Raw genomic sequence first — 54,177 nt, forward strand, 5'->3', positions numbered from 1 at the left:
CCCAAACCCTGCCCGCCCCCCCTCTCGAACGGTTGCAACACCATGCCGAAGCTCGGTACCGTCACGCCCATCCTGCGCATCTTCGATGTTGCCAAGGCGCATGAATTCTACCTCGATTTTCTCGGTTTCGAAGTGCAGTTCGAACACCGCTACGAAGACAACACGCCGCTTTACACAGGCATTTATCGCGACGGCTGCGTCTTGCATCTGAGCGAACATCATGGCGACGGCGCGCCGGGCTCTCATCTCCGGATCGAGACGACCGACATTGCGGGACTCCACCACGAGTTGACCGAAAGAAAGTACCGCTTTGCCAGGCCGGGGTTGGAGGAGACCCCTTGGAAGACGAAGGAGATCACGGTCGCCGATCCGTTCGGCAACCGCCTGACCTTCTATGAGGATGTGAGAGACTGACCTTGCCGGTTGACGAACGCCTCGCGGATCGCCTCCTGCATGCCGTCGATCGCCTCGCCTGACGCGTTCGGGCTGCGATGCATCACCACATTGGAGGAATCGATGTCGCCAAACCCGTCGGCGGACGTCAGTTCGCGGCAACCGTCCGGGATGTTGCTGCGCGAGATCGGCGCGATCGCCAGCCCCGAGGTGACGGCGAGCTTCAGGCCGCCGGTGGTGTCGCTGGTATAGGCGACACGGTAGGCAAGACCGCGCTGCTCCAGCGATTTTATGGCAAAGTCCTTGCACCAGCTGACCCGGTTGTAGAGCGCGATCGGCACCGGCCGTTCCTCGTGCATGTGATGCAGCGTCGACGTCACCCAGACCGTCGGGTCGTGCATCAGCACTTCGCCGCCGACCGGATCCTGCCATTCGAACACGACGCATAGATCGAGTTCGCCGGCGGCGAGCGCTGCCAGCTGCGCCTCCGAATGCGCGTAGCGCACGGTGACCTCGACCTTGGTGTGGCGTTTCGAGAATGCGCCCAGCGCGCGCGACAGGATGGCGTGGCCATATTCCTCCGGAATGCCGATGCGCACCGGCCCGCCGAGCGGCGCCGCCGCCATCGACGCCGCCGTTTCGTCGAGCAGCGAGACGATGCGGCGGGCATTGACGATGAGTTCGCCACCACGCCGCGTCAGCGCGACGCCACGTGAGCCGCGCTCGAACAGGCTGTCGCCGACCAGCTCTTCGAGCTTCTTCATCTGCATCGACACGGCCGACTGGGTGCGGCCGGCCTGCTCGGCCGCCCTGGTGAAATTGCCGGCCTCGGCGATGGCGACAAAGGTGCGCAGCAGATCGCTGTCGAGGGTTGGGCGCATGAAAATCCATCATAAGCAGATTTGATTGCTGGCATCATTCCAATTCGTTTGCAACATGTCAAACGCGGGATGATAGTCGTCTCACCCATTGGATATGCGGCTGCGAAATCGGCCGCGGACCAATCAAGAGTCCTCACTCGTGCCCGCTGCCCGAAACGGTGGCGGGTTCTTTTTACCCGCAGGCGAAAGCTTCGGGTCACACGCGCAGGAGCCGGAACGCAGATGCAGAATAGGATGGTGCGCGGCATCCTGAGCCTGTGTCTGGGCGTGCTGGTCTTCTCGCTGCAGGACCCGCTCGTCAAGGCCGTATCGAGCGGTTACCCGGTGACCGAGGTGATGGCGATCCGCTCGATCATCGCCCTGCCGATCCTGATTGTGCTCGTCCACGCCGATGTCGGGCTGCGGGCAGTCCTGTCGAAGCGGTTCGGCCTGCTGACGATCCGGGCCTTCATTCAGTTCAGCTCCTACACGGTGTATTATCTGGCCATCGCCGCGCTGCCGCTGGCCGATGCGGTGGCGCTCTATTTCATGGCGCCGCTGTTCATCATGGCGCTGGCCGGCCCCTATCTCGGCGAACGCGTCTCCTGGCAGACGCTGGCGACGGTGCTGATCGGACTGCTTGGCGTCGTCGTGATGGTGCGCCCCGGCGCCGGCCTGTTCGACTGGGCGGCGCTGCTGTCGCTGGGCTCGGCAGCGCTCTACGGTTTCTCCCAGCTGATGGCGCGTAAGATCGGCGATACCGAATCGTCCACCGTCATGGCCTTCTATCAGAACGGCGCCTATCTCATCGGCGCTGGCGTGGTCGCCGGCACATTCCATCTGGCCGGCATAACCCACGCGGTCCACCCGAGCCTGGAGTTCCTGGTGCGGCCGTGGATATGGCCGACGCTGCCGGATTTCCTCAAAATGGCCGCCTGCGGTTTCGTCGCCTCCGCCGGCATGATCCTTCTGTCGCAGGGCTACAGGCTGGCGCCGGCCAACCGCGTCGCCACCTTCGAATACACCGGCATTCTGTGGTCGCCGCTCTGGGGTTTCCTGTTCTTCGCCGAGGTGCCCAGGTCAACGACCGTCATCGGCGCGGCCCTGATCATCGGCGCCGGCCTGCTGGCGCTGAACATCGGACGGCGCGTGAGTACGGCGCCGGTGCTTGCTATCAGAGATCCAGCCTGATCAAGCGAAGCAGATCAGCGCCCGTTCGACGCGCGAGCGGATTTCGGCCAGAGTAAAGGGCTTTTGCACGACATCGAGGATGATGCCGTCCAACTCCTCGGCGCGCTCGCGCTGGTCGGCATAACCGGTCATCAGCATGATCTTCATCGCCGGGAAAAGGGCGGCGGCCGCGATCGCCATCTCGATGCCGTCCATTTCCGGCATGCGGATATCGGAGACGACGAGATCGTAACCGCCATGCGCGGCGCGGATCAGCGCCAGGCCTTGGGCGCCGTCGGCGGCGATATCGATTGCGTGGCCGGCGCGTTCAAGCGCGCGGGCAGCGAGGGTACGGACGGATTCATCGTCCTCGACGATCAGAAGCTTTGCCATGGCCGGCAATTTGGCCGCGAAAAGTTGACTTTTTCTGAAGGTACCCAGCGCCTGACCGGGCTAATTTTTCCGCCGCCGTTAAGGCCTTTTTCAGAACTTGTCGGCGCAAGGCAACGGCCTCACGCGTCGCCTTTCACGACACCCACGAACGGCAATTCACGGAAGGCGTGCGCGACATCCATGCCATAGCCGACGACGAAATAATCGGGGCAGTCGAAGCCGACATAATCAGCGGTGAGCGCGGTCTGGCGGCGCATGCGCTTGTCGAGCAGCACGGCGATGGCACAACTTTTCGCGCCACGCGACAGCATCAGGTCACGGGTGAAAGTCAGCGTCTTGCCCGATTCCAGAATGTCGTCGATCAGCAGCACGTCGCGGCCGGCAACCTCATTGTCGATGTCGCGCAGCACCCTCACCTCGCCGCTGGTGGTACCGGCGCCATAGCTGGAAATGAAGATGAACTCGACCTCGGGCGACAGGCCGACATCATGCATGGCACGGATCAGGTCGGCGGCGAAAATGAACGAGCCCTTCAGCACCGAAATCACCAGCAGATCATGGTAATCGTGCTCGGCAATCTCCTTGGCGAGTTCGAGATTGCGGCGCGCGATCGCCGATGCCGAAAACAGGACTTCGATGTCCTTGTCGCGTACGATTGGCATTTTTCGCCCCCTCAAGTTTTTACCCACACGCCTTCACACCGAGCGTGTGTTGAGATTCAGGTCAGGCCGAGCCGGAACGGTGGTTCGCGAGAACCGGAGCGGAGCGTACTTTTCGTACGTGAGCACCGGAGGCGCAGGGAACCGCCGTTTGCAGGCCGGCCTCACCTGAATATCGACGCACGCTATTCGGCGAAGGTGACCAACACAGTCCTTACGCCGTTCTTAGGCACGTCGAGCCGGCTGGCAAAGCCGAATCTTTCGCCCGATGCCAGCGAATGGCCGGATGTCCCCAACGTATAACGGGTTGTGCGTCCGTCATTGCCGGTAACCCGGATTTCGAGCGGCGGCATTGTCGCCGGTCCTGTCCCGTCATTGGCGGCCTCGCCATCGACGAACAGCACCGGATTGGCCCCCGAGGCGTCGACGTGCGAGGTGACGCCTGAAATGGTCAGCGCCGATGCTTGAGCGCCGGACAGGAACGGCGCCTGGCGCACCAGCGCATGGCCGCCGGAGACCCAGAAGGCGGCCAAGGCGGCACCAATGCCGGCGATCCAGAAAATCGGCCCGCCGCGGACGGCTGGTGGCCGTTCCGCAGGCGCTTCCGGCTTGCGCAGCATGTCCATGCCTTCGATGGACGGCGTGACAATCAGGCGCGGCGGCGGTGAAACACTTTCCACGGTAGGGACAAGGCGCGGCATCACTTCATAGTCGGCATCGACGATATCGGCCGCCGGGCCGCGCACGATCCGGTCCGCCGCGGCAATTGCCGGGGCATCGGTCATGATTTCGCCGGAAACCGGGCGCGCGGTTCGTTCGTCAGCCATCATGGCCCCGTTATTGCGCGTGTTCGCTTTTCGTTTCTTTTGCGTAAACAAAAATGGTTAACGCTTCCCCACCGGAGCCCTCGTGACGTGCCGAAACAACCCAGGAATTAACCGCCGGTTAACCATGCCGGCCGATGGTCTTTTCGCAGAACAGGCAGGCTTGGCACTGCCAGGAATTTCAGGTCGTCGAAATTGATTCGCTTCGAAAATGTCGGCCTCCGCTATGGCATGGGTCCGGAAATCCTCCGCGACATCTCCCTGCATATACCGGAGCGCTCCTTCCAGTTCCTGAGCGGCCCTTCGGGCGCCGGCAAGACGACGTTGCTGCGCCTTTTGTTCATGTCGCTGAAACCAACGCGCGGGCTGATCACCATTTTCGGCAAGGACCGCTCACGCATCTCGCGCACCGAACTGCCGCATTTGCGGCGCCGGATCGGCGTGGTGTTCCAGGATTTTCGCCTGCTCGACCACATGACCACCTATGAGAATGTCGCGCTGCCGCTGCGCGTGCGTGGGCGCGAGGAAGCGAGCTACCGCACCGATGTCACCGAGCTGCTGAAATGGGTGGGGCTGGGCGAGCGCATGCATGTGCTGCCGCCGGTGCTTTCGGGCGGCGAGAAGCAGCGCGCCGCCATCGCCCGTGCCCTGATCGAACAGCCGGAGATCCTGCTGGCCGACGAGCCGACCGGCAATGTCGATCCGCCGCTGGCGCGACGGCTGCTGCGGCTCTTCATCGAGCTCAATCGTCTCGGCACCGCCGTGGTGATCGCCACTCACGACCTTGGCCTGATGGAACAGGTCGACGCGCGCCGCATGATCCTGGCCGGCGGAAGGCTGGACATCTATGACTGACCTGTCCGCCGAACATCTCGAAGAGCATCAGCAGGAAGCCGAGGCCGCCGAGGCAAGGCCGCGCGTCCAACGCCGGATGGCGCCGATCGTGCCGGCGCAGAATATCGCCGGACGCGCCCTGGTGCTGGTCATCGCCATCATGACCTTCCTGTCCTGCCTGACCTTCGGCGCGGTGACGCTGGTGCGTGACACCGCTTCGGTCTGGGAGAACCAGATCTCGCGCGAGGCGACGATCCAGATCAAGCCGGCCGACGGCCTCGACATGGAGGCAGCCCTTGCCCAGGCCTCGCAGATCGCCGGCGAATTCCCCGGTGTCAAATCGACAAGGATCATCGACCGCGACGCGACGGCAAGGCTGCTGGAGCCATGGCTTGGTTCGGGCCTCAACATCGACGAGCTGCCGGTGCCGCGCCTGATCATCGTCACCATCGACGAGAACAGCCCGCCCGACTTCACCGCCATGCGCGCCGCGATCACGCCGAAACTGCCGAGTGCATCGCTCGACGATCACCGCACCTGGGTCGACCGGCTGGTGGCCATGGCCCGCACCACGGTGACCATCGGCATTGCCGTGCTGGCGCTGATGCTGTCGGCGACGGTGCTGACCGTGGTGTTCGCCACCCGCGGCGCCATGGCCGGCAATGGCCACATCATCGAGGTGCTGCATTTCGTCGGCGCCGAGGCGGCCTTCATCGCGCGCGAATTCCGCCGGCATTTCCTGGTCACCGGCATGAAGGGTGCTGCCGCCGGCGGCGCGGCGGCGGTCCTCGTTTTCATCGTCTTTTCCTGGTGGTCGTCGCGCAACATGGCGACGCCGCAGGCTGACCAGGCAACCGCTTTGTTCGGCAATTTCGCCATCGGTTCGGCGGGCTATCTCGGCGTCGTCCTGATGGTGCTGGTGATCGGCGCGCTGACTGCGGCAACCTCGCATGCCACCGTCGTCGCCTATCTCAGCGATATCGACGTTCGCCAACCCGACGCATGAAAAGGGACATGCTTTGGCGTGGATGGAAGCAAAGTGATCACGGATGGAGAACCGGTGTAACGCAAATTGCGTCTTTTACCTACCAAAGACCGCATTTCGGGATTAACCATATGGCTATGGACGTGCGGAATTCGACCGGGACGGTTGGACAGATGCCAGTGGTGGTTGCGCGTCTGCGCGACCACGGCGGGATTAGCCGTTTAAAGACCGCACTGCGGATATCCGCGCTCTCCCTCCTCGTCCTTGCAACCTTGTTTGCCGGCGGCTTCGGCTGGTTCGCCAACAAGGTCGCCCATCTGACCACGCCCGCCAACCCGGCCAAGGCCGATGCCATCATCGTGCTCACCGGTGGCCAGTCGCGCCTCGACGCCGCGATGGATCTGCTGGCGTCCGGCAAGGGCGAGCGGCTGTTGATCAGCGGCGTGCATCCTTCCGCCAGCCGTCGCCAGCTCCAGGTCGCGACCGGTGGCGACAAGAAATTGTTTTCCTGCTGCGTCGATATCGACCGGGCCGCGCTCGACACGATCGGCAATGCCGAGGAAAGCGCCAAATGGGTCGAAAGCCACGCTTATGGCACCGTGATCCTCGTCACCAACAACTACCACATGCCGCGCAGCCTGCTGGAAATGGGCCGCCTGCTGCATGGCGCCAAGCTGGAACCCTACCCGGTGGTCAATTCCAACCTCGACAATGGCGGCTGGCTGACCAAGCCACGGGCGTTGCGTGTGCTGTTCACCGAATACACCAAATATCTGCTGGCGCTGGCGCGCGGCATCGTGCCGATGAAGCCAACCCCAGACGGCATCGCGCTGGCCGAGACCGCGGCCGGCGGCTGATCCAGGCATCAGTCCTTGGCGGTAGCGCCTGACATCCCCTTGAGACGCGCGACCTCCTGTTCAAGGTGCTGAATGCGCTTGTCCCGCTCGCCAAGCGCTGCAGCCACATCAGCCGCCTCGAAACGCTGCGGGATGTGTTGCGGGCAGTTGGAATCCCAGGCCGAGACCGTGAACAGGATGACCTGTTCGGGCCGCGCCTTGTAATCCCCAGGCATCAGCTTCGCCATCAGTTCAGTATCGCCTTCGACGACGCGCGCCGTACCCCAGATCTTGATGCGCTGGCGCAGCATGTAGTCGATCAGGAACAGGAAGGCGCGTGGATTGTCCGCCAGATTGCCCTGTGTGATGAACTGCCTGTTGCCGGAAAAATCCGCGAAGCCGATCGTCTTTTCGTCCAGCACCTTGAGAAAGCCGGCCGGCCCGCCGCGATGCTGGATATAGGGTTGGCCATCGCCATTGGCCGTCGACAGGAAGATGCTGGTCTGCATCTCGATGAAGGCGGCAAGGTCCGGTGTGATGACGGCCTGCCAGCCACCACGCTCCTCGACGCGGGCGTAAGACTGGCGCGAACCCTTGCGCGCCTGGATCGCCTTGACGGTCGGCGTGAAGGCGACATCACTGGTGAAAGCATGCGCGTCCATCGAAAGCCTCCTTACTCGGAACCGGTTTTTAAAGCCCGAGCTCCGACAATGTTGGATGGTCATCCGGGCGGCGCCCGAGCGGCCAATGGTACTTGCGGTCGGCTTCCGCGATCGGCAGGTCGTTGATGCTGGCGATACGCAGGCGCATCAGCCCGTGCTCGTCGAACTCCCAATTCTCATTGCCGTAGCTGCGGAACCAGGAGCCGCTGTCGTCGTGCCATTCATAGGCGAAGCGCACGGCGATGCGATTGCCGTGAAACGCCCAGACCTCCTTGATCAGCCGATAGTCGAACTCGCGGCTCCATTTGCGTGCCAGGAAGGCCTGGATAGCATCGCGACCCTGCAGGAATTCAGCGCGGTTGCGCCAGCGGCTGTCGGTCGTATAGGCGAGCGCGACCCGTGCCGGATCGCGCGAATTCCAGGCATCCTCGGCCATCCGCGCCTTTTGCGCTGCGGTCTCGGCGGTGAAAGGCGGAAGCGGCGGGCGGCTTTCAGACATGGGAATCCTCTACGGCATGAAGGGCGGGACCGGCGGACACCGCCAGCCCTTTCCGGATTCACGCAGCATCGCGGACAGAAACAACCGGAAAATCGATCTCGGTCTGGGCAACTTCATTGATATAGTTGGTCCAGACGTTCAGGGCGACATGCTGGACGATCTCGACGATCTGTCCGTCGTCATAACCCGCCAGCCTCACGGCGGAGAGATCCTCATCGCTGACATGCCCGCGGCTCTGCGCAACCTTGGCGGCAAAACGCACCGCCGCGGCGGCCTTGGGGTCAGTGGAGCCACCGTGGCGGTTGGCGAGCATTTCGGCATCGTCGAGCCGGGCGAGGTTCTTGCCAAGGTAGGTGTGTGCGGACAGGCAGTAGCTGCAGCCATTGATCTCGGCGACCGCCAGCGCAATGCGCTCGCGTGTGGGTGCAGGCAACCGACCCTTGGCCAACGCCCCCGACATGGCGACATAGCCTTCGAGCGCGGCTGGACTGTTGGCGACCATGCGAAACAGGTTCGGCACGACACCAAGCTGCTTCTCGACAGCCTGCAGCACGGGTTGCGTTGCTGTGGGAGCAGCGGCGATGGACGATGGCGTGGTGATGCGCGGCATTGCGATTTCCTTGTTGGTCACGCCGCTTATTTGCACTCTTCCACTTGCCGGATGTAGATGGCATATTTGCAATCAATCCTTCCAATTTCCGGAAGAAATAATGGATCGCCTCGAGGCCATGTCCCTTTTCGTCGCGACGGTGGAGACCGGTAGCCTTTCCGCCGCCGCACGCCGTTCGGGCGTTCCACTTGCGACCGTCAGCCGCAAGATCTCAGATCTGGAACGGCATCTGCAGACACGTCTGCTGAACCGCTCGACACGCCGGCTGACGCTGACCGACGCGGGCGACGCCTATCTTGCCGCCTGCCGCTGCATTCTCGACGAGGTCGGCGAGGCCGAACGCGTCGCCGGCGGCGAATACAGCGCTCCGACCGGCGAACTGATCATCACCGCGCCGATCGTCTTCGGCCGGCTTCACGTGCTGCCGATCGTCACCGCGTTCCTCTCCACCTACCCGCAAGTGGATATCCGCCTGACGCTCGGCGACAGGATAAGCCAGTTGGCGGAGGAGCATATCGATCTCGCCATCCGCATCGGCCGGCTGCCGGACTCGCGCATGCTCGCGACCAGGGTCGGTTCGATCAGGCATGTCGTCTGCGCAAGTCCGGCTTATCTCGCCGAGCACGCGGCTCCGAAAATCCCGAAAGACCTTGAGACGCACAGCTGCATCACCTTCGAAGGCCTTGGCTCACTCGCCACATGGACCTTCTCAGTGGAAAAGGCTGACGTTCCCGTCCCTGTCCGCTCCAGGCTCCGGGTCAACACCGCCGAGGCAGCGATCGATGCCGCTATTGCAGGTGTCGGGATGACGCGCGTGCTTTCCTACCAGATCGTCGCTGCTGTGCGCTCAGGGACACTCTGCCCGGTACTCGGGGAATTCGAACCGGAGCCGTGGCCGGTAAACCTGGTGCACGCCGGCCAGGGCCGGCTACCGGTGAAACTGCGCGCCTTCCTCGATTTCGCCGCCCCACGCCTGAGGGAACGTCTAGCACGGGCGACCTGGTAGAGTGAGCCGCATCGCCCTGTTTCCTTTTTGCCGCTGCTTGGTGTAACCAACGCACACCTCCTCACCGGACCTCCCCCATGCTCTATGTCAGATCGCTGGCGTTCAACTTCGTCTTCTACGTCAATCTGATCGTCCAGATGATCCTCTGGACCCCGTACTATTTCCTGTCGCCCCGCCACCGTGCCTGGTTCGTGCCGAAATTCTGGTCGCGCAGTTGCATGTGGCTCTATGACAAGATCGCAGGCACCACGAGCGACATCACCGGGCAGGAAAACCTGCCCGAAGGCTCCTTCATCCTGGCGCCCAAGCACCAGTCCTTCTGGGACGCAATCGCCTTCTTCCCCTTTCTTCAGGACCCGCTCTACATCCTCAAGCGCGAGCTGACCTGGATCCCGTTCTTCGGCTGGTACATCATGAAGATGCGCATGATCCCGGTCGATCGCGGCAGCCGCTCCAAAGCCCTGAAGGCTGTGGTCGCGGCGACCAAGGCAGAGATGGCGCGCAACCCGCGCCAGCTGATCATCTATCCCGAGGGCACGCGCCGGGCGCCCGGCGACGAGCCGGCCTACAAATACGGCATCGTCGAAATCTACGCGCAGCTCGGCGTTCCGGTGGTGCCGGTCGCCCATGTCGCCGGCCTCTATTGGCCGCGCCGCAAGTTCCTGCGGTACCCCGGCACCATCAAGGCGCGTTTCCTGCCGCCGATTCCGCCGGGCCTCGGCAAGGACGAGTTCATGGCGCGGCTGATCGGCGAGACGGAAGCCGCTTGCGACCAGATGCTCGTCGAGGCATCCCGCGCGCCCAACCCTCCGGCCTTCCCGCCGACTGCGGTGAAGCGGCTGCGGGAGCTCGGCGCGAAGGCCTGAAGGCCCTTCGGCCAGGCAATCAGCCGTAGACAGCCAGGACCGTGGTCAGCACCAGCGTCGCGGCGAAGACCAGATTGATGATGCGCGAGGCAACAGGCCTGCGCAGGAAGCGCGCGAACGCGGCACCGCCAAGCAGCCACACCGCATGGATGACAACGATCATTCCCGCCAGAACCGTCAGCTTCAGCCATAGGCTAAGCTCGACACCGCCCTGGTTAGACGAGGCGCCGGCAAACACGGCGGCGATCGCCACATAGGCTTTGGGGTTGGCGACCGCCAGCAGAAACCCGGCCAGCCAGGTCGGGCGCGAAGCCTCGGCCGTGCGTGCCGCCAGCGGCGGCGCCGTGGCGATCCTGAAAGCGAGATAGAGGATGTAGGCGGCGGACGCGACAACCAGCACCGGCGCCAGCTTCGGCATCGAGCCAAGCACCGCCCTGATCCCGGTCGCCACGACCAGCAAGACGGCGGTCGTGCCAACAACGATCCCGCAGGTGTAGCGCAGCGAATCGCGCAGGCCGAAGGCGGCGCCAACAGCGGTGACGCTTATCGTTGCCGGACCTGGACTGCCCATGACCACAGTGGCGGCCAGCACCAGCGCGAGCAGCGGTCGCCAAAGCTCCGGTTGCGAAAGAAGCGGCTCCGTCATTGCACCCTCTGTCTTGCCACGAGCGCAGGACGCTATGGCAAGACAGGAGCATGGTCTTGGACGTTCGTGCGTAGGGCGCGGCCGAAACCTCAGCCGCTCGCTCTGTCGAGCTCGGCCATATCGTCCGCGGTCAATTTCAGCAAAGCCGCCTTGATCAGGCTGTCCATCTGCTCCGGCTTGGTCGCGCTGGCGATCGGTGCGGTGACGCCTGGCCGCGCGATAACCCAGGCAAGCGCGACTTCCGCCTGCTTGGCCGAATGCCTCGCCGACACCACATCGAGCGCTGCCAGGATGCGCATGCCGCGCGCGTTGAGATAGTCCTTCACCCCGCCGCCGCGTGGACTTTGGCCAAGATCGGTCTCGCTGCGGTATTTGCCGCTCAGGAAACCCTTGGCCAGGCTGAAATAGGTGATGACGCCGATATCCTCGGCCACGCACAGATCGCGCAACGGCCCGTCGAAGGACGAGCGGTCGTAGAGATTGTATTCCGGCTGCAGAACCTCGTAGCGCGGCAGGCTGCGCAGGCTCGCCACGTCGAGTGCCGCGCGCAACTGGCCAGCGTCGAGGTTCGAGCAGCCGACATGGCGGACCTTGCCCTTGGCGAGCAGTTTTTCGTAGGCGCCGAGGGTTTCCTCATAGGGCGTGGTCGGATCGGGCCAGTGCGACAGGTAGAGGTCGATGACATCGGTCTGCAGCCGCTTCAGCGAGGCATCGACGGCCTTTTCGATATAGGCGGCGGACAGGTCCTTGTGCCCCTGCCCCATATCCGAGCCGACCTTGGTGATCACCACGACCTTGTCGCGATTGCCACGATCCTTCATCCAGCTGCCGATGATGGTTTCGGATTCACCGCCCTTGTTGCCCGGCACCCAGCGCGAATAGGCGTCGGCCGTGTCGATGGCGTTGAGACCGCCGCCGACGAAGCGGTCGAGCAGGTCGAAAGAGGTTTTCTCGTCGGCAGTCCAGCCGAAGACGTTGCCGCCCAGAACCAGCGGCGCGATGGAAAGGTCGGTGCGACCGAGACGGCGTTTCTGCAAGACGGATCTCCGTGATGATTTCGACCGGGCGGAAGCCGCCCGCTGGTTGGGTTCGGAGCCTAAGCTAGGTCTTGCCTCGTCGAGGTCAAAGGCCTGGCCGCGTTTTTCCGCAGAACCAGCGCTTCACAAAGGCGCTATCCCCCGCGCCACCTCCTCCAGCCAATGGTCGCGGATGCCTAGCGCTTGCAGATGTTTCAGCGTGCTGAGCACATAGTCCTCATTGCCGCCGGATTGGCCGACCGCGCCGCGCACCACCGCCGCCGCATGCGCCGCGTCCAGCCCGCCGGCATATTGCTCATGCTTGCGATCGACGATGTAGGCCACGGCCTCGAGCGTTCCGCCGCCGTCGAGGCGGACCTTGAGCGTGCGCTCGAGATAGACTGATGTGACGAGCTCGCGCTCGCGCAGATAGGAAATGACCTCGTCGCGCAATTCCCCAGGCACGCGGAAAGCCAGGCCGACGCAGGAGCCGCCACGGTCGAGGCCAAGCACCAGGCCGGGCCGCTGGCGCGTGCCGCGGTGCACGAAGGAATAGACACAGAGCGAGCGGCGGTAGCCGTGCAAATGCGCGCGCCGCGTCTCGACATGCGCAAAACCTGGCCGCCAGATAAGCGACCCATAGCCAAACACCCAAAAATCGCCCATATCGCCGCGCCTGATTGCAAAAAGAATGGCACCACCACACCGGAACCGGTGTTTTTTCCGTCCGTCCCCGGCTACCTATTCGCCAATGTCTACCTGGTTGTCGGAATCGAAAGTCCGTCCACCAACACCCATGCGTTAATGAGAGCCAAAGCATGACGTCAAGTGACGAACGCCGACCAAAGCCCCGCCGCGGCCTGTTCTGGCTTGTGGCGTTCATCGTTGTGCTGTTCGCCATTTACAGCGGTGGCTGGTTCTATCTGGCCAACAGGGTCAAGGCCGAGGCCGACAAGGCGGTTGCCACGCTCAACAAGAGTGGCATCCAGGCTGGCTGCGCCAATCTCGAGGTCAGCGGCTACCCCTTGAGCTTTACCGTCTCCTGCGACAACCTCGCCTATGAGGACGACGCCAGGAACATCGCGGCCTCGGCCGGCTCCTTCAATGCCGTCGCCCAGATCATCCAGCCTTTGTCGCCGGTCGCCGATCTGCGCGGCCCGCTCAGGACCTCCGTTCCCGGCATGGTGCCGCTGTGGATCGACTGGGACAATCTGCAGGCCAAGGTCAAACTGTCATGGCCGCTGCCGCAGCGCATCGCGCTGCAGGCGGAAGGGCTGTCCGGGCAGACCGATCCGGCCGACGACACCGATCCGGTGGAACTGTTCAGCGCCGGCAGGGCGGCCGGCCAGTTGCAGCCCAACGGTCAGGACGTCGACTATATCGGCAGCTTCACCGATCTGGAGATCGACGCTGATGCGATCGGCGGGCGCGTGCTGCCGGCGCTCGACGCCAGCGGCGACGCCACGTTGAAGAATGGTGTCGCGCTGATTGGAACGCAGGTGAAGAGCCTGCGCGGCCAGAAGATAGAGATTCGCAACCTCGATTTGTCGTCAGGCACGGCGCGGGTCACCGTTTCCGGGCCGCTGTCGGTCGATGCCGAAGGTCTGGTCGACGCCGATCTGATGATCAAGATCAAGGATCCCAAGGCCGTGGCCTCCATCCTGGCCGGCGCCATACCCGAGCAGAAGAATGCGATCGAACAGGGCTTTGCCGCGCTCGCCATGCTCGGCAAAGAACCGTCGATGCCGCTGAAGGTGGTCAAGGGCAAAGCCTCGCTCGGCTTCATTCCGCTGGGCAAGATCAAGCCGGTGCAATAGCGCGGCCATGGCAAGACCCGTAAAGCTCCTGAGTGTCGGCGCGCTGACGCTGGATACGATCCTGCGTGTCGAGACGCTGCCCACGCATCAAGGGAAGTTCATTGCCGCCGATGGTGTCCAGATCGCCTCGGGCATGGCCACGAGCGCCGCCTGCGCTGCACATCGTCTGGGCGCCGAGGTGTCGTTGTGGGCGAGCGCAGGCGACGATCCCATCGGCGATCAGCTGATTGCCGGGGTCGAGGCCGAGGGTGTCGACTGCAGCTATGTCCGCCGCGTCAGCGGCGCCCGCTCGGCACTGGCCTCGATCCTGGTCGACGCGCATGGCGAGCGCATCATCGTGCCTTTCTACGACAAACGCGCCCAGGCCGATCCCGAGGCTTTACCGTTCGCAGACATCACGGCGTTCGATGCCGTGCTGGCCGACGTGCGTTGGCCGGGTGCCGCGGCCCTTGCCCTCAAGGCGGCACATGCTGCCGCCCGGCCGGCAATCCTCGATGCCGATACCGCGCCGCTGGCGGTGCTGGAGCAGTTGTTGCCGCTGGCCTCGCACATCGTCGCCTCGGAGCCGGCAGTCCGCATCATATGCGGTCATGCGCTGGATCTGGAGACCGCTTGCACCGACATGGCCTCGCGCACCGGTGCCTTCGTCGCGATCACCGGCGGTGCGGCAGGCACCTGGTGGTTCGACCGCGCGGCGCAATCATCCCGACATGTCGCGGCGCCCAAAATCAAGGCGGTCGACACGCTCGCCGCCGGCGACGTCTTTCACGGCGCCTTTGCCGTCGGACTGGCGGAAGCCATGCCGGTCGAGCAGGCCCTGCGTTTCGCCAGTGCCGCCGCCGCGCTCAAATGCCAGCGCTTCGGCGGCAGGCTGGGCGCGCCGGATCGGGCCGAGACGCTGGCGATGATGGCTGCAACCTGGCCTGCTTGAACAGGCTTAGCTCTTGGCCGGATGCTCCACCGCCTGACGGCCGAAATCGGGCACGTCGATGTCCTGGCCGGCCTCGATGATCGAGCGGCGCACCGCCCGGGTGCGGGTGAACAGGTCGAACAGCTTGTCGCCGTCGCCCCAGCGGATCGCCCGCTGCAGGAACGCCAGATCTTCCGAGAACCGCGCCAGCATTTCGAGGATGGCGTCCTTGTTGTGCAGGCACACATCCCGCCACATGGTTGGATCCGAGGCGGCCAGTCGCGTGAAGTCGCGAAAGCCGGAGGCGGAATATTTGATGACTTCGGTCTTGGTCACTGATTCCAGATCGTCGGCGGTGCCGACGATGTTGTAGGCGATGATGTGCGGCAGATGCGAGACGATGGCGAGCGTCATGTCGTGATGCTGCGGATCCATCGTATCGATGTTGGCGCCGCAGCGGCGCCAGAATTCCGACAGCCGTTCCAAGGCTTCCGGATCGGTGTCCGGCAGCGGCGTGAAGATGCACCAGCGATTGTCGAACAGATCGGCAAATCCGGCATCCGGGCCGGATTTTTCCGTGCCCGCCAGCGGATGGCCGGGAATGAAGTGGACGCCGCCGGGCACATGCGGCTGCATCTGCGCGATCACCGATGCCTTGGTTGAACCGACATCGGTGAGGATCGCCCCCTTCTTCAGCGCCGGCGCGATTTCCTCAGCCACCGCGCCTGACGAGCCGACCGGCACCGAGACGATGACCAGATCGGCGTCGCGGACCGCTTCCTTCGCGTCGGTCGTGTAGGAATCGCCCAGCCCAAGCTCCTCCGCACGCTTCAGCGTTGTGGCGCTGCGGGTTGAAATGGCGACGTGACCGGCCAGGCCTTCGCGGCGGATGACACGAGCCAGCGACGAGCCGATCAGGCCGATGCCGACCAGCGCGATCTTTTCAAACATCGGTGATGTCATGGCTTTGTAGCTCTCGGGCGTTCTAACTTTTCAGGAATGTCGTGAGCGCGGCGACAACGCCGCGATTGGCCTCTTCGGTGCCGACGGTCATGCGCAGCGCGTTGGGAAAGCCGTAGCCGGAAACGCGGCGCAATATATAGCCGCGCGCGGTCAGATAATCGTCCGCCGCGGCCGCCGAATGCTTCTGATCGTCGGGAAAATGGATGAGCAGGAAATTGCCGACGCTGGGCGTCACCCGCAGTCCGAGCCCGGTCATTTGTTCGCTCAGCCAGGCGAGCCAGGTCTCGTTATGCGCCACGCTGCGCTCGACATGGGAGCGGTCGCGGATTGCGGCGATACCGGCCTCGATCGCCGTCGCGTTGACGTTGAAGGGACCGCGCACGCGATTGATGGCGTCGACGATGTGCATCGGACCATACATCCAGCCGACCCGCGCTCCCCCCAAGCCGATTTTGGAGAAGGTCCGGGTCATCACCACGTTCTCGGCGCCGCCGACCAGCTCGATGCCGGCTTCATAATCGTTGCGGCGGACATATTCGGCATAGGCCGCGTCGAGCACAAGCAGCACATTCTTCGGCAGGCCGGCATGCAGGCGGCGCACCTCCTGGAAAGGCACATAGGTGCCGGTCGGGTTGTTGGGGTTGGCGAGAAACACGATTTTCGTGCGCGGCGTGACGGCGGCCAGTATCGCATCGATGTCGGCGCGCTCGTCGGTCTCCTTGATAACAACCGGGGTGGCGCCGGCCGACTGGATGTAGATCTTGTAGACCATGAAGGCGTGTTCGGTGAATATGGCCTCATCGCCGGGCGCGAGATAAGTCTGCGCCAAGAGGCCGAGGATCTCGTCGGAGCCGTTGGAGCAGATGACGTTTTGCGCGTTGAGGCCATGCACCTCGGCGATCGCCTCGCGCAGCCGCCTGGCGGTGCCGTCGGGATAGATGTCGAGCCTGGCGGCAACCTCACGCGCGGCCTCGATCGCCTTCGGTGACGGACCGAGCGGGTTCTCGTTCGACGACAGCTTGTAGACCTTGGCGACACCGGCGGGTGCGGCGCTCTTGCCGGGCACATAGGCGTCGATGTCCATGATGCCCGCGCGCGGGGTTGGACGTGCCTGATCCGGTGTCTGCGTCATGTCGTAAAAACCTGTCGAGAAAGCCTCATCCGAGGCCGCAGCGGGAATACAAGCCATGGCCGGCAATGTCGAGAGGTGCCCGCCGCATGTAGCGTCAATCATCGCGGCCGGTGATTCGGGCTTTGCGGGCCCGCTGAAGCTGCAGAATTCCGTGCCGCAGTTGATCGAACAAGGCTGGCGGAAGCATTCCATAGGCGTAACTGCCGTTGGAGCGCGGTCGAATATCGTAGCCAGGCCAAAGGAAGCGGTTCAACTCGTCAAGGCGTATCCAGTGCCGGCCTTCATCGAGGCCGAGAGCTCGGCAAACCACCGCCGGAATCTCGACCGATGTTGCCTTGTCGGATGGTGGGCTATGGGTGATCGGAGCGACAATGGTGCGGATGTGGCCATCCGTGTCCGTCGGCGTGGCAACGACGATCGCGCAAGGACGATCCTTTGTGCCTTCGACTTTGCCGGAGAGGCGTTCGGCACTCCAAAGAAAATTATAGCGAATGACCAGACCCGGTTTCGGAAGCGGCAGGCTCACTTCGGTTCCACGCCATACTCAGCCGATTCGATAGAAGCTATGGTGTCGTCGTCAAGTTCGCCCACGATCAGGATTTCACGCTCACGACGCTTCAGCAATTCGTAGTGCTCGAACTCCTCGGCGGAAAGATACGCCCCCACAACTCGGCCATGATTGGTCACATTGATGACCTTCTTGGAGATGGCTTCGTCCTGATATTTAGCAAAATTTCGGGCGAAATCGCTCGCCGGGATTGCGGTGTTCCGGGGCATGCTTTGCCTCCATCTGCTGCAAGGGCCTGTGAAGTCGACTGTGACAAAACCGAAGTGACTTCGATTAGCTTGCGCAATTTACGTAATTTACACAAATTGTGCAAGGTGGCGAGAAGGACAACGACCCGTGAGAAACGCCGCCGTTGACGCCAACACCCCATGGCCCTAGAAGAGATAAGAACTTCCGTGGTGATTTGGCCGGTCGGCTTGCAGCCACGTTAAACAACTTGCTAAAGGGCCGTTTGCATCCTGTAACCGGCTTTGCGACGGCAATGCCGGTTTTTTGTTGTCCGCGCTTGGCCGGACGACCGATGGAAGAGATGTGAATGGCCGCTCTGCGCGCAAGAAAGACCAACAACGAGGCCGACCAGCCGTCGAGCCCGGTGTTGCGCTTCGGGCCGGACCAACCGCTCAAGCTCGATGCCGGCACGCTTTTGTCTCCGTTCCAGATCGCCTACCAGACCTACGGCACGCTCAACGATGCCCGCTCCAATGCCATCCTCGTCTGCCATGCGCTGACCGGTGACCAGCATATCGCCAACACCAATCCGGTGACCGGCAAGCCGGGCTGGTGGGAAGTGCTGATCGGCCCCGGCAGGATCATCGACACCAACCGTTTCTTCGTCATCTGCTCCAACGTCATTGGCGGCTGCCTCGGCTCCACCGGCCCGGCCTCGACCAACCCCGCCACCGGCAAGCCCTATGGGCTCGACCTGCCGGTCATCACCATCCGCGACATGGTGCGCGCGCAGCAGATGCTGATCGACCATTTCGGCATCGAGAAACTGTTCTGCGTGCTTGGCGGCTCGATGGGCGGCATGCAGGTTCTGGAATGGGCGTCGAGCTATCCCGAGCGCGTCTTTTCGGCACTGCCGATCGCCACCGGCGCCCGCCATTCCTCGCAGAACATCGCCTTCCACGAGGTCGGCCGGCAAGCCGTCATGGCCGATCCGGACTGGCATGGCGGCAAATATTTCGAGCACGGCAAGCGCCCGGAAAAGGGCCTGGCGGTGGCGCGCATGGCCGCCCACATCACCTATCTGTCGGAAGCCGCCCTGCACCGCAAATTCGGCCGCAATCTGCAGGACCGCGACCACCTGACTTTCGGCTTCGACGCCGACTTCCAGATCGAAAGCTATCTGCGCCACCAGGGCATGACCTTCGTCGACCGCTTCGATGCCAATTCCTATCTCTACATGACGCGGTCGATGGACTATTTCGACATTGCTGCCGACCATGGCGGCCGCCTGGCGGACGCCTTTGCCGGGACCAAGACTCGCTTCTGCCTGGTATCGTTCACCTCGGACTGGCTGTTCCCGACCGAAGAAAGCCGCTCGATCGTGCACGCGCTCAATGCCGCCGGCGCCTCGGTATCCTTCGTCGAGATCGAAACCGACCGCGGCCACGACGCCTTCCTGCTCGACGAGCCGGAACTGTTTGCCGCCATCAACGGCTTCATCGGCTCGGCAGCCCGCGCCAGAGGACTCGCATCATGAGCGTCAACGGCAGCCAGCGCGTCGACCTCGAGGTCGTCGCCAACCTCATCCCGCCGCAGTCCCGCGTGCTCGACGTCGGTTCAGGCGACGGCTCATTGCTTGAATTGCTGCAGGACACCAAGCAGGTCGACGGCCGTGGGCTTGAACTGTCGCAGCGCGGCGTCAACGAATGCGTGGCGCGCGGCCTCTCTGTCATCCAGGGCGATGCCGACAAGGATCTCGAATTCTATCCCGACAAGGGTTTTGACTTCGTCGTCCTGTCGCAGACCCTGCAGGCGACCCGCAACCCGAAGCTGGTGCTCGACGAATTGCTCCGGATCGGCAACCGGGCGATCGTCTCCTTCCCCAATTTCGGCCATTGGCGGGTGCGCCTGTCGCTGTTCGTCAAAGGCCGCATGCCGGTGACCCAGGACCTGCCCTATTCCTGGTACGACACGCCCAACATCCATTTCTGCACCATCCGCGACTTCGTCAATCTGTGCGAGGAGCTCGGCGCGACGGTGGAAAAGGCGACCGCGCTCGATGCCGCCGGCCAGAAGATCGGCCTGTCGATGCCCTGGTGGTTCTGGAATTTCTTCGGCCAGCAGGCGGTTTTTTTGCTGAAGCGGTAGGGGTTGATTATCTCGATTTCTTCGTGCTTCCGAGGCGTTGTTTGAACTCCTTGCGCTATAATAGGATTCCATAAAACGTGCCTGTAGATTCGCTGAGCTATTCCCTTGTCCTGGAAATGGAGAATGCCAGGTCGGTAGACTTGGAAGAGGTCAGCGTTGGACTGACCGCCTTGGCGCGGGAAATCGGCGCTGTTTCTTCGCTGGGCCTTGCCAGGCCACAGGTCGTTATCTCCCATGGCGGAGACGACGCGGACACACTTTTGCTGAGAAGCAATATCGCACCTGCAGCATCGCAGCTGGAACAGGTCGCCGACGTGATCTTCGCCGCATGCCCAGGGGGCAGGTACTACGATCTCAAGAACAACGGCATTCCGGCAACCGACGGCGACATCGTCATTTTCACGGACTCCGATACCGTGGTGGAATCCGGATGGCTCTCAGCCATGCTTGGTCCATTTCAAGATCCCGCGACCGTGGCCGTAAATGGATACACCTACCTTTATTACGATGATTTCATGTCGAGAACATTTGCGCTGATCTGGTTTTTCCCGATGGCGCAAAAGGATACGCGCTTTGCTTCGAAACGCGCGATAAACGCCAACAACGTGGCCTTTCGCCGCGACTGGATCACCAATCACCCCTTTCCCGAAAACAATGGCTTCAAGGTTTCCTGCACGCTGCTGATGCGTGCGCTTGAGCGCGACGGCCATAAACTCGTCAGCGCCAATGCACGTGTCTATCACCACCCGCCGCGCGGCTGGCGCTTCTTCCGCTGGCGCGCACTGGTGACCGGTCGCGATGCCGACCGGAAATTTCGAGAACTTGTATCCTCTCGTCGTAGCCGGCGGATCGTAAAGTCGCTCAGCCGATGGCTCACCATGTCGTGGCGCACAACACGGCGCATTATACGGCATGCCCGGCAAACGGGGATGCCGGTCTGGCAAATTCCATTGTCTCTGCTTGTCGGCCTGGCGTTCTACAGTTTGGCATTTTGGGGTCAGTTCAGCCTGGCCCTGGGCCTCATCCCTGACGAAATTGAAGTTCTGCCCGACTTTGCCGGCGGATAAGCGTATCCAGGCGCAACCCGCAAGCTCCACAGCGGCTGATTGCCGACCGCTAGAGCAATTCCAGGAAAAGTGTGAGCGGTTTTCCGTCCGGAATTGCGTCAAAACAAAGAGTTAGAGCCGTTCGCCGTTTCCATGAAACGGTGAACTGCTCTAGTCCAGGACATCCGTGGCCTTGTGCGGATGTTCGACGCCGTCAACGAACACCACGTCGGATTGAGAATTTCCCGTGCGCAGCGCCAGTATCGCCTGGTAAGCGGGCGAATTGTACCAGCTGCGCACCTGATGCCGGTCGGGAAATTCGATGATGATGAGGTTGCCCGGCCAGTCGTTCTCAATCACCTCGACATTGCCGCCATGGACCACGAAACGGCCGCCGAATGGCTCCAGCGTGGCATCGATGCAGGTATTCGACGATCTGCGGGCCCATTGTGACTTGGCGCATATGGGCAACGGCGTAAGCGGTCATGACGTAACTCCCTTGTCGATCGAAGCCGATTTGCCAGCCTCGCCAGGGCAATCTGCCGGAGGGCCGATAGCAAAGCGATTACGTCCGAGGTAATGGAATGAACGCGACACAGTCGCGATGGACCGATCCCTCCAACGACCCATCGCAAACGCTCTTACCCGGCCACGCTGTTGCAATTGGAGCGCTAGGACGGGAATTCGTGCTTCCGCGCGGGCTGAGCGCCAGCAGGATGGATGACACGGGAAGCTGTTTTTTGTAGCGTCACCAACGAATCCGACGATGCGTCGTGGAGGGGGGAAGTCCGATCGATTCGATCACCCTGAAGATCGAAAGACCTGGCAGGAAGCGCATTTTTGCGCTGGGAACGGCTGACGCGATATGACCGGGAAGACGGAGCGTTCGCCCCTCATCACGGTCATCACGCCGACCCACAATCGGCGCGAAACGGTATTGCGCGCCGTCGAAAGCGTCCTCTCCCAGAGCATGCCGAGGCTTGAGCATATCGTCGTCGACGATGGTTCCACCGATGGCACGGAGGCGGCGCTGGCGCGCATCAGCGACCCGCGGCTGATCTATGTCGGGGCGAAATGGCGGGGCGCCAACGCCGCCAGGAATGCCGGAATAGAGCGGGCGCGGGCTCCGGTGGTGACATTCCTCGATTCCGACGATGTCTACTTGCCGCATCGACTTGAACGGACCTTGGCCTGGTTCGACAACAATCCCACGCTTCAGGTGCTGATCAGCTCATATGTCTCGCTGAAGAGCGGCCGCGCCACCAACTGCGTCAACCCCGAGGCATTCGTCAGCCCCATGATGCTGGAGCGGACGCTTGTGGCGCAGACAATCTTCATCGCCGGCACCGCTATCACCGCCCGCCGCGAGGCTTTGCTCGCCATTGGCGGCTATGACAGCGACATCACCCGGATGCAGGACCGGGAATTGCTGCTGCGCCTCGCCCGGCGCTTCGGCGCGCAACTGTCCGGAGATCTCGACTGGACGAAACACAATTCGCAGAATTCGATTTCGCGCCGCCGTAGCGGCTATGTCGAAGCCTATGCGAACCTGATGGATAAACACCCGCATATCGCCCGCGTCTACCCGCACATTCCGCCCTACATGATCGCGCGGCAGATCATCGCCGATATCCTCAGGGGTCGGATACCGGAGGCGTTTGAGGGCTACATGGCCAACCGTTCGTCGAAAACGCTCGGCTATTCGCTGCCGGAACTGATCAACGGTTATGTCTGTGGCCGGCGCTGGCGCCGCAACGTCCACACTGAGTTTCGCAACAAGTTCGGCGCCCGGCATGCCTGAACCCATCACAAAACTCACCGGTCGAGTTCCGGGAAATAGGGATCCGACAGGAATCGCCTGTCCCGTTCGCCTTGCAGGCAGTCGATCGGCGCATCCGCGTCGACGGGAATGACCCTGGCCTTGTCCTGAATGCCGCTCACTTCGAGGATCAGCTTGCGCCGGATGGCGGTGGAAAATTCGGCTGCCGCATAAATTGGCAGCACGAAGGAGCCTGGTCCGCCGGTCACGCACTGCGCGTAATACTGGTCGAGATGCTTGAAAGTTGGCGATGTGTTGATCAGGATCGGCAGGCCGTTGATGACGATGCCTTTGGCGGTCGCCGCATCGCGCATCGCGGTGACCGGCGGCCCAATATTGTTGGGGCCATCGCCGGAAATATCGATGACGCTGCGTTCACCGACGAAATCCGTCCTGTCGAAAAGCCCGGCGCCGAAGGCAAGTGCTGTGGAAATCGAGGTGCCGCGAAAACTCCGGAACGGGCGCGCGGCCACCTTGTCGGCAAAGCTGTTGGCGCTTTCGGCGCTATCGATGATCTGCCAGTTGATGACCGCGTCATCGCGCACCGTGCCGGCCCATTCGAAATAGGCAATCGCGATGCGGCCCGTATTGCCGGACCGGACTGCCCTTATGAAATCGGGATGCCGCAGTGCCTCGACATAGCCGGCGCGCTGCAGCGCGAACTCCTTCTCGTCCATCGACAGGGAGATATCGACCGCCAACACCAACTCGACGTCGACAGTCAGCGCATCCGATGGCGAGGCAACCGGAGTTGGCTGGGCACAGGCAAGACAGGCAAGCAGGCGCAGAGCATCAAGCATCGCCACCGCCAAATTCTGTTTCTCCGGGAAATCTTCCTTCGCGATCGCGGCGAAATAAAGCTTGCTGCGACAGCGCGGGAAAACAGCCCTACTTCTTGCGGCGCTTGACGACCGGCGGCGGATCGATAGCGCCGGCCCTGACGCGGGCGGGCTTCAGCGGCTGCGCACCGGAATCCTTCACGATAGTCAAACCCCGCGGAAAGAACTGATTGTTGTGCTGGCCGCGCCCGATATTGATGATCGCGGCGCCCTTGAGATGCTTTTCCAGCATCGCCAACACGTGCCGCAGTGCCGGTCCGTCGAACGCGTCCATCGCCTCGTCGATGATCACCCATTTCGGCTGCCGCAAGGCGAGCCTGGCCACGCCCAGCAAGCGCTGTTCGTCATCGCCCAATTCATGGTCCCAGCGCCCGACACGGTCGAGCGACGACGACAGCCGTTCAAGGCCAACCTCGGCCAGCACCGCCGCAATATCGGTATCACTTGCGGGCGCATGCCCGTTCGCGTGATTGAGCACCTCGCGCAATGTGCCGGCCGGCAAATACGGCACGCGCGGAACGAAGATGAGGGTTTCTCCAGCTGGCAGGCCGATCTTGCCGCTGCCCCAAGGCCAAAGCCCGGCAATGGCGCGGAAGAACAGCGTCTTGCCGGCACCCGGCTCGCCGGTGATCATCACCCGCTCGCCGGGGCGGATCTCGACATGCTGGTCGGAGAGTTTTGTGCAGCCCTCCGGCGAAGCCACCTGGAGCCTCTCGAACGTCAGGCTGCCATTGGCATTTTGATCGAAGGTGATGCGCCTTTCAGTGTCGTGCAGCACATCGGTTTCATCGAGCGCGATACGGAAGTCGGCGACACGCATCAGCGTCGCGCGCCAATCGGCGATGCTGCCGATGTTGTTGATGAACCAGCGCAAGGAAGAATGCACCTGGTTGAAGGCACCGACCGCCATCATCAGTCCGCCGAAGCTGATATCGCCGGAAAAATAAACCGGCGACGCGACCAGAATGGGAGCCACGACCGTGATCCAGCCATAGGTATCGGTCACCCAGGATAGATTGATCTGGGCCGTGAAGATGCGCCGCATCGCGCCCAGCACCGTGCCGAGGTCGAGTTCGAGCCGCCGTTTGGCGTCGTCTTCGCCATGGTAGAGCGCGATCGCATCGACATTCTCGTTGACGCGCACCATGGAGGAGCGCAGCTCGGCTTCGCGCGTGTAGCGATCGCTGTTGAGCCTGATCAGCGGCCGACCGACCAGCCAGCTCAGCCAGGAGGCGATGCCGGCATAGAGGAACGCGGCCCACACCATGTAGCCCGGTATCGCCAGCGACCAGCCGCCAATGTGGAAGACAAAGCCCGAGGAGAGTTCCCACAGCACGCCGACGAAGGACAGGAGCAGGATGAGCGACTGTAAGAGCCCGACGCCGAGATCGGTCGACAGGTCCGAGAGATGCGCCGCATCCTGCTGCATGCGCTGATCGGGATTGACGCCGATGGCGCCGGCATTGGCCAGTCGGAAGGCGCGCGCCGGCCGCATCCACTGGTCGATCAGGTCCAGCGTCAGTGCCTCGCGCAGCTTCAGCCGGATCATCTGGTTGAGCCAGGTCTGGCCGATATTGAGCACCAGCAGCCCGCCGGCGATCATCGCAAAGACGAGAAGCTGGTGCAGGAAGGCCGCCATGTCGCGGCGCGCCAGCGCATCGTAGAAGGGCTGGTTCCAGCGGTTGAGCAGGACCTGCCCGATCGACGTCGCGATGATGACGACCATGATGCCGACCGACGTCCACAGCAACCATTTGCGAACCGGGGACACCACCAGCGCCCGCTTGATCGTCGCCACCTGATCGCGCAGGCTGCTGGCCTCGACGGCCACCGGCTGAACGGTGGCCTGATTGTCCAGTTGATCAGCCATGTCAGAAGTCCTTGCGTTCAGGTGCGATGCTGAAACCGGATAGAGGGAGCCGACGGCCGCCGCCTGTTAGTCCGCGAACCCAGCACGACAAATAGGTCGCAAAAATGCAGCGCGAGGAAAGTTTCCGCGCTGATCACGAAGGTTTCACCTGGCGAGCCGCTGCTGCCGCGCCTATCGCCTCGGCCCGGCGGCCGAGCCGTGTCGCGCCGTGTGGCGACAGCACCGGCACGAAGACGCGGCGCGAGGCGCGCTGGGCCACCGGCACACCCTGATAGAGCCGTTTCTGCGCCTCTACGACGATAACGCCGGAAAAGATCGGCCACAGGCGTCGGCCGGCGCGCTCCAGCACATTGTGGAAGCGCATCATGAAGCGTCGTCGCGACGGCGGGAAGAACAGCGCATCCGACCAGGCGGCGGGCGTGAAATTCGCCTCTCGCAGCAGTTCCGTCAGCTGCCCGCGTGAGAACGGCCGGCCATTGCCGAACGGCGTATGCTCGAAGCGTGCCCAGACACCGCGCCGGTTGGGCACAACGATGACGACGCGGCCTGCCGGCGACAGCACCCGCCAGATCTCGTTCAGCGTCTCGCGCGGGTTTTCGACATGTTCAAGCGAATGGACGAGCAGCATGCGGTCGATGCAGGAATCGACCAGCGGCAGTTCCTCGTCGAAGACCAGCGCCGTCGCCGTCGGCCCTGCCGCCGGCCAGACCACGGCGCCCTGCGTCGCCGGCATGAAGGCAAAGACCCGCTCGGCGTCGGAGCCGAAACGTTCCAACCAGGGCAAGGTATAGCCGAGACCGACCAGCCTTTCATTGGGGACAGTGGCCCATATCGACGACAGCGCCATGGTGATCGAGCGCTCGGCGAACCGGCCGAGCGTTGTCGAGTAGAAGGAGCGAAGGTCGACGATGTCGGAATGCATGTCAGGGATGTAGCCGTGATGTCGGCAGGTTTCAACAAAGAGCCCCAGAGGTTGCCGGCACATCCCCGGATGACATTCGTCATCTCCGGGAGTGATGTTGTCATCTCCGGGATGACATCCGCCCTCTGGCGCCCTATGTCTGCGGCGACAAAATGGAGAGATACGATGGCGGTCGAAATCGAACAGTTCATTTGCCGCAGCGATAATTTCGGCGTGCTGGTGCATGACCGCAAAAGCGGGCAGACCGCGATCATCGACGCACCCGAGGAAGCGCCGATCCTGGCCGCGATCAAGCGCACCGGCTGGACGCCGACGATGATCCTGACCACGCATCATCATATGGACCACGTCGAGGCCAATCTGGCGCTGAAGGAGCGCTTCAAGCTGCGCATCGTCGGCCCGGAGGCGGAAAAGGCCAAGATCCCCGGCATCGACGAAACCGCCGAAGAAGGCTCCGTCCTTCATCTTGGCGATGAGAGGATCGAGGTGATCGCCACTCCCGGCCACACCGCCGGCCACGTTTCCTATCATCTGCCGGCGTCGCAAGTGGCGTTCACCGCCGACACGCTGTTCGCGCTGGGCTGTGGACGGCTGTTCGAATGCAAGCCGCCGGTAATGTACGAATCACTGAAGAAACTTGCCACCCTTCCCGCCGCGACGACAATCTATTGCGGCCATGAATACACGCTCGCCAACGCCCGTTTCGCGCTGACTGTCGACCCGACCAATTCGGCCTTGAAGGAGCGCGCCGCCAGGATCGAGGCGCTGCGGGCCGACGGCAAGCCGACGCTGCCGACGACGATCGGCGAGGAATTGTCGACCAATCCTTTCCTGCGCTGGCACGATCCGGCAATCCGCAAGCATCTCGGCTTGGAAAAGGCCGGGGATGCCGAGGTGTTCGCCGAGATCCGCAAGCGCAAGGACAATTTTTGAGCATCGTGCAGGCCTTCGACCGATGACCAGTTCAGCAGAAATCATCGCGACACTCGGACTGAAGCCGCATCCGGAAGGCGGCTGGTACACGGAAACCTTTCGCGACGAAGCCGGCGGTGCACGCGGCCATTCGACCGCCATCTATTTCCTGTTGGAGCAGCACCAGCTTTCCGCCTGGCATCGGGTCAAGGATGCGGCCGAGGTCTGGCATTTCCATGCCGGCGCGCCGCTGGCGCTGTCGATGTGGGAAGAAGGGTCGACGGTGATCGAGCAGGTGCTCGGCATCGGGCTCGCGGCGGGTGAACGGCCGCAGATCGTCGTGCCGGCAGGCTGGTGGCAATCGGCGCGCAGCCTGGGCGACTGGACGCTGGTCGGCTGCACGGTCGCGCCGGGCTTTGATTTCGCCGCCTTCGAACTGGCCGAGCCGGGCTGGCAGCCTACCCCAGCAGGAAACCCAGCGTGATCGCGAACTGGGCAGCGTAATACAGAACCCACACCGCAAATCGCATCCACGCGCGATGCGGCGAGATGGCCGCCACCAGGAACTTCTCCGTGGCGAGCAGCCCGTCCGATGCCATGAACAGCACGGCGCCGCCGATGACCCAGGCGCTGTTGGTGGTCAGAGCGGCCATGCCCATCGCCAGGATCGCCACGACATAAAAGGCGATCGGGATGCGCAGGCTGGGGCCGACGCGACGCCAGAGCGCGGCCAGCATGACGACCACGAACACCGCCAGTGCCAGTGCGATGGCACCGCGCCAGGATTCGGCGCCAAGCAATCCCAACCCGCCACCGCTGCGCAGGAACAGTGCGATATAGACAATGTGGGCGACGAGAAAACTCGCCAACCCGCCGAGAAACGCCTTTTCGCCGTCGCGCGACAGGAAGGCATCGCCCACCGCGCTGAACGCCAGGGCCACGACCAGCAGCAGCGGGCCGCCTTGCAGCGCCGAAAGCACGGCAAGCATCGCGACGCTAAGCGTCTTTGCCGCGGAGCGGGCGAGGCTTTGCGGCATGCCCAGCGTGAAAGCGTAGATCACCGCCGCCACCAGCGAGAAGATCAGCGTCGCATTGGCGTTGGCGTCGATGCCGCCGGCAAACGGCATGGTCATGCCCCGGCTCCGCTTTCGACGGCCTCGGCTCGGCTCCCAGCCGCGGCCGGCTTGCGCAGGAACAGCGATTTTGCCGCCAAGGCCGCACCGCCGGTGATAAGCACGCAGGCGGCGAGGATGCGCAGCGACGGCTCGGCGACGCCGGCCGCGATCAGCACCAGCGTCGACAACATTGGCGCCGCATAGCTTGCCGCGCCCAGCACCTGGATATTGCCGCGTTTGACGCCGATGTCCCAGGCATAGAAAGCCGCCCCCACCGGCATCAGGCCAAGCCCAAGCACCGCCAGCCACTGGCCGACGCCTTCAGGCAACACCGTTTGCTCCAGCGCCAGATGGCAGACGAGCGACAGCACGGCAGTCGCCGCGCAAAACCAGGTGACGATGCCGGTCGGCACCGACGGAAAGCGCCGCGACAAAAGCGAGTAGGACGACCACAGCAGCGCGCAGACGGCGGCCATGGTATAGCCGAACGTGTAGCGCGCGTCGAAGGCCAGCCCGCCGCCCTTGGTGACGATCAGCACGGTGCCGGCCAGGCCGAGCAGCGCGCCAACGACATGGTTCCACGCCAGTTTTTCGCCCGGCATCAGCGCCGAGCCGAGCACGATCAGCAGCGGCCACAGATAGGCGATCAGGCTGGCCTCCACCGCCGGCGCGTTGCGCAGCGCGGTGAAATAGAAAAAGTGGTAGCCGAACAGGCCGGCAATGCCGATCACCCAGACCTGAGGCGGTATTTTCTGGCTTCTGTCGGCGGCCGGCATGAACAGCCGCGCGACAAGCCCGACCCCGGTGCCGATCGAGAAGGTGATCGCCGACAAAAGGAATGGCGGCACCTTGCCCGACGCATCGGTGAGCAGCGCCAAGAGCGCCCACATGGCGACCGCCGAAAAGCCGATCAGTGTTGCGCGCGCCATGTCCTCTCCCGTGACGCGCCCTGTTCTGTCCCCAGGAACGTGCCCTACTGTACCGCTTCGAAACGGCCGGCGCTGATGGTCAAGGTGCCGATCTGCGTTCCAACCGTGGCGTGGATCGGCGCATATACTCCGGTTTGGCCGAGCGGCGCAAACGTCACCATCATGCGGCTTTTGTTCTTGAGATAGTTGAGCGCCTTGCGGCCCTTGCGATAGCCCGCCACCGGCTCGAAGCCCATCCGGCAGGTGATGGTGTCGCCCTTGTAGCCCGGCACCGAGATCGTGCCTTTCGAAGCGTAGGTCAGCGTCAGGTCGGCGCGCATCTCGCCATCGTAGAACTTGACCTTGCGGCCACAGACCTGGTCAAGGCTGTCGGCATGGATGACGGTGGCGGCCATCGGGTCGAGCACCGATGCCAGGTCGCCAGCACCGATCGGCACCCAATTGTTGGGGTCGCGCTTGCCAGGCGCCGGAATGACCTGCGTCGAGGTCACAGCGCCATTGCTGAAGCGGATGTCGACCACTGATGCCTTCTTGCCGGACGTGTAATCGGCCCGGAATGCCTGCGGCACCATCTTCTTGCCCGAAATCGTGCCCTTGGACGAAATCGTGCCGCGCGTGTCGTCGAACAGCTTGGCGAGGCCTGCAGCGGACACGCTGCCTTCGATCGCGTAGGCGCCATTCTCGTAGTGGCTGGAGAAGGTCGATCTTGCGATCGAAAGACCCAGGAACGACACCGTGTACTCGCCCTTGAAAGACTGCGGCGAGGCAGCCGACGCGGCGGACGGCAAGGCAACGGCAAGCACGGCAACAAGTGCGTGAGACAAACGAGGCATGGCGGGATCGGATCCTTGATTTTCGGCCGGAGGCGGGCGACTCCGGTCTGGCATGTCCCTATGAGACCGCTTATAGGATGAAATCCGGCCTTAATATGAAATGCCGGGCGCTTCCGTGGCAAAGCCGGAGCTTGACGCCCCGGTGAAATGCAACTATGGAACGCCAACTTTTTCCATAAGGCCGCCTGACCAGAACCGCGCGCCACCCGGCGTGGGCACAAAGGTTTGGCAGGTCCCGAGAGAATTGAAGGTTAGAATTATGTCCCGCACCTGCGAACTCACTGCCAAGGCAGTCCAGACCGGCAACAATGTGAGCCACGCCAACAACAAGACCAAGCGTCGCTTCCTGCCGAACCTCGTCAATGTGACGCTGATTTCGGAAGCGCTGAACCAGAATGTGCGCCTGCGCATCTCGGCCAACGCGCTGCGTTCGGTCGAACATCGCGGCGGTCTCGACGCTTTCCTGGCCAAGGCCGACGTCAAGGAACTGTCGCAGCGCGCGCGCCTGCTGAAGAAGCAGATCGCCAAGAAGCTGGCCGAACAGGTCGCCGCGTAACATCGGATAAAGGCGGGGGACGACCGCCCTGGCCAACCTCTTGTTGGCCCTAGGCATCGGATAGATCCGCAAGGTTCGACATCCGGTGCTCGACTACGAAGCGAGCACCGCCCGATGGGCATGATGCTCCGCTGGTTCCATTACCCAGGATAAAAAAATGACTTCCTTCTCGCGATATCTGCCCTTCGTGGCCGCCATGGCGCTTGTCGTCGTGGCATCGAACATTCTCGTGCAGTTCCCGATGCAGGGCCAGATCGGCGGCCTGTCGCTGGCCGACCTGCTCACCTGGGGCGCTTTCACCTATCCCTTCTCCTTCCTGGTCACCGACCTCGCCAACCGCCGTTACGGACCTGCCGTGGCGCGCCGGATCGTCTTTGTCGGCTTCATGACGGCGGTGGTCTGCTCGATCCTCGTGCCACCCTTCCTGTTCCGCCATGGCCTGATCGAATTCGGGACCGCGGCCGACCGGTTGGTGCGCATCGCCGCCGCTTCAGGCGCGGCGTTCCTGTCCGCCCAATTGCTCGACGTCACCGTGTTCAACCGGCTGCGCCGGCAGAGCTGGTGGCGGGCGCCGATCGTCGGCACGCTGGTCGGATCGGTGTTCGACACCATGGTGTTCTTCACCGTCGCCTTCTCGGCGGCCTTCGCCTTTGCCGGTCCGAACGACAGTTTCGCGCTCGAAACGGCGCCGCTGATGGGTGTCTTCCACATCGAGGCCATGCGCTGGGTGTCTTGGGCGCTTGGCGACCTCTCGGTGAAGCTGATCATCGCCGTGGTGGCACTCATCCCCTACCGGCTGCTCGCCGCTCGCTGGAGCCAGCCGGCGGTCGCGGTCTAACCATGATCCCGAAAAGTGGCCTCCGGTTTTCGGAAAAGATCATGGTCAGACAAAGCCCATGATCCCTTGGGTCCATCTCGATTCGGCAAGGACCGGGGATGGTGCCCAAGAACTTCGCCTGAAACGGCGCGGCAGCGAGTTCTCGATCATGCTCGGCACCAACGAGCTGATGAACAGCCGCCTCAGCGGCTCCGAGCAAGCGCTGGCGAAACTGTCTTGCCAAAGGATTGCGAGCCATCGGCAACCGAGGATCCTGATCGGCGGCCTTGGCATGGGGTTCACGCTGCGCGCTGCTCTCGCCGAGTTGGGCCAGGATGCCGAAATCGTTGTCGCGGAACTGGTGCCGGCGGTCGTCGTCTGGGCACGCGGCCCGATGGCGGAGGTGTTTGGCGGCTGTCTCGACGACCCCCGGGTCACCATAGAGGAGACCGATGTCGGGCAATTGATACGGTCCGAGCCTAAGGCCTGGGACGCCATTCTGCTCGACGTCGACAATGGCCCCGAAGGCATCGTCCACAAGGGCAATGACGCCCTCTATAGCCTGGCGGGCCTCGGCGTCGCACGCACCGCCCTCAAGCCGGGCGGCGTGCTGGCGGTGTGGTCGCAAGGGCCGGACAGCGGCTTCACGCGACGGCTGAAGCAGGCGGGCTTCGCCGTCGAGGAGGTCAACACGCGCGCCAACGGCAAGCGCGGCGCGCGCCATGTCATCTGGATCGCCACCAACGGCTCATGGTCCTGACCGGAGCCGCCGGCTGGCGGTTCGAGTTTACTTTGACTTCTGGAGTTCCGCGGCAAGGGCCTCCAGCAGCCCGCGCGTCCCCTCCTCCCGACCCTTGGCGGAATCGACGCCATCGAAGAAGGCACCTTGTTCGGTATAGGTCAGCCTTGTGCCGTCGCCTGAGGGTGTCAGCTCAACCGTGGTCAGCGACGCCGACATCGGCTGCGGCCCGATTGCCATCCGGTAGGAAAACACGATGCGCTGGTCCGGAACGATGTCCTGGAACTGCGCGTCGAGCCTGACCTCCGGGCCGCCGCCATAGCTGAAGCGCGACACCTCGCCGCCGCCGACGCGGAAATCGAAGCTGAATTCGGCGATGGTGAAACCGTCGCCGTCAACCCGCCAGCGCCGCACCGTCGCCTTGTCGGCGAAAGCATGGAAGACCTTGGCCGGCGATTGCGGATAGGTCCGCTCGATGGTGAACGTGGAGTGGATGACGGAGTGCTCGTCTTTCACGGGGGCGATCTGGTTCATTGCTTTTCGTCCTTTTGCTGATTCTTCTTGGGGGATTGGCCTTTTGGGGATGGGTCTGGCTCGGCCAGGATCTGGCCAAGTCGGTCGAGGTGGCGTTCCGCTGGTATGCGGCGCTCCGCAATCCAGTCGGCGAGCGGGGCGAGCCCGCCCGGTTCGATCCGGCAGGTGCGCACCCGCCCGATCTTTTCACTGCGGATCAGCCCGCAAGCCTCCAGCACCTGCAGATGCTGCAGCACGGCCGCGAAGGTCATGCCGAACGGCTCCGCCAGCTGGCTGACGGTGGCCGGTCCGCGGCTCAACCGTTCCAGGATCTGGCGGCGGGTTGGCTCGACAAGAGCGCGAAGGATGCTGTCGATCTCGGAATAGTTAAGCATGGACTTGAGTATTGCGCCAGCGACGCCAATTGTCAAGTCTAGACTAAAGTGTTTTGCCGAGCGTGAATCGGGTGACGGGCAGTCGACCCCCACTCCGTCTCGGCTTCGCCGAGCCACCTCTCCCCCGATCGACGGGGTAGAGGAAAGGCGCGAGCTTACGCAGGTTGGCTCCCTTCCTCTCCCTCCGGAGGGGGGAGAGGTGGCGCCGCGAAGCGGCGACGGAGTGGGGGAAGGCGCTGGTCAAACCCACAGTTGCAGCAAATTGGGCACGACGCAGCGAGCGCGTAATCGGCGGCAAGCGGGCAGTCAGGCGGATCAGATGAACGGTCGACCCTCTTCTCCGTCGAGCTACGCTTGTCCAGCCGATAGATGGGTAACACTTTGAACCGGATACATGGGTAACACCTCTCCCCTATGCGTCCGCCGCAGCGCCAAGCGGATTGATTGGCGCTGCAAAGCAGCGAAGGAATAGGGGAAGGCGTCCGACCAAATCGAACCCGCCGTTGAAACCCGCAACTTCAGCTTCGCAGTGGACCTGCCGCTCAATCCTGGTGCAGGATAAATTCCAGATAGAGGTTGCGCTGCAGGATCGAGTGGTTGTCGTCGGAGATCAGCGACACCATCACCGCACCATCGTCGCGGGTCCAGACGTCGAGACCTTCCATATTGTCGATCTGGTAGCCCATGTCGGCGTCCAGCAGCACCGGCCCGTCGGCGACGGCGCCCTTCTCGACACTCTCGCCATAGATGCGCCGCAGCCGCATCTTGAGGCCGCCGGCCATGGTGAAACTGCGCTCCAGCAGCAACAAGTCGCCATCCGGCAGGAAGGCGCCGTCGGTGATGTCGAAATCGACATTGCGCTTGACGGTGAAGACGCCCTTGTGCGGCCCTTCGATGATGGCGGCATAGATATTGCCTGATTTGTCGAGGCTCTTTTCCGAGACCACGACCAGACCGCCCTCGTGCTGGCCATAGGGATTGGCATGGGTGACGGTCTCGAAGCCGCGATTTTGACGCAGCTCCCGCGCCGGCACCAGGAAATCCAGCTGCCGGTATGGCCCCTTCATATCGGCCGGATCGATCTTGAACTGGGCGACGCGGTGGTTGCGCTCGAAACCGACCGTGGCGATGCCATCCTTGACCGCGAGCCCTTCGGCATCAACTTCCCATTTCTCGTCGATCGGCTGGCCGCTCTGGTCGACCATCTGCTGCATGCGGAAGTTCTGGATACCGACAGGACGCCTGTCGGCGTCGCGGGCCACCGTGCCGAAGAACCAATAGCCGGTGTCGGCAACGCCGATGAAATCGCTGCCCGCTTTCAGAAAGCGAAAGGCCGACAGCGCGCCGAAATCACGCGATTTCGAGGTCATTTCCAACCCACCGACGAATTCGAGCGAACCGAATTGCCTGTCGGCCTGGCCAATGCGGAATTCGGTGATCGGGCGCGCCGAAACTTCGATGGGTTCGACCGGGGCCGAGCCAGCCGCACCGGCTGGCGCGGACGCCACGCCGGCGAACAGGGCGATGGCGGCGAAAAGCGTTTGCCGAAACCCGCCGCGCGAAAAGATCATCCGGCGCGCCGCATGCCGCCACGCCGCGTGTCGCGTGCGCTTTCCTCGGCAAACAGCGAAGCCAGTTGCTCGGTCATGGCGCCGGCCAGTTCCTCGGCATCGACGATGGTGACGGCGCGCCTGTAATAGCGCGTGACGTCATGGCCGATGCCGATGGCCAGCAATTCCACCGGCGAGCGCGTCTCGATCAGTTCGATGACGGCGCGCAGATGGCGCTCGAGATAATTGCCAGGATTGACCGAAAGCGTCGAATCGTCGACCGGCGCGCCATCCGAGATCATCATCAGGATCTTGCGCTGTTCAGGCCGGGCGATCAGCCGGTTGTGCGCCCACAGCAGCGCCTCGCCGTCGATGTTTTCCTTGAGCAGGCCTTCGCGCATCATCAGGCCGAGATTGCGCCGGGCGCGACGCCACGGATGATCGGCCGACTTGTAGATGATGTGACGCAGATCATTGAGGCGGCCGGGGTTTGGCGGCTTGCCGTCCTTCAGCCACTTCTCGCGCGCCTGCCCGCCTTTCCACGCCCGCGTGGTGAAGCCGAGGATCTCCACCGAGACGCCGCAGCGCTCCAGTGTGCGGGCAAGAATGTCAGCGCAGGTGGCGGCGACCGTGATCGGCCGGCCGCGCATCGAGCCCGAATTGTCGAGCACCAGCGTCACCACCGTGTCGCGGAATTTGGTGTCGCGTTCCTGCTTGAAGGACAGCGGCTGCATCGGGTCGATGACGACCCGCACCAGCCGCGCCGGGTCGAGGTAACCCTCTTCCAGGTCGAAATCCCAGGAGCGGTTCTGCTGCGCCATCAGCCGGCGCTGCAGCCGGTTGGCAAGCCGCCCGACGACGCCGGACAGATTGGCCAACTGCTTGTCGAGGAAAGCGCGCAGCCGGTCGAGCTCTTCCTCTTCGCAAAGCTCCTCGGCGCCGACCGTCTCGTCGAAAGCCGTGGTGAAGACCTTGTAGTCGATTTCCTTCGGCAGATTGGTGAAGGGATTGTCGTTGCGGCGCGCCTCACCGGGCGTCTCGGCATCCGCATCGTCATCGTCGGACAAATCGTCGGCGGTGGCGTCGGAGGCCTCCGTCTCGGACGACTGCTCGTCGTCTGCCGAAGCCTCGGCATCCTCGGACTGCGACTGCTCGGAGCCGGAATCCTCTTCGCCGCCCTCCTCGCTCTGCTCCTCGCCTTGCGGCTGGTTGTCGTCATTGTCCTCGGAGTCTTCCATCTCCTGGTCGTCGCCGAGTTCCTCGGCCATTTCCATGGAGGCGAGCATCTCGCGCACGACGCGGGCGAAGGCCTGCTGGTCGTCGAGTTTGGCCGAAAGTCCGTCGAGGTCGGCCTTGGCCTTTTCCTCGACCCAGGGCCGCCAGAGCTCGACCAGCCGCTCGCCGCTCTTAGGCACCGGGCGCCCGGTCAGCTTCTCGCGCACCATCAGGGCGAGTGCTTCCTCGATCGGCGCGTCGGCCTTGTCCTTGACGTCGACGAGGTTGGCCTTGGCGTATTTGTCCTCAAGCATCGAACCGATATTGTCGGCGACGCCTTGCATGGCGCGGCTGCCGATCGCCTCGACACGGGCCTGCTCGACCGCGTCATAGATGGCGCGCGCCGCCTTGCCTTCCGGCGCCAGCTTGGTGTGGATGCGCGCATCGTGGCAGGCGCGCTTCAGCGCCATGGAATCGCCGAGGCCGCGGGTGATCGCGATGTCGGTCTTGGAGGCCTTTTTCGGCAGTTCGGGCAAACGCGCGCGGCTGCCTGCAAGTGCGGGCCTGTCCTTGGCGAAGCCGACTTCCATGTCCTTGTCGCCGGCAATGGCGCGCATGCAGACGGTGACGGCGCGCTTGAAGCTGTCGGCTTCAGACCCCGTCTTCGACTTGTTGCGCGTGTTGTCGCCCGGACCCGCCATCGAGGCTCTGCTTAGCCCAGCACCACGTTGGCGGCGCTCTCGGGCAGATCCTCGCCAAAGGCGCGCTGGTAGAACTCGGCCACCACCGAGCGTTCCAGTTCATCGCACTTGTTGAGGAAGGTCAGCCGGAACGCCATGCCGATATTGCCGAAGATCTCGGCATTCTCAGCCCAGGTGATGACCGTACGCGGGCTCATCACGGTCGACAGATCGCCGTTGATGAAAGCCGAACGCGTCATGTCGGCGACGCGCACCATCTTGTTGACGATGTCCTTGCCCTTGTTGTCGCGATAGTGCTTGGCCTTGGCCAGCACGATGTTCACTTCATTGTCGTGCGGCAGGTAGTTCAGCGTGGTGACGATCGACCAGCGGTCCATCTGCGCCTGGTTGATCTGCTGCGTGCCGTGATAGAGGCCGGTCGTGTCGCCGAGGCCGACCGTGTTGGCGGTCGAGAACAGCCGGAACGCCGGATGCGGACGGATGACCCGGCTCTGGTCGAGCAGCGTCAGCCGGCCCGACGATTCCAGCACGCGCTGGATGACGAACATCACGTCCGGGCGGCCGGCATCATACTCGTCGAAGCAGAGCGCGACATTGTGCTGGTAGGCCCAGGGCAGGATGCCGTCGCGGAATTCGGTGATCTGCAACCCGTCCTTGACGACGATCGCGTCCTTGCCGACGAGGTCGATACGGCTGACATGGCTGTCGAGGTTGACGCGCACGCAGGGCCAGTTGAGGCGGGCGGCGACCTGTTCGATATGGGTCGACTTGCCGGTGCCGTGATAGCCCGACACCATGACGCGGCGGTTGTAGGCAAAGCCGGCAAGGATCGCCAGCGTCGTCGCCTTGTCGAACAGATAGTCCGGATCGACGTCAGGTACATGTTCGCTGGTCACCGAATAGGCCGGCACCACCATCTTGGAGTCGAAGCCGAATTTCTCCTTCACCGACACCGTCGTGTCGGGCAGGTTGGCGATGTCGCGATCGACCTTGTTCATATCTCTCAACGTCTCCACGGGCGAAACGTCCCGTTTCGCCGGCAATCGATTTTGTTCGGGGGCGGTCTTAAAGCCTTTTCCAACCTTATGAAAGTTGGAAAACGACACAAACCATAGGGTCGCTCAGCACAGGCCCGCCTGTTTGAGCACGCGATAGGCCTGCAGCACATCGCGGAACCGGTCTTCCGAACCTCTATCGCCACCATTCGCATCCGGATGGTGACGTTTCACCAGTTCCTTATAGCGCGCCTTGATATCCTTGCCAGTCGCCTTTGTATCAAGGCCAAGCGTTTCCAGCGCCTTGGCCTCAAGCGGCTTCGCCTTGCGCTCGCGCGCTTCGCGCGGATCCTTCGGCCCCTTGAACAGGTCGAACGGGTCGCGCATGCGGTTGTAATAGCCGGCGCGGCCGGAGCGCATCTGCGCCATATCGGGCGATGAACGCGTCGAGGCGCCATTGACGCCCATCTTCCAGGTCGGCCGGTGGCCGGTCATGGCTTCCTTCTGGAAACGCGCAACCTCGGTGTCCGGCACGCCCGAAAAATAGTTGAAGCCCTTGTTGTACTCGCGCACATGGTCGAAGCAGAAGCGGAAATACTCGCCCTCCTTCATCCGCCCGACCGGCGCGCGATGGGTGCCAGCCTCCTTGCAGCCGTCCCACTGGCAGATCGGCGAGTGCGACTTCAGCTCCGCATCCTTCTCCGGGCGGATGCGAATCTTCTCGAAATATTTGGGGTACGGCTTCATCTCACCCATTTATGGGGCGTTCGCAGGTGCGAAACAAGAATTGACATTTTCGCGATCATCGCCCTAACCGCTGAATCGCGGCTTAAAGCAGGCGAATGGCGGATTTAGTTGCGCGGCAGCGGCCCCTGTGGAACCGATTTCCGGTTTTCACGCTGGTGCGCCAGCCATATGTGGTGAACGGAGACGGCAATGTCCATACAGGCGACCATGGAAGACAAGCTCAACAAGGCATTTTCGCCGGAGCGGCTGGTCATCATCAACGAAAGCCATCTCCACGCCGGCCACCACCATCACGGCTCGGACCATCACGGCGCCTATGACGGCACCGGCGAGACGCATTTTCGCGTTCGCGTCGTCTCAGCCACCTTTGCCGGCATGAGCCGCATCGACCGCCACCGCGCCGTCAACGAACTGTTGGCCGACGAATTGAAGGCCGGCGTGCACGCTCTGGCGATCGAACCGGCCGCTCCCGGTGAGAAGACGCGCTGGTAGGCCGGTCCGCCCCAGCCTTTCGCGGCCCCTTCAGATCACCGCTTCGATCAAGAACGGCCCTCGCCGCGACAAAGCGCTGTCCAGCAGCGCGTCGAACTGCTCGCATGTCTCGGCACGAGCCGCCTCCACGCCCATGCCCTTGGCCAGCGACACCCAGTCCAGCGCGGGATGGTCGAGGTCGAGTATGCGCCTGGCATTCTCACCGATCGCATTGACGCCGACATTCTTCATCTCGCCATGCAGGATCGCGTAAGTGCGGTTGGAGAAGACGATCGTCACCACGTCAAGATTTTCCCGCGCCTGCGTCCACAGACCCTGCACGGTATACATGCCGCTGCCGTCGGCCTCCAGATTGATCACTTTGCGGTCGGGACAGGCGATCGCCGCCCCGGTCGCCATCGGAATGCCGCCGCCGATCGATCCGCCCGTGCCCATCATATAGTCGTGCGGCGCGGCAAAGGCCGACAGCGCGAAGAAACGCCGCGCCGAGGTGACCGCCTCGTCGCAGACGATCGCATTGTCCGGCAGCTTGCGCGCCACCGACAGCGCGATGGCGTCGTCGGTGAGCTTGCCGCTCGGCGCCGCCTCGTCCGGGAAAGCGGTCGCGACTGTCTGCTGCGACGGCTTGACGCCGAGCTCATCGCGAAGCGCTTCCAGCGCCGCATGCAAGTCCTGACCATGAGCGGCCAGCGTCAGCACCTGGCAGTCGTCGCGCACAAGCCGTCCCGGTTTTCCCGGATAGGCAAAAAAGGCGACCGGCTCCTTGCCGCCGACCAGCACCAGCACGTCGATGTCGCTCAGCAGCTCCGTCGCCGCATCGATCGGATAGGGAATGCGTGTCGGCGCGACACGCCCGCGCCCGCGTTGCATGCGGGCGATCAGGACCTCGCTGAACAGGTGGACATCGCAGGTCGTCGAGATCTGGCCGGCGATCTCGAGAGCATCGGCCCGCGCGGCTCGCCCCCGAACGATCATGCCGACACGGCCCGGAGCCACACGGATCGCCGCGGCGACCTCGCGCACGGCGTCCATGTCGACGGTCGGCGGCGGTGAAACCACGACCTTGCCCGGCGACGCTGGGGCAGCGCCGCCCCAGGCGGCATCCGCCGGCAGGATCAGTGTCGTGACACCCGGCGGCGTCAGCGAGGCGCGAAACGCCGCTTCCGTGGCCGGCTGGACATCTTCTGGCCCCGAAATACGGCGAACCCAGTTGGACATTGGCGCCGCCAGGCCTTCGATGTCGCTGGTGAGCGGCGCATCGAGCGGCAGGTGGTAGGAGGCATGGTCGCCGACAATGTTGATCATCGGGCTGAACGCACGCCGGGCATTGTGCATATTGGCCAGCCCATTGGCCAGGCCCGGACCGGTATGCAGCAGCGTCGCGGCCGGACGGTCGGTCATACGCGCATAGCCGTCGGCGGCACCGGTCACCACGCCCTCGAACAGGCCGAGCACGCAACGCATCTCAGGCTTGCGGTCGAGGGCGGCGACGAAATGCATTTCGGACGTGCCGGGATTGGCGAAACAGACCGTCACATCATTGGCCAGCAGCACGTCGCACAGGACATCGGCGCCATTCATGCAATTTTTCTCCCAATCACGAGGAGCAATTGCACCTATGGACATCCGCACGGCAATATCCCGCCGCCGCTTTTGGCATGATCCAGTTACAGCGATGGGCGAGCGGAAGTCGCTGGGAATCAGCCGACCGTCGATTTCAAGAATGTCAGGGCGGCAGCGGTCAGCGCATCACCATCTTCGCCGAAATCGCGGTTGATCGACATGTGCGTATAGGCGCTACCATCAAACAGAGTGACTTTGGTCCCGGTGGCGCGCAGGCGCTCGGCAAAGGCTTTCGAATCCTCGCCACGGCCTGACGCCCCCGAATAGGCGATGAAGGTCGGCGGATGCTTGCGGCCATCGACATAGCTGGCCGGCGAAAGTGCCGCCCATTGCGCGGGATCGGAAAAGACCCTTGCATAGGCCCGCACCATGCCGCCATTTTTCTCAAGTGCCGCAAGATCATAGGCCCTGGTATCGTCAAGAAGCAGGCCGGCGACGCCGGGCAATCCGCCACGCATGCCGGTCAGGGCGATCAGGTGGCAACCGGCAGAATGGCCCATGCCGACAATGCGCTTGGGGTCGCCGCCATGCGCGGCGATGTTGGCCCTGACATAGGCATAGGCCCTCTCGACGTCGCCGGCCTGGGTCGCGACATCGGCCTGCGGCAGCATGCGATAGTCGATCGAGACGAAGCAGAAGCCGTTGGCGAGCAGGAAAGCCGGCTTGGCACCGACCTGGCTGCGTTTGCCAAACTCCCAGGCTCCGCCATGGACGAAGAAGACGACAGGCAGGTTTTTCGCGCCGTCGGGCGCGTAGACATCGAGCTTGGCCGGACCGTAGTCGAAGGTTTTTTGCGCGTGTTGGCGCGGGCGCCACGCGGCCGATGCTCCCAATGGCAGCACCGCCGCCACGGAGGCCAGAATGAGGCTTCGTCGATCGATCATCGTGGTCTCCCGACCGTGTAGCCAACAGTGCCCGCAGGCACCGCGAGCGTCCAGTTAAGGATTGGTAATGCTTAGCGGTCTGGCTCGGCGATCGACCATCGATGCGGACCTCAAGCTTTGGGGACTCATCCGCTATGGAGGAGGCTGGATCGACCGGGCTTCGTTGAACTCGCATCGGGTCGCCACGCCGCTTCAGACCGCATTAATGCACTGCCCTTGTCGTTCAGTTCACGAAATCAATATCTACCCCTTGACGGCCTCATCTGGCCATCACCACTTAAGTATTTGGACAGGAATTTCAGTGACATGGGTAGTGTCCCAGGTCTCAACGACAGATGCGCACGCTCTCCTTCATGTGAAGGGAACCCCAATGCGTTGCGGCAGTTGAATATATGATGAGCCAGCCGGCAGCCAGAACGGCTCTGAGGGCAAGTATCATGCGTGAGAATCAGTCCGACGTCTTCGATCTGTTTTCGGAGATTTATGCGAACGCGGCCCAGGAAGAAATCAGCCTCCAGCAGTATCTCCTTGCTTGCCGAGAGGACAAATCAATGTATGCCTCGGCGCCTGAACGGATGGTCGAGGCAATCGGCGAGCCGAACCTGGTCGACACCAGCAAGGATGAACGGCTCGGCCGCATTTTCTCGAACCGCACCGTTAAGATCTATCCCTCCTTCTCCGACTTCTACGGAATGGAGGAAACGATCGAGCGCATCGCCGGGTATTTCCGCTATGCGTCCCAGGGACTCGAGGAGCGCAAGCAGATCCTCTACCTCCTTGGCCCTGTCGGCGGCGGTAAATCCTCTCTGGCCGAACGGCTGAAGAAATTGATGGAGCTGCGCCCGATCTACACGCTGAAGGTCGGTAACCAGATCAGCCCGGTTTTCGAATCGCCACTTGGCCTTTTCCATCCCGATCGCATGGGCGACCTGCTGGAGGATAAATACGGCATAGCCCGACGCCGGCTGAACGGGCTCATCTCACCATGGGCGGCCAAGCGGCTCGACGAACTGTCCGGCGACATTTCCAAATTCAGCGTGGTCAAGTTGATGCCTTCGCGGCTGCGCCAGATCGGCATTGCCAAGACAGAGCCCGGCGACGAGAACAATCAGGATGTCTCGGCCCTGGTTGGCAAGGTCGACATCAGACAACTGGAAAATTTCAGCCAGTCCGATCCGGACGCCTATTCCTACAGCGGCGGACTGAACCGGACCACGCAAGGCCTGCTCGAATTCGTCGAGATGTTCAAGGCGCCTATCAAGGTCCTGCATCCGTTGCTGACGGCGACCCAGGAAGGCAGCTACAACGGCACCGAGAATTTCGGCGCCTTTCCCTATCAGGGCATCATCATTGCCCATTCCAACGAATCGGAATGGCAACAGTTCAAGAACAACAGGAACAACGAGGCCTTTCTCGACCGCATCCTCGTGGTCAAGGTGCCGTATTGCCTGCGGATCACCGAAGAGAGGCAGATCTATGAAAAGCTGCTGCGCGAGAGCGACTTGGCCACCAGCCCCTGCGCACCCGAAGTGCTGGACATTCTCAGCCGATTCACGGTCTCGACCCGCCTTGCCGAGCACGACAATTCGCCGCTCTACACCAAGATGCGCGCCTATGACGGCGAGAACCTCAAGGAGGTCGATCCCAAGGCGAAGTCGGTCCAGGAATATCGCGATACCGCCGGCGTCGACGAAGGCATGACCGGCGTCAGTACACGCTTCGCCTTCAAGATCCTGTCGCAGACATTCAACTACGACACCAAGGAGGTGGCTGCCGATCCCGTGCATCTGATCTACATCCTGGAGCAGGCGATCAAGCGCGAGCAGTTTCCAAAGGAAACGGAAGCTGCCTATCTCGACTTCATCAAGTCGGAACTGGCAACGCGCTATGCCGAGTTCATCGGCCACGAAATCCAGAAGGCCTATCTGGAATCATACAGCGAGTATGGCCAGAACCTCTTCGACCGTTACATCGCCTATGCCGATGCCTGGATTGAGGATCAGGACTACAAGGATCCCGATACGGGCCAGATTCTCAATCGCGAGGTATTGGACAAGGAATTGTCGCAGGTCGAGAAACCAGCCGGCATCGCCAATCCCAAGGACTTCCGCAATGAAGTGGTCAAATTCACGCTGCGTGCCCGGGCGCGAAACCACGGCCGCAACCCATCGTGGACAGGTTATGAGAAACTTCGCGAGGTCATCGAGAAGCGCATGTTCGGCCAGGTCGAAGACCTCTTGCCGGTGATCAGTTTCGGCTCCAAGCAGGACAGCGTCACGGAAAAGCGGCACAATGAATTCGTGCAGCGCATGGTGGAACGCGGCTACACCGAGCGGCAGGTGCGCCGGCTTGTCGACTGGTACATGCGCGTGAACAAGGCGGGTTGAGAAAGCCCGAATGGTTCCATGCCTATCTTTATCGACCGTCGCCTGAATCCGAAGGACAAAAGCCTGGGCAATCGCCAGCGCTTCGTTAGGCGCGCGCGGGAAGAGCTCAAGCGGAGCATTCGCGATCAGATCCGCATCGGCAGGATCGCAGACGTGGATGCCGAGCACGCCGTGCCCATGCCCGAAAGAGGCACGGGCGAGCCGGCCTTCAACAACGCCAGGAATGGCGGCAGGCGCCAGCACATCCTGCCGGGCAATAGGCATTTCTCCCCTGGAGACCTGATCCCCAAGCCCGGCCAGGGCGTCGGCGCCGGGGCGTCGTCCCCGGGAAACACGGCGTCTGAAGACGACTTTCGTTTCGTGCTGTCACGCGAAGAGGTGCTCGATCTTTTTTTCGAGGATCTCGAACTCCCGGATATGGTCAAGCTCAACCTCAAGGAAATCCTTGCCTTCAAGCCGCGCCGGGCTGGCTTCGCCGCCACCGGTTCACCGACCAACATCAATGTTGGGCGCACGATGCGTAACAGCCACGGCCGGCGCATCGCGCTGAGGCGCCCTAAGCAGGAGGAGTTGGACGCAATCCTCGAGGAAATCGCCATGCTTGAGTTGGTGCCATCCAGCGCAGCGGCGCACCAGCGCATTGCGGCATTGCGGCAGGAGCTTGACCGGTTGGAGCGGCGGCGCAGGCGAATTGCCTTTGTCGATCCTGTCGACATCCGATTCAACCGCTTCGATCCCCAGCCTGTGCCGAACGCCAATGCCGTCATGTTCTGTCTGATGGATGTGTCCGGGTCCATGGGCGAGCGCGAAAAGGATCTGGCCAAGCGCTTCTTCGTGCTGCTGCACCTGTTCTTGAAACGGCGCTATGACCGCATCGAGATCGTCTTCATCCGCCATACCCACGAGGCGCAGGAGGTTGACGAGGAGACGTTCTTCAATTGCACGCAAAGCGGCGGTACCATCGTTTCCACCGCGCTCGAGGAAATGCATCGCATCATCAGGCAGCGATATCCGCCCAGCGAGTGGAACATCTATGCCGCCCAGGCCTCTGACGGAGACAATTCCGTCACCGATTCCGAGCGCTGCATAGCCCTGCTCGACGGGAAGCTCATGCGGCTGTGCCAGTATTTTGCCTACGTCGAGATCATCGACAAGCGCGAAGCCCATATCTTCGGCACGACCGAAAACGGGACATCGCTATGGCGTGCCTATAGCGCGATCGACCTGAAATGGTCGAACTTCCAGATGAGCCGCATCGCCACGCCCGCCGATATCTACCCGGTCTTTCGCCAGCTCTTCGGCAAACAGCCTGCTGTCCTTAAGAGAGCGTGAGAGGGGCCGATGGCCAGACAAGCCGGTAAATCCGATCTGCTTTTTTCCGGATCCGACTGGGATTTTACGAAATTGTCGCGGACCTATGACGCGATAGAGGCAATCGCGGTCGAAGAGCTTCATCTCGATACCTATCCCGTGCAGATGGAGATCATCTCCTCCCAACAGATGCTCGACGCTTACTCGTCAGTCGGTATGCCACTGATGTACCACCACTGGTCTTTCGGCAAACACTTCCTCTACCAGGACCTGCTCTATCGCAAAGGCGGGCGCGGGCTTGCCTATGAACTGGTCATCAATTCCAATCCCTGCATCGTCTATCTGATGGAGGAAAACACCATGGCCCTGCAGGCCTTGGTGACGGCCCATGCCGCGCTCGGGCATAACCATTTCTTCAAGAACAATCATTTGTTCAAGCAGTGGACGGACGCTGGGGCGATCCTCAGCTACCTGGACTTCGCCAAGAGCTACATTGCTCGTTGCGAGGAGCGGCACGGTCTCGCTACCGTCGAGGCTGTCCTCGATTCCACCCACGCGCTGATGGAACAGGGCGTGTTCCGCTATCGCCGGCCACCGAAGCTGTCGTCGGAACGGCAGCGCGAAGGGCTTCGCGAGCGTCTCGAATACGAAGAGCGCTCCTACAACGATTTGTGGCGCACGCTGCCGCCTTCGCAGCAAAGGGTCAAGGACAAGGCCCAAGACCCGGAGTGGAAGAAATCGCTCAACCTGCCCGAGGAAAACCTGCTCTATTTCCTGGAAAAGAACAGCCCGATCCTGGATCCCTGGCAGCGTGAGATCATCAGGATCGTTCGCGTCATAGCACAATATTTTTATCCGCAACGGCAAACACAGGTGATGAACGAGGGCTGCGCCACCTTCGTGCACTATACGTTGATGAACATGCTGTTCGACCGCGGCCGGATCAGCGAGGGCGCCATGCTCGAAATCCTGCGCAATCATTCCAACGTGATCTTCCAGCCGGCGTTCGACGATCCACGCTTTTCCGGCATCAACCCCTACGCTCTCGGCCTCGACATGATGCAGGACATTCAGCGCATCTCGACCGAGCCGACGGCCGAGGATCGGGATTGGTTTCCCAACATCGCCGGCCGCGGAAACTGGCGCGAGGTCCTGCTCGACGCATGGGCAGAGCACCGCGACGAGTCCTTCATCCGCCAATACCTCAGCCCGGCCTTGATCCGGAAGTGGCGGTTTTTTGTGCTCGGCGACGCTGCCGACCAACCGCATTTTCAGGTTGCCTCGATCCACAACGAGCGCGGCTATGAAAAGATACGCGCCGCGCTTGCTCACAGCTACGATGTCGGCGCGAACCGACCGGACATTCAGGTGGTGGATGTCGATCTGCTCGGCGACCGGCATTTGCGACTGCAGCACAAGGTGAATCACGGCATCCTTCTCGAGGATGCCAGCCGTGACGCCACGCTTCGTCACATCCGGAGGCTTTGGGGTTATGAGGTCAGTTTGGCGGCTGTCGACGCTGAGACGGGCCTGACGATCCACGAACGCTCGACGAGCCAGATCGCAGAATGAGGCTCGGTGGTTGCGCTGGTCCTCACGGCTCTCGGCCTGACGCATGTCGCCCAAAAGTGCGCAGCGGCGGGACAAACGACAGGCGCAAAAACAAGGGCTTTAGAACAATTCCAGGAAAAGTGTGAAACGGTTTTCCCGGGAAAAGCGCATAGCGCTTTCCCTTGGGAATTGCGTCAAAACAAAGAGTTAGAGCGGTCGCCGTTTCCGTGAAACGGTGAACTGCTCTAAGCGTCGCCGGCCGGCCTGATCCTCAACCGGGCAATGCGGTTCTTGTCGCGCTTCATAACGATGAAGCGCTTGCCGTGGAAGGTGAAGGCCTGCTTCTCATCGGGAATCGACTGCGCCTCGTGGATGACGAGGCCGGCGATCGTCGTCGCTTCCTCGTCCGGCAGGTTCCAGTCGAGCGCGCGGTTCAGGTCGCGGATCGGCACATTGCCGTCGACGACGACGGAGCCGTCGGCTTCCTGCTTGACGCCCTGGATATCGACATCGTGCTCGTCGGCGATTTCGCCGACGATCTCCTCGATGATGTCCTCCAGTGTCACCAGCCCTTCGACCTCGCCATATTCGTCGACGACGACGGCGAAATGCGCCTTGCGGCGCAGGAAGGCGTTGAGCTGTTCCTGCAAGGTCGTGGTGTCGGGCACGAACCAGGGTTTCGAGGCGATCTTCATCACATCGATCTTGGAAAAATCATTGCCGACTTCGTTCAGCGCGCGCAGCAGATCCTTGGCGTGCAGCACGCCGACAATGTTGTCGAGCGAACCCTTCCACAGCGGCATGCGGGTGTGCGGGCTCTGCAGGATCTCGCGCACCACCGCTTCCGGCGCATTGTCGGCATTGACCGAGCGCATATTGGTGCGGTGGACCATGATGTCGGAGACTTCGAGCTCTTCGAGGTCGAACAGGCCACCAATGCGGTCGCGATCCTCGCGCACCACCTGGCCGTCGCGGCGGAAATCGTCGACCGCGCCGCGCAACTCGTCCTGGCTCGAGCGCTGCGGCTCGATGCGCGACAACTCGTAGCCGAACATGGCGAGAAGGCGCGTGCGCACGGCAACGACCAGCAGGATGAGGATGGCAAGGACGGCGACGATGACCCAGCCGTTGTCCATCTCAGCCGGCTTTCCGGCTGGCTGGATGGTTTTCCCTCAGGAACGACAGCACTTCCGAAGCCGGAACGTCCTTGGCAATGAAAGCCTGGCCGATGCCGCGCGTCAGGATGAAGGTCAGCGCGCCGCGCGACACCTTCTTGTCCTGGGTGATGAAGGCAAGCAGCGCCTCGGCATCAGGCAAATCGCCTGGAATATCGGCCATCCGCCAGGGTAGGCCGACGGCGCGCAGATGCGTCTCGACGCGCGCCGCATCGTCGGGGCTGGCCAGATTGAGCCGCGAGGAGAAGCGATGCGCCAGCGCCATGCCGATGGCGACCCCCTCGCCATGGACGAGCCGGGCGCCGTCATACTGCGTGGCGGCTTCGAGCGCGTGGCCGAATGTATGGCCGAGATTGAGAAGCGCCCGGTCGCCGGTCTCGAATTCGTCGCGGGCGACGACATCGGCCTTGGCGCGGCAGGCTTCGGCAATCGCCTGCGCCCGCTCCGGCCCGCCAGCGAACACCTTTTCCCAGTTCGCTTCCAGCCATGCGAAAAGTTCCGGCCGGTCGATCAGCCCGTATTTGGCGAGCTCGGCATAGCCGGCGCGGAATTCGCGGATCGGCAACGTGTCGAGCACTTGCGTGTCGGCCAGCACCAGCCTGGGCTGCAGGAAGACGCCGACAAGGTTCTTGCCGCGCGGGCTGTTGATGCCGGTCTTGCCGCCGACCGAGGAATCGACCTGTGCCAGCAGCGAGGTCGGGATCTGCACGAAATTCATGCCGCGCCGCACAATGCCGGCGGCAAAACCGGTGAGATCGCCGATGACGCCGCCGCCCAGCGCGATGACGACGTCGCCGCGCTCCAGCCTGGCGGCCAGCACGCCATCGACCACCTCCTCGAGATGGGCAAAGCTCTTGGTCTTCTCGCCCGGCGGCATCGTGATGACGGTGGGCTGGATGCCACCCTTCTCGAGTCCGGCCTTCAGCGTATCGAGATGCGCGGCGGCGACATTCTCGTCGGTGACGACAGCCGCGCGCGTGCCCGGCAGCCGGCGCGAAATCTCCTCACCCGCGCGCGACAACAGGCCGGAGCCGATCAATATGTCGTAGGCCCGGTCGCCAAGCCCGACTTCCACGGTGACGGGCTGATCCGCGCTCACGATTCGACCTCGCCCGTCGCAGCGATTTCATCGATGCCGAAATGCCGGCACAGTGCGGCCAGCACCTCGGCGGCGATAACTTCCTTGCGGTCGTCGCGGGTCAGCACGGTGACATCTGATGTGGCATAGACCGGGTAGCGCTCGCCCATCAGCCGCTCCAGCACGGCGCGGGGATCAGCGCTCTTCAGCAGCGGCCGGTTCTGCTTCTTCGAAACCCGTTCCATCAGAAGGTCGAGTTCGGCCTTCAGCCACACCGAGACGCCATGCGCGGCGATGGCCTCGCGCGTCTGCGCATTCATGAAGGCGCCGCCGCCGGTCGACAGCACTTGCGGGCCATTTTCCAGCACGCGCAGGATGACGCGCTGTTCCAGCGCCCTGAACTCGGTCTCACCATAGCGCTCGAACAGCTCCGGAACGGTCATGCGCGAGACGCTCTCGATCTCCTGGTCGCTGTCGATGAAAGGCAGCGAAAGCATGGTCGCCACCTTGCGGCCGATCGCCGTCTTGCCGGCGCCCATCAGGCCGACAAAGACGATGGACCGGCTGCCCAGCCGGCCAAGCAGCGCCGCATGGGTCTCGCCTGGAGGATTTGCCTGGTGCGTCATCAGCTGTTTCTTGGGCCCTCTTTGCCGGCGTATCGACATGAAAAGCCGGTTTGCGTCAAGCGTGCCGAGCAGTCAGAAGCCTATATCGGCCGGGGGATGCCTGCATCAGAAGTTGCTAACAGGCCTCCGCTTCTTCCTTGAATTGGCCGGATTGGCGTCCCATAAGGGCACAGGGTTTGGAAACGCAGAACAAGAAGACGGGCGAAAATTGATGCCGACACTGTTTCGCTTTGTCGTGACCCTCGCGATTCTGGCCGGCATTGCCTATGGTACGATGTTCGCGCTGGTGATGTTCGTCGAGCCGAAAAAAGCGGAGATGAGCGTGCGTATCCCGCCAGAAAAGCTGAACCCCAAGAAAAACTGAATCCCGAAGAAAACTGACCAGCAGGAAATGAACAGCGCCGCCCGCATCGAGGCCTTCCTGGAAATGATGAGCGCCGAGCGCGGCGCTGCGGAGAACACGCTGTCCTCCTACCGCCGCGACCTCGAAGACGCCTCGACCGAGATCGAGGGCGGGCTCGCCGCCGCGGGTGCCGCCGATATCCGCGCCTATCTCGACGACATCGCCGCGCGCGGCTTCGCGCCGACCTCGCAGGCGCGCAAACTGTCGGCGATCCGCCAGTTCTTCAAATTCCTCTATGCCGAGGGCCTGCGCACCGACGACCCGACCGGCACGCTGGACAGCCCGAAAAAGGGCCGCCCGCTGCCCAAGACAATGAGCGAGGCCGACACCGGCCGTCTGATCGACCGCGCCGCGACCGAAGCCGGCGATGCCGGGCGTGGCCACAGCGACCGGCTGGCCGCCCTGCGCCTGCATGCACTGGTCGAGGTGCTCTACGCCACCGGCCTGCGCGTTTCCGAGCTGGTCGGCCTGCCGGTGACGGTGGCGCAGCGTGACGACCGTTTCTTCATGGTGCGCGGTAAGGGCGACAAGGAGCGCATGGTGCCGCTGTCGGCCAAGGCGCGCACGGCGATGCGCGCCTGGCTTGCCGCCCGGGCCGGGGTGCCCACCTTCGCCGACAGCCCGTTCCTGTTTCCGGCGGCATCCGACAGCGGCTATCTCTCGCGCCAGGTCTTTGCCCGCGACCTGAAAGGGCTGGCGGCGCGCGCCGGTATCGCCTCGGCGAAAATATCGCCGCACGTGCTGCGCCATGCTTTCGCCAGCCATCTCCTGCAGAACGGCGCCGATCTCAGGGCCGTGCAGCAGTTGCTTGGCCATGCCGACATATCGACGACACAGATTTACACCCATGTGCTGGAGGAGCGGCTGGTGCGGCTGGTCAACGATCATCATCCGCTTGCCGACTAGGCCTCATATCGCTATGTGAGGACGACATTTCACCGCCCGGAGCCTTGGTTTCAACGGTTCCGCAGTCCTTGCCTTCCGACGTATCGGTCCGCTCAAGCATGTACAATTACCTCGATTTCGAAAAGCCGGTGCAGGATCTTGAGCTCAAGATCCTCGAGCTCAAGAAGCTTGCCGAGAACGGCGAGGCGGTCGATGTCGCCGATGAGATCACTAGGCTCGAGAAGCGCTCGCGCGACGCGCTGCGCGAGCTCTACAGGGCGCTGACGCCCTGGCAGAAGGTGCAGGTGGCCCGCCATTCCGACAGGCCGCACTGCGTCGACTACATCAAGGGCCTGTTCAGCGACTTCACGCCGCTCGCCGGCGACCGCAATTTCGGCGAGGACCAGGCGATCGTCGGTGGGTTTGCCCGCTTTCGCGGCGAGCCTGTCGCGATCATCGGCCAGGAAAAGGGCTCGGACACGACCAGCCGCCTGAAGCACAATTTCGGCTCGGTGCGCCCCGAAGGCTACCGCAAGGCGGTGCGGCTGATGGAGCTGGCCGACCGCTTCAAGATTCCGCTGTTGACGCTGGTCGACACGGCGGGCGCCTATCCCGGCGTCGGCGCCGAGGAGCGCGGTCAGGCCGAAGCCATTGCCCGCTCGACCTCGGCCTGTCTTGGGCTCAAGGTGCCGTCGATTTCGGTGGTCATCGGCGAAGGCGGTTCGGGCGGCGCCATCGCCATCGCCACCGCCAACCGCGTCTACATGCTCGAACACGCCATCTATTCGGTGATTTCGCCGGAGGGTGCGGCGTCGATCCTGTGGCGCGACACCACGCGCTCCAAGGACGCAGCGACCAATATGAAGATCACCGCGCAGGATCTTCTGGAACTGAAGATCATCGACGCCATCATCCCCGAACCGATGGGCGGCGCCCAACGCGCCCCCGAAACGGTGATTGCCGCGACCGGCGACCTCATTGCCAAGACGATGAAGGAATTTGCCGGCGCCAACACCGACTTCCGCGAACAGCGCCGCGAGAAATATCTGGCGATGGGCCGCAGCCTCTGATTGCCCTCTGACGGCGGAACAAGGCCATCGGAAGCGACGCGCCCATAGCAATGTGGCGACAATGAGCAATTTCGCCACAAAAATGCCGCCGCATTCGGGTCAATGAAATTGCCGCCAGCGGTTGGTCGAAGCTTGTGGTAAGGAATTTTCAAGGTTAACGGGCTTACGGTCCGTCGGTGTTCAGCATACGGGCTCGGCCGTTTCGAAGCCATTGGCCCGAGGGAAAAGATATAGCCGTATCCATGTTTGCCAAGCTCGCCCGCACCGGAGTCCTCGTCACCTCGATAGCCATTGCTGGCTGCAATGATTCGTCGATGAAGGATTTTGCCCCGGAAGCCAACAAGCCGCTGCCGGACAAGATTCTTGCCGACATGAAGGCCAAGGGCATGATCCGCACCTCTTCGGTGATGGCGCGCATCTTCAAGGAAGAGGGCAAGCTCGAGATCTGGAAGGCCAAGACCAACGGCCGCTACGACATGGTGGCGAGCTACGACATCTGCAAATGGTCGGGCAAGCTGGGTCCGAAATACACCGAAGGCGACCGCCAGGCGCCGGAAGGCTTCTATACGGTGCGGCCGTCGCAGATGAACCCGCGCTCAAACTATCATCTGTCCTTCAACATCGGCTTTCCCAACGCCTATGACCGTGCCAATGGCCGCACTGGCCAGAACCTGATGGTGCACGGCGCCTGTTCGTCCTCGGGCTGCTATTCGATGACCGACGCGCAGATCGAGCAGATCTATGCCTTCGGCCGCGATGCCTTCCAGGGTGGGCAGACCGAGTTCCAGGTCGAGGCCTTTCCGTTCCGCATGACCGCCGCCAACATGGCGCGCTACCGCAACGACCCGAACTACGAGTTCTGGAAGATGCTGAAGGTCGGCTACGACAATTTCGAGATCACCAAAGTGCCTCCGAAGGTGGACGTCTGCGAGAAGCGCTACGTCTTCAACCAGGTCGCCGCCGACGGCCAGACGTTCGATCCGACCGGGCCGTGCCCGGCAACCACGCAGCCGGATTCGCTGAAGAGCGCCTACAACGCCTATCAGAGCACCTACGACGCGGCGTACAATGGTGCGCTCAAGGCCAGCGTGCCGCCGCCCAAGCCAACCATCGCCGGCATCAAGGAAGCCAGCATCGTCTCCGACTGGTCGAAGCGCCGGGCGCGCGGCGAGCGCGTGCCGATCGATCCGCCGTCGCTCAACAACGACGGCTCGGTCACCGAGACGGCGCGCATGGGCCGCATCGATTCGCCGGCCGGCCGCAAGATGGCTGCGCTCGACGCCGAGAAAGCCGCCAAGCAGAAGGCCGAGGAACAACGGCTGGCTGTCATAGAGGCCGCCAAGCAAGCCAAGGAAGCCGCCAAGGCACAGGCACTTGCCGAAAAGGAGGCGGCTAAGGCCGCTAAGGAAGCCCCAGTCGCCACCGCCACCATCGCCGCCCCGACCGAGGCCGCGCCGGCAGCCGAAACACAAGCCGCCGACGCCGGCGAAGGCACGGTGGCAAAGCTGAAGAACAAGCTGCTCGGCATGTTCGGCGGCTGAGCTTGGTCTTGGCCGGGGATACCGCTATCTATGACCTGAAAGGGCTGAACTGCCCTTTGCCGGTACTGAAGGCAAAGAAGCGCCTGGCCGGGATGCAGCCTGGCAGCCGGCTGTGGCTCGAAACCACCGATCCGCTGGCTGTCATCGATATTCCCGCCTTTTGCTCGGACGCCGGCCACCAGCTGATTGAAACAGCGGCCGTGTCAGGCGGCCATCGATTCCTGGTCGAGCGCGGCGAGACCGTCTGAATTTCGATCTGAGACGCTATCTTCCGGCGATCGCCAGCGGGTTGTTTTCCAGCGCCACGCGGTCGGGCGTGTCGATCGACGGCCGGTTGGTGAAGGCGGCGAACAGCCGGCGCACATAATCCTCGGGCATATCGAGCGTAATCAGCACGAGCCTTGTGCCGCGCTGGCCGTCCGGCCAGGCCGGCAGCCGCGCCGGCGGATGCAGGACCTTCTGCACGCCGTGGATGACCAGCGGCCGTGACGGATCTTCCCTGAGCTCGATCACGCCCTTCATGCGCAGCAGCTTGTCGCCATGCGTCGAACGCAGCAGGTCGAGGAACATCTCGATGGCCGAAAACGGCACCGGACCGTCATGGACCAGCGAATAGGAGCGCACGCGCTGATCGTGGCGATGGCCATGATCGTGACTGTGATCGTGGTCATGG

General features: G+C 62.8%; 59 protein-coding genes, 1 pseudogene and 1 riboswitch (1 of these 61 only partly in view). Of the genes and pseudogenes, 27 read left to right on the forward strand and 33 right to left on the reverse strand.

The genetic code is table 11. From position 1 onward, the window contains the following. Window positions 1-42: 42 nt before the first annotated feature. Window positions 43-414, forward strand: coding sequence for a glyoxalase superfamily protein (locus tag CKW40_RS33250; RefSeq protein WP_095203971.1), 372 nt, complete (start codon window positions 43-45; stop codon window positions 412-414). Here the strand turns inward: CKW40_RS33250 and CKW40_RS33255 are convergent. Next, window positions 393-1,274, reverse strand: a complete 882-nt coding sequence (locus tag CKW40_RS33255) for a LysR family transcriptional regulator (protein WP_095203972.1) — start codon at window positions 1,272-1,274, stop codon at window positions 393-395. The genes CKW40_RS33250 and CKW40_RS33255 overlap by 22 nt on opposite strands. Before the next feature lie 222 nt (window positions 1,275-1,496). Between CKW40_RS33255 and CKW40_RS33260 the strand changes: the two genes are divergently transcribed. Continuing rightward, a complete protein-coding gene (locus tag CKW40_RS33260) occupies window positions 1,497-2,444 on the forward strand; it encodes a DMT family transporter (RefSeq protein ID WP_095203973.1) in 948 nt (315 codons plus the stop codon). Here the strand turns inward: CKW40_RS33260 and CKW40_RS33265 are convergent, their stop codons facing one another. The 3 genes from CKW40_RS33265 to CKW40_RS33275 form a co-directional block, all read right to left on the reverse strand. Next, a complete protein-coding gene (locus CKW40_RS33265; protein ID WP_179298209.1) occupies window positions 2,445-2,816 on the reverse strand; it encodes a response regulator in 372 nt (123 codons plus the stop codon). It lies immediately after the preceding gene. A gap of 119 nt (window positions 2,817-2,935) precedes the next feature. Continuing rightward, a complete protein-coding gene (gene hpt, locus CKW40_RS33270; RefSeq protein WP_095203975.1) occupies window positions 2,936-3,478 on the reverse strand; it encodes a hypoxanthine phosphoribosyltransferase in 543 nt (180 codons plus the stop codon). A gap of 182 nt (window positions 3,479-3,660) precedes the next feature. Further along, on the reverse strand, window positions 3,661-4,305 hold the full coding sequence (locus CKW40_RS33275; RefSeq protein ID WP_095203976.1) for a hypothetical protein: 645 nt from the start codon (window positions 4,303-4,305) through the stop codon (window positions 3,661-3,663). Between the two features lie 189 nt (window positions 4,306-4,494). Between CKW40_RS33275 and ftsE the strand changes: the two genes are divergently transcribed. The 3 genes from ftsE (at window position 4,495) to CKW40_RS33290 (ending at window position 6,975) form a co-directional block, all read left to right on the forward strand. Continuing rightward, on the forward strand, window positions 4,495-5,154 hold the full coding sequence (ftsE, locus tag CKW40_RS33280; RefSeq protein ID WP_010911739.1) for a cell division ATP-binding protein FtsE: 660 nt from the start codon (window positions 4,495-4,497) through the stop codon (window positions 5,152-5,154). Continuing rightward, the gene (locus tag CKW40_RS33285) at window positions 5,147-6,139 is read left to right on the forward strand and encodes a cell division protein FtsX (protein ID WP_095203977.1); all 993 of its coding nucleotides are present in this window, start codon (window positions 5,147-5,149) and stop codon (window positions 6,137-6,139) included. Before ftsE ends, CKW40_RS33285 begins: the two co-directional genes overlap by 8 nt. Before the next feature lie 110 nt (window positions 6,140-6,249). Next, window positions 6,250-6,975 carry a YdcF family protein gene (locus CKW40_RS33290; RefSeq protein WP_095203978.1) on the forward strand — a complete coding sequence of 242 codons (726 nt, stop codon included), beginning with the start codon at window positions 6,250-6,252 and terminating at the stop codon, window positions 6,973-6,975. An 8-nt stretch (window positions 6,976-6,983) separates the two neighbouring features. Here CKW40_RS33290 and CKW40_RS33295 read toward each other — a convergent pair whose 3' ends face one another. From CKW40_RS33295 to CKW40_RS33305, 3 genes are read right to left on the reverse strand one after another with little or no spacing between them, the layout of a single operon-like run. Further along, window positions 6,984-7,616 carry a pyridoxamine 5'-phosphate oxidase family protein gene (locus CKW40_RS33295; RefSeq protein WP_095203979.1) on the reverse strand — a complete coding sequence of 211 codons (633 nt, stop codon included), beginning with the start codon at window positions 7,614-7,616 and terminating at the stop codon, window positions 6,984-6,986. A 28-nt stretch (window positions 7,617-7,644) separates the two neighbouring features. Further along, window positions 7,645-8,115 (reverse strand): nuclear transport factor 2 family protein, encoded by a 471-nt coding sequence (locus tag CKW40_RS33300; protein WP_095203980.1) that lies wholly within the window; start codon window positions 8,113-8,115, stop codon window positions 7,645-7,647. A 58-nt stretch (window positions 8,116-8,173) separates the two neighbouring features. Next, a complete protein-coding gene (locus CKW40_RS33305; RefSeq protein WP_095204035.1) occupies window positions 8,174-8,725 on the reverse strand; it encodes a carboxymuconolactone decarboxylase family protein in 552 nt (183 codons plus the stop codon). 100 nt (window positions 8,726-8,825) lie between these two features. On the opposite strand from CKW40_RS33305, the gene CKW40_RS33310 reads away from it, so the two are divergent. Next, window positions 8,826-9,731: a LysR family transcriptional regulator gene (locus tag CKW40_RS33310; protein ID WP_095203981.1), complete on the forward strand. Its 906-nt coding sequence runs from the start codon at window positions 8,826-8,828 to the stop codon at window positions 9,729-9,731. Between the two features lie 77 nt (window positions 9,732-9,808). Beyond that, entirely contained in the window at window positions 9,809-10,597 is a 789-nt protein-coding gene (locus CKW40_RS33315) for a lysophospholipid acyltransferase family protein (protein WP_095203982.1), read from the forward strand. A 19-nt stretch (window positions 10,598-10,616) separates the two neighbouring features. Here CKW40_RS33315 and CKW40_RS33320 read toward each other — a convergent pair whose 3' ends face one another. The 3 genes from CKW40_RS33320 to CKW40_RS33330 form a co-directional block, all read right to left on the reverse strand. Then, window positions 10,617-11,243, reverse strand: a complete 627-nt coding sequence (locus tag CKW40_RS33320) for a LysE family translocator (protein ID WP_095203983.1) — start codon at window positions 11,241-11,243, stop codon at window positions 10,617-10,619. A gap of 89 nt (window positions 11,244-11,332) precedes the next feature. After that, the gene (locus CKW40_RS33325) at window positions 11,333-12,280 is read right to left on the reverse strand and encodes an aldo/keto reductase (RefSeq protein ID WP_095203984.1); all 948 of its coding nucleotides are present in this window, start codon (window positions 12,278-12,280) and stop codon (window positions 11,333-11,335) included. A gap of 123 nt (window positions 12,281-12,403) precedes the next feature. Further along, entirely contained in the window at window positions 12,404-12,925 is a 522-nt protein-coding gene (locus CKW40_RS33330) for a gamma-glutamylcyclotransferase (RefSeq protein WP_095203985.1), read from the reverse strand. 152 nt (window positions 12,926-13,077) lie between these two features. Here CKW40_RS33330 and CKW40_RS33335 point away from each other — a divergent pair, with 152 nt between their 5' ends. Together CKW40_RS33335 and CKW40_RS33340 are read left to right on the forward strand one after the other, a co-directional pair. Then, on the forward strand, window positions 13,078-14,076 hold the full coding sequence (locus tag CKW40_RS33335; protein ID WP_095203986.1) for a DUF2125 domain-containing protein: 999 nt from the start codon (window positions 13,078-13,080) through the stop codon (window positions 14,074-14,076). A gap of 7 nt (window positions 14,077-14,083) precedes the next feature. After that, entirely contained in the window at window positions 14,084-15,007 is a 924-nt protein-coding gene (locus CKW40_RS33340; protein WP_095203987.1) for a sugar kinase, read from the forward strand. A 6-nt stretch (window positions 15,008-15,013) separates the two neighbouring features. Here the strand turns inward: CKW40_RS33340 and CKW40_RS33345 are convergent, their stop codons facing one another. The 4 genes from CKW40_RS33345 to CKW40_RS33360 all read right to left on the reverse strand — a co-directional run bounded on the left by CKW40_RS33345 (window position 15,014) and on the right by CKW40_RS33360 (window position 17,858). After that, a complete protein-coding gene (locus tag CKW40_RS33345; protein WP_179298210.1) occupies window positions 15,014-15,949 on the reverse strand; it encodes a prephenate/arogenate dehydrogenase family protein in 936 nt (311 codons plus the stop codon). A gap of 22 nt (window positions 15,950-15,971) precedes the next feature. Beyond that, window positions 15,972-17,081, reverse strand: coding sequence for a histidinol-phosphate transaminase (hisC, locus tag CKW40_RS33350; RefSeq protein ID WP_095203988.1), 1,110 nt, complete (start codon window positions 17,079-17,081; stop codon window positions 15,972-15,974). 94 nt (window positions 17,082-17,175) lie between these two features. Next, the gene (locus tag CKW40_RS33355; RefSeq protein WP_095203989.1) at window positions 17,176-17,607 is read right to left on the reverse strand and encodes a hypothetical protein; all 432 of its coding nucleotides are present in this window, start codon (window positions 17,605-17,607) and stop codon (window positions 17,176-17,178) included. After that, the gene (locus CKW40_RS33360; protein WP_095203990.1) at window positions 17,604-17,858 is read right to left on the reverse strand and encodes a type II toxin-antitoxin system Phd/YefM family antitoxin; all 255 of its coding nucleotides are present in this window, start codon (window positions 17,856-17,858) and stop codon (window positions 17,604-17,606) included. The genes CKW40_RS33355 and CKW40_RS33360 overlap by 4 nt, the downstream gene beginning before the upstream one ends. Window positions 17,859-18,034: 176 nt before the next feature. Continuing rightward, window positions 18,035-18,112, forward strand: a riboswitch (SAM riboswitch). 72 nt (window positions 18,113-18,184) lie between these two features. On the opposite strand from CKW40_RS33360, the gene metX reads away from it, so the two are divergent. The 3 genes from metX to CKW40_RS33375 all read left to right on the forward strand — a co-directional run bounded on the left by metX (window position 18,185) and on the right by CKW40_RS33375 (window position 21,032). After that, window positions 18,185-19,354 (forward strand): homoserine O-acetyltransferase MetX, encoded by a 1,170-nt coding sequence (gene metX / locus CKW40_RS33365; protein WP_095203991.1) that lies wholly within the window; start codon window positions 18,185-18,187, stop codon window positions 19,352-19,354. After that, complete coding sequence (metW, locus tag CKW40_RS33370; RefSeq protein WP_027047441.1) at window positions 19,351-19,965, forward strand: methionine biosynthesis protein MetW; 615 nt, start codon at window positions 19,351-19,353, stop codon at window positions 19,963-19,965. The genes metX and metW overlap by 4 nt, the downstream gene beginning before the upstream one ends. Window positions 19,966-20,105: 140 nt before the next feature. Beyond that, window positions 20,106-21,032, forward strand: coding sequence for a glycosyltransferase family 2 protein (locus CKW40_RS33375; protein ID WP_244571390.1), 927 nt, complete (start codon window positions 20,106-20,108; stop codon window positions 21,030-21,032). Between the two features lie 150 nt (window positions 21,033-21,182). Here the strand turns inward: CKW40_RS33375 and CKW40_RS33380 are convergent. After that, window positions 21,183-21,498 (reverse strand): annotated as a pseudogene (locus CKW40_RS33380) (DUF1330 domain-containing protein). A gap of 378 nt (window positions 21,499-21,876) precedes the next feature. On the opposite strand from CKW40_RS33380, the gene CKW40_RS33385 reads away from it, so the two are divergent. After that, window positions 21,877-22,812, forward strand: coding sequence for a glycosyltransferase family 2 protein (locus tag CKW40_RS33385; protein WP_095203993.1), 936 nt, complete (start codon window positions 21,877-21,879; stop codon window positions 22,810-22,812). A gap of 14 nt (window positions 22,813-22,826) precedes the next feature. Here the strand turns inward: CKW40_RS33385 and CKW40_RS33390 are convergent, their stop codons facing one another. From CKW40_RS33390 to CKW40_RS33400, 3 genes are all read right to left on the reverse strand, one after another. Continuing rightward, a complete protein-coding gene (locus CKW40_RS33390) occupies window positions 22,827-23,630 on the reverse strand; it encodes a DUF1194 domain-containing protein (protein ID WP_095204037.1) in 804 nt (267 codons plus the stop codon). 88 nt (window positions 23,631-23,718) lie between these two features. Continuing rightward, window positions 23,719-25,539, reverse strand: a complete 1,821-nt coding sequence (locus CKW40_RS33395) for an ABC transporter ATP-binding protein/permease (RefSeq protein WP_095203994.1) — start codon at window positions 25,537-25,539, stop codon at window positions 23,719-23,721. A 133-nt stretch (window positions 25,540-25,672) separates the two neighbouring features. Beyond that, window positions 25,673-26,461 carry a class I SAM-dependent methyltransferase gene (locus CKW40_RS33400; protein WP_095203995.1) on the reverse strand — a complete coding sequence of 263 codons (789 nt, stop codon included), beginning with the start codon at window positions 26,459-26,461 and terminating at the stop codon, window positions 25,673-25,675. A gap of 165 nt (window positions 26,462-26,626) precedes the next feature. On the opposite strand from CKW40_RS33400, the gene gloB reads away from it, so the two are divergent. Together gloB and CKW40_RS33410 are read left to right on the forward strand one after the other, a co-directional pair. Next, window positions 26,627-27,394, forward strand: a complete 768-nt coding sequence (gene gloB, locus CKW40_RS33405; RefSeq protein WP_095203996.1) for a hydroxyacylglutathione hydrolase — start codon at window positions 26,627-26,629, stop codon at window positions 27,392-27,394. 22 nt (window positions 27,395-27,416) lie between these two features. Then, window positions 27,417-27,857 (forward strand): cupin domain-containing protein, encoded by a 441-nt coding sequence (locus tag CKW40_RS33410; RefSeq protein ID WP_095203997.1) that lies wholly within the window; start codon window positions 27,417-27,419, stop codon window positions 27,855-27,857. On the opposite strand, the gene CKW40_RS33415 is transcribed toward CKW40_RS33410, so the two are convergent. From CKW40_RS33415 to CKW40_RS33425, 3 genes are read right to left on the reverse strand one after another with little or no spacing between them, the layout of a single operon-like run. Further along, window positions 27,832-28,506 (reverse strand): lysoplasmalogenase, encoded by a 675-nt coding sequence (locus CKW40_RS33415; protein ID WP_095203998.1) that lies wholly within the window; start codon window positions 28,504-28,506, stop codon window positions 27,832-27,834. The two genes, CKW40_RS33410 and CKW40_RS33415, sit on opposite strands and share 26 nt — an antisense overlap. Beyond that, window positions 28,503-29,417 carry an aromatic amino acid exporter YddG gene (yddG, locus tag CKW40_RS33420; protein WP_095203999.1) on the reverse strand — a complete coding sequence of 305 codons (915 nt, stop codon included), beginning with the start codon at window positions 29,415-29,417 and terminating at the stop codon, window positions 28,503-28,505. Before yddG ends, CKW40_RS33415 begins: the two co-directional genes overlap by 4 nt. A 44-nt stretch (window positions 29,418-29,461) precedes the next feature. Beyond that, window positions 29,462-30,250 (reverse strand): DUF3108 domain-containing protein, encoded by a 789-nt coding sequence (locus tag CKW40_RS33425; protein ID WP_095204038.1) that lies wholly within the window; start codon window positions 30,248-30,250, stop codon window positions 29,462-29,464. A gap of 259 nt (window positions 30,251-30,509) precedes the next feature. Between CKW40_RS33425 and rpmB the strand changes: the two genes are divergently transcribed. From rpmB to CKW40_RS33440, 3 genes are all read left to right on the forward strand, one after another. After that, window positions 30,510-30,806, forward strand: coding sequence for a 50S ribosomal protein L28 (gene rpmB, locus CKW40_RS33430; protein WP_010911765.1), 297 nt, complete (start codon window positions 30,510-30,512; stop codon window positions 30,804-30,806). Between the two features lie 157 nt (window positions 30,807-30,963). After that, window positions 30,964-31,644, forward strand: a complete 681-nt coding sequence (locus CKW40_RS33435; RefSeq protein WP_095204000.1) for a queuosine precursor transporter — start codon at window positions 30,964-30,966, stop codon at window positions 31,642-31,644. 58 nt (window positions 31,645-31,702) lie between these two features. Beyond that, window positions 31,703-32,383 carry a spermidine synthase gene (locus tag CKW40_RS33440; RefSeq protein WP_095204001.1) on the forward strand — a complete coding sequence of 227 codons (681 nt, stop codon included), beginning with the start codon at window positions 31,703-31,705 and terminating at the stop codon, window positions 32,381-32,383. 27 nt (window positions 32,384-32,410) lie between these two features. Here CKW40_RS33440 and CKW40_RS33445 read toward each other — a convergent pair whose 3' ends face one another. The 6 genes from CKW40_RS33445 to CKW40_RS33470 all read right to left on the reverse strand — a co-directional run bounded on the left by CKW40_RS33445 (window position 32,411) and on the right by CKW40_RS33470 (window position 38,487). Continuing rightward, entirely contained in the window at window positions 32,411-32,896 is a 486-nt protein-coding gene (locus tag CKW40_RS33445; RefSeq protein WP_095204002.1) for an SRPBCC family protein, read from the reverse strand. Then, window positions 32,893-33,270 carry an ArsR/SmtB family transcription factor gene (locus CKW40_RS33450; protein ID WP_095204003.1) on the reverse strand — a complete coding sequence of 126 codons (378 nt, stop codon included), beginning with the start codon at window positions 33,268-33,270 and terminating at the stop codon, window positions 32,893-32,895. Before CKW40_RS33450 ends, CKW40_RS33445 begins: the two co-directional genes overlap by 4 nt. A 542-nt stretch (window positions 33,271-33,812) precedes the next feature. After that, window positions 33,813-34,841: an esterase-like activity of phytase family protein gene (locus CKW40_RS33455; protein ID WP_095204004.1), complete on the reverse strand. Its 1,029-nt coding sequence runs from the start codon at window positions 34,839-34,841 to the stop codon at window positions 33,813-33,815. Next, entirely contained in the window at window positions 34,838-36,736 is a 1,899-nt protein-coding gene (gene cobT, locus CKW40_RS33460; RefSeq protein ID WP_095204005.1) for a cobaltochelatase subunit CobT, read from the reverse strand. The genes CKW40_RS33455 and cobT overlap by 4 nt, the downstream gene beginning before the upstream one ends. An 11-nt stretch (window positions 36,737-36,747) precedes the next feature. Further along, a complete protein-coding gene (gene cobS, locus CKW40_RS33465; RefSeq protein ID WP_095204006.1) occupies window positions 36,748-37,734 on the reverse strand; it encodes a cobaltochelatase subunit CobS in 987 nt (328 codons plus the stop codon). Between the two features lie 123 nt (window positions 37,735-37,857). Next, the gene (locus CKW40_RS33470; protein WP_095204007.1) at window positions 37,858-38,487 is read right to left on the reverse strand and encodes a J domain-containing protein; all 630 of its coding nucleotides are present in this window, start codon (window positions 38,485-38,487) and stop codon (window positions 37,858-37,860) included. 180 nt (window positions 38,488-38,667) lie between these two features. Between CKW40_RS33470 and CKW40_RS33475 the strand changes: the two genes are divergently transcribed. Further along, complete coding sequence (locus CKW40_RS33475; protein ID WP_095204008.1) at window positions 38,668-38,970, forward strand: BolA family protein; 303 nt, start codon at window positions 38,668-38,670, stop codon at window positions 38,968-38,970. A gap of 30 nt (window positions 38,971-39,000) precedes the next feature. Here the strand turns inward: CKW40_RS33475 and CKW40_RS33480 are convergent, their stop codons facing one another. Together CKW40_RS33480 and CKW40_RS33485 are read right to left on the reverse strand one after the other, a co-directional pair. After that, window positions 39,001-40,551: an acetolactate synthase large subunit gene (locus CKW40_RS33480; RefSeq protein WP_095204009.1), complete on the reverse strand. Its 1,551-nt coding sequence runs from the start codon at window positions 40,549-40,551 to the stop codon at window positions 39,001-39,003. Between the two features lie 119 nt (window positions 40,552-40,670). Then, window positions 40,671-41,477 (reverse strand): alpha/beta hydrolase, encoded by an 807-nt coding sequence (locus tag CKW40_RS33485; RefSeq protein ID WP_095204010.1) that lies wholly within the window; start codon window positions 41,475-41,477, stop codon window positions 40,671-40,673. Between the two features lie 437 nt (window positions 41,478-41,914). On the opposite strand from CKW40_RS33485, the gene CKW40_RS33490 reads away from it, so the two are divergent. From CKW40_RS33490 to CKW40_RS33500, 3 genes are read left to right on the forward strand one after another with little or no spacing between them, the layout of a single operon-like run. Beyond that, entirely contained in the window at window positions 41,915-43,864 is a 1,950-nt protein-coding gene (locus CKW40_RS33490) for a PrkA family serine protein kinase (protein ID WP_095204011.1), read from the forward strand. Window positions 43,865-43,882: 18 nt separating this feature from the next. After that, window positions 43,883-45,196 (forward strand): YeaH/YhbH family protein, encoded by a 1,314-nt coding sequence (locus CKW40_RS33495; protein ID WP_095204012.1) that lies wholly within the window; start codon window positions 43,883-43,885, stop codon window positions 45,194-45,196. A gap of 9 nt (window positions 45,197-45,205) precedes the next feature. Further along, complete coding sequence (locus CKW40_RS33500; RefSeq protein ID WP_095204013.1) at window positions 45,206-46,747, forward strand: SpoVR family protein; 1,542 nt, start codon at window positions 45,206-45,208, stop codon at window positions 46,745-46,747. A 224-nt stretch (window positions 46,748-46,971) separates the two neighbouring features. On the opposite strand, the gene CKW40_RS33505 is transcribed toward CKW40_RS33500, so the two are convergent. The 3 genes from CKW40_RS33505 to CKW40_RS33515 are packed head-to-tail and all read right to left on the reverse strand — an operon-like array spanning window position 46,972 to window position 49,605. Further along, on the reverse strand, window positions 46,972-47,862 hold the full coding sequence (locus CKW40_RS33505; protein ID WP_095204014.1) for an HlyC/CorC family transporter: 891 nt from the start codon (window positions 47,860-47,862) through the stop codon (window positions 46,972-46,974). A gap of 1 nt (window position 47,863) precedes the next feature. After that, window positions 47,864-49,000 carry a 3-dehydroquinate synthase gene (gene aroB / locus CKW40_RS33510; protein WP_095204015.1) on the reverse strand — a complete coding sequence of 379 codons (1,137 nt, stop codon included), beginning with the start codon at window positions 48,998-49,000 and terminating at the stop codon, window positions 47,864-47,866. Continuing rightward, on the reverse strand, window positions 48,997-49,605 hold the full coding sequence (locus tag CKW40_RS33515) for a shikimate kinase (protein ID WP_095204039.1): 609 nt from the start codon (window positions 49,603-49,605) through the stop codon (window positions 48,997-48,999). The genes aroB and CKW40_RS33515 overlap by 4 nt, the downstream gene beginning before the upstream one ends. Before the next feature lie 211 nt (window positions 49,606-49,816). Here CKW40_RS33515 and CKW40_RS33520 point away from each other — a divergent pair, with 211 nt between their 5' ends. The 5 genes from CKW40_RS33520 (at window position 49,817) to CKW40_RS33540 (ending at window position 53,752) form a co-directional block, all read left to right on the forward strand. After that, window positions 49,817-49,969 carry a hypothetical protein gene (locus CKW40_RS33520; protein WP_015315495.1) on the forward strand — a complete coding sequence of 51 codons (153 nt, stop codon included), beginning with the start codon at window positions 49,817-49,819 and terminating at the stop codon, window positions 49,967-49,969. A gap of 27 nt (window positions 49,970-49,996) precedes the next feature. Next, window positions 49,997-50,914 carry a site-specific tyrosine recombinase XerD gene (locus CKW40_RS33525; protein ID WP_095204016.1) on the forward strand — a complete coding sequence of 306 codons (918 nt, stop codon included), beginning with the start codon at window positions 49,997-49,999 and terminating at the stop codon, window positions 50,912-50,914. Window positions 50,915-51,012: 98 nt separating this feature from the next. Then, a complete protein-coding gene (locus CKW40_RS33530) occupies window positions 51,013-51,963 on the forward strand; it encodes an acetyl-CoA carboxylase carboxyltransferase subunit alpha (RefSeq protein ID WP_095204017.1) in 951 nt (316 codons plus the stop codon). A 242-nt stretch (window positions 51,964-52,205) separates the two neighbouring features. After that, complete coding sequence (locus CKW40_RS33535; protein WP_095204018.1) at window positions 52,206-53,504, forward strand: L,D-transpeptidase family protein; 1,299 nt, start codon at window positions 52,206-52,208, stop codon at window positions 53,502-53,504. Between the two features lie 8 nt (window positions 53,505-53,512). Continuing rightward, on the forward strand, window positions 53,513-53,752 hold the full coding sequence (locus tag CKW40_RS33540; protein WP_179298211.1) for a sulfurtransferase TusA family protein: 240 nt from the start codon (window positions 53,513-53,515) through the stop codon (window positions 53,750-53,752). Window positions 53,753-53,768: 16 nt separating this feature from the next. Here CKW40_RS33540 and CKW40_RS33545 read toward each other — a convergent pair whose 3' ends face one another. Continuing rightward, on the reverse strand, window positions 53,769-54,177 hold the end of the coding sequence (locus CKW40_RS33545; RefSeq protein ID WP_179298212.1) for a CobW family GTP-binding protein. It continues 710 nt past the right edge of the window; only the last 409 of its 1,119 coding nucleotides appear in the window; its start codon lies off the right edge, out of view; its stop codon occupies window positions 53,769-53,771.

The sequence above is a fragment of the Mesorhizobium carmichaelinearum genome, assembly GCF_900199455.1.
Taxonomy (GTDB): Bacteria; Pseudomonadota; Alphaproteobacteria; order Rhizobiales; family Rhizobiaceae; genus Mesorhizobium; species Mesorhizobium carmichaelinearum.

What these genes read in the sequence shown, in the direction of transcription:
- CKW40_RS33255 (WP_095203972.1), bottom strand. Translation starts at nt 1,274, where the DNA reads ATGCGCCCAACCCTCGACAGCGATCTGCTGCGCACCTTTGTCGCCATC.
- gloB (WP_095203996.1), top strand. Translation starts at nt 26,627, where the DNA reads ATGGCGGTCGAAATCGAACAGTTCATTTGCCGCAGCGATAATTTCGGC.
- CKW40_RS33345 (WP_179298210.1), bottom strand. Translation starts at nt 15,949, where the DNA reads ATGACATCACCGATGTTTGAAAAGATCGCGCTGGTCGGCATCGGCCTG.
- rpmB (WP_010911765.1), top strand. Translation starts at nt 30,510, where the DNA reads ATGTCCCGCACCTGCGAACTCACTGCCAAGGCAGTCCAGACCGGCAAC.
- CKW40_RS33515 (WP_095204039.1), bottom strand. Translation starts at nt 49,605, where the DNA reads ATGACGCACCAGGCAAATCCTCCAGGCGAGACCCATGCGGCGCTGCTT.
- CKW40_RS33315 (WP_095203982.1), top strand. Translation starts at nt 9,809, where the DNA reads ATGCTCTATGTCAGATCGCTGGCGTTCAACTTCGTCTTCTACGTCAAT.
- CKW40_RS33290 (WP_095203978.1), top strand. Translation starts at nt 6,250, where the DNA reads ATGGCTATGGACGTGCGGAATTCGACCGGGACGGTTGGACAGATGCCA.
- metX (WP_095203991.1), top strand. Translation starts at nt 18,185, where the DNA reads ATGGCCGCTCTGCGCGCAAGAAAGACCAACAACGAGGCCGACCAGCCG.
- CKW40_RS33395 (WP_095203994.1), bottom strand. Translation starts at nt 25,539, where the DNA reads ATGGCTGATCAACTGGACAATCAGGCCACCGTTCAGCCGGTGGCCGTC.
- CKW40_RS33310 (WP_095203981.1), top strand. Translation starts at nt 8,826, where the DNA reads ATGGATCGCCTCGAGGCCATGTCCCTTTTCGTCGCGACGGTGGAGACC.
- CKW40_RS33425 (WP_095204038.1), bottom strand. Translation starts at nt 30,250, where the DNA reads ATGCCTCGTTTGTCTCACGCACTTGTTGCCGTGCTTGCCGTTGCCTTG.
- CKW40_RS33335 (WP_095203986.1), top strand. Translation starts at nt 13,078, where the DNA reads ATGACGTCAAGTGACGAACGCCGACCAAAGCCCCGCCGCGGCCTGTTC.
- CKW40_RS33475 (WP_095204008.1), top strand. Translation starts at nt 38,668, where the DNA reads ATGTCCATACAGGCGACCATGGAAGACAAGCTCAACAAGGCATTTTCG.
- CKW40_RS33495 (WP_095204012.1), top strand. Translation starts at nt 43,883, where the DNA reads ATGCCTATCTTTATCGACCGTCGCCTGAATCCGAAGGACAAAAGCCTG.
- CKW40_RS33285 (WP_095203977.1), top strand. Translation starts at nt 5,147, where the DNA reads ATGACTGACCTGTCCGCCGAACATCTCGAAGAGCATCAGCAGGAAGCC.
- CKW40_RS33525 (WP_095204016.1), top strand. Translation starts at nt 49,997, where the DNA reads ATGAACAGCGCCGCCCGCATCGAGGCCTTCCTGGAAATGATGAGCGCC.
- CKW40_RS33360 (WP_095203990.1), bottom strand. Translation starts at nt 17,858, where the DNA reads ATGCCCCGGAACACCGCAATCCCGGCGAGCGATTTCGCCCGAAATTTT.
- CKW40_RS33300 (WP_095203980.1), bottom strand. Translation starts at nt 8,115, where the DNA reads ATGTCTGAAAGCCGCCCGCCGCTTCCGCCTTTCACCGCCGAGACCGCA.
- CKW40_RS33400 (WP_095203995.1), bottom strand. Translation starts at nt 26,461, where the DNA reads ATGCATTCCGACATCGTCGACCTTCGCTCCTTCTACTCGACAACGCTC.
- hisC (WP_095203988.1), bottom strand. Translation starts at nt 17,081, where the DNA reads ATGACGCAGACACCGGATCAGGCACGTCCAACCCCGCGCGCGGGCATC.
- CKW40_RS33535 (WP_095204018.1), top strand. Translation starts at nt 52,206, where the DNA reads ATGTTTGCCAAGCTCGCCCGCACCGGAGTCCTCGTCACCTCGATAGCC.
- CKW40_RS33445 (WP_095204002.1), bottom strand. Translation starts at nt 32,896, where the DNA reads ATGAACCAGATCGCCCCCGTGAAAGACGAGCACTCCGTCATCCACTCC.
- CKW40_RS33320 (WP_095203983.1), bottom strand. Translation starts at nt 11,243, where the DNA reads ATGACGGAGCCGCTTCTTTCGCAACCGGAGCTTTGGCGACCGCTGCTC.
- CKW40_RS33450 (WP_095204003.1), bottom strand. Translation starts at nt 33,270, where the DNA reads ATGCTTAACTATTCCGAGATCGACAGCATCCTTCGCGCTCTTGTCGAG.
- CKW40_RS33330 (WP_095203985.1), bottom strand. Translation starts at nt 12,925, where the DNA reads ATGGGCGATTTTTGGGTGTTTGGCTATGGGTCGCTTATCTGGCGGCCA.
- CKW40_RS33295 (WP_095203979.1), bottom strand. Translation starts at nt 7,616, where the DNA reads ATGGACGCGCATGCTTTCACCAGTGATGTCGCCTTCACGCCGACCGTC.
- CKW40_RS33485 (WP_095204010.1), bottom strand. Translation starts at nt 41,477, where the DNA reads ATGATCGATCGACGAAGCCTCATTCTGGCCTCCGTGGCGGCGGTGCTG.
- CKW40_RS33275 (WP_095203976.1), bottom strand. Translation starts at nt 4,305, where the DNA reads ATGATGGCTGACGAACGAACCGCGCGCCCGGTTTCCGGCGAAATCATG.
- CKW40_RS33490 (WP_095204011.1), top strand. Translation starts at nt 41,915, where the DNA reads ATGCGTGAGAATCAGTCCGACGTCTTCGATCTGTTTTCGGAGATTTAT.
- CKW40_RS33410 (WP_095203997.1), top strand. Translation starts at nt 27,417, where the DNA reads ATGACCAGTTCAGCAGAAATCATCGCGACACTCGGACTGAAGCCGCAT.
- CKW40_RS33505 (WP_095204014.1), bottom strand. Translation starts at nt 47,862, where the DNA reads ATGGACAACGGCTGGGTCATCGTCGCCGTCCTTGCCATCCTCATCCTG.
- CKW40_RS33305 (WP_095204035.1), bottom strand. Translation starts at nt 8,725, where the DNA reads ATGCCGCGCATCACCACGCCATCGTCCATCGCCGCTGCTCCCACAGCA.
- CKW40_RS33530 (WP_095204017.1), top strand. Translation starts at nt 51,013, where the DNA reads ATGTACAATTACCTCGATTTCGAAAAGCCGGTGCAGGATCTTGAGCTC.
- hpt (WP_095203975.1), bottom strand. Translation starts at nt 3,478, where the DNA reads ATGCCAATCGTACGCGACAAGGACATCGAAGTCCTGTTTTCGGCATCG.
- CKW40_RS33260 (WP_095203973.1), top strand. Translation starts at nt 1,497, where the DNA reads ATGCAGAATAGGATGGTGCGCGGCATCCTGAGCCTGTGTCTGGGCGTG.
- CKW40_RS33390 (WP_095204037.1), bottom strand. Translation starts at nt 23,630, where the DNA reads ATGCTTGATGCTCTGCGCCTGCTTGCCTGTCTTGCCTGTGCCCAGCCA.
- cobT (WP_095204005.1), bottom strand. Translation starts at nt 36,736, where the DNA reads ATGGCGGGTCCGGGCGACAACACGCGCAACAAGTCGAAGACGGGGTCT.
- CKW40_RS33250 (WP_095203971.1), top strand. Translation starts at nt 43, where the DNA reads ATGCCGAAGCTCGGTACCGTCACGCCCATCCTGCGCATCTTCGATGTT.
- CKW40_RS33415 (WP_095203998.1), bottom strand. Translation starts at nt 28,506, where the DNA reads ATGACCATGCCGTTTGCCGGCGGCATCGACGCCAACGCCAATGCGACG.
- CKW40_RS33520 (WP_015315495.1), top strand. Translation starts at nt 49,817, where the DNA reads ATGCCGACACTGTTTCGCTTTGTCGTGACCCTCGCGATTCTGGCCGGC.
- metW (WP_027047441.1), top strand. Translation starts at nt 19,351, where the DNA reads ATGAGCGTCAACGGCAGCCAGCGCGTCGACCTCGAGGTCGTCGCCAAC.
- CKW40_RS33265 (WP_179298209.1), bottom strand. Translation starts at nt 2,816, where the DNA reads ATGGCAAAGCTTCTGATCGTCGAGGACGATGAATCCGTCCGTACCCTC.
- CKW40_RS33385 (WP_095203993.1), top strand. Translation starts at nt 21,877, where the DNA reads ATGACCGGGAAGACGGAGCGTTCGCCCCTCATCACGGTCATCACGCCG.
- CKW40_RS33480 (WP_095204009.1), bottom strand. Translation starts at nt 40,551, where the DNA reads ATGAATGGCGCCGATGTCCTGTGCGACGTGCTGCTGGCCAATGATGTG.
- cobS (WP_095204006.1), bottom strand. Translation starts at nt 37,734, where the DNA reads ATGAACAAGGTCGATCGCGACATCGCCAACCTGCCCGACACGACGGTG.
- CKW40_RS33435 (WP_095204000.1), top strand. Translation starts at nt 30,964, where the DNA reads ATGACTTCCTTCTCGCGATATCTGCCCTTCGTGGCCGCCATGGCGCTT.
- CKW40_RS33340 (WP_095203987.1), top strand. Translation starts at nt 14,084, where the DNA reads ATGGCAAGACCCGTAAAGCTCCTGAGTGTCGGCGCGCTGACGCTGGAT.
- CKW40_RS33500 (WP_095204013.1), top strand. Translation starts at nt 45,206, where the DNA reads ATGGCCAGACAAGCCGGTAAATCCGATCTGCTTTTTTCCGGATCCGAC.
- CKW40_RS33440 (WP_095204001.1), top strand. Translation starts at nt 31,703, where the DNA reads ATGATCCCTTGGGTCCATCTCGATTCGGCAAGGACCGGGGATGGTGCC.
- CKW40_RS33455 (WP_095204004.1), bottom strand. Translation starts at nt 34,841, where the DNA reads ATGATCTTTTCGCGCGGCGGGTTTCGGCAAACGCTTTTCGCCGCCATC.
- yddG (WP_095203999.1), bottom strand. Translation starts at nt 29,417, where the DNA reads ATGGCGCGCGCAACACTGATCGGCTTTTCGGCGGTCGCCATGTGGGCG.
- CKW40_RS33470 (WP_095204007.1), bottom strand. Translation starts at nt 38,487, where the DNA reads ATGGGTGAGATGAAGCCGTACCCCAAATATTTCGAGAAGATTCGCATC.